The sequence below is a fragment of the Pseudomonas sp. AIG genome (assembly GCF_977020205.1).
This window is the reverse complement of record NZ_CDROCK010000055.1, coordinates 1-52072: the sequence shown is the minus strand read 5'-3', so window position 1 is coordinate 52072 and position 52072 is coordinate 1. Positions and strand designations below refer to the sequence as shown.

Annotated in this window: 53 protein-coding genes; 19 read left to right on the top strand and 34 right to left on the bottom strand. The window is 59.6% G+C overall.

Annotated elements, in window-relative coordinates:
• Positions 1-240: 240 nt before the first annotated feature.
• From ACWR1S_RS25625 to ACWR1S_RS25615, 3 genes are all read right to left on the bottom strand, one after another.
• A complete protein-coding gene (locus ACWR1S_RS25625) occupies positions 241-1899 on the bottom strand; it encodes a cation acetate symporter (RefSeq protein ID WP_454565436.1) in 1659 nt (552 codons plus the stop codon).
• The gene (locus ACWR1S_RS25620) at positions 1896-2207 is read right to left on the bottom strand and encodes a DUF485 domain-containing protein (protein ID WP_034151547.1); all 312 of its coding nucleotides are present in this window, start codon (positions 2205-2207) and stop codon (positions 1896-1898) included. The genes ACWR1S_RS25625 and ACWR1S_RS25620 overlap by 4 nt, the downstream gene beginning before the upstream one ends.
• Positions 2208-2447: 240 nt before the next feature.
• Positions 2448-3299, bottom strand: a complete 852-nt coding sequence (locus ACWR1S_RS25615) for a glycine betaine ABC transporter substrate-binding protein (protein ID WP_105709413.1) — start codon at positions 3297-3299, stop codon at positions 2448-2450.
• A 286-nt stretch (positions 3300-3585) separates the two neighbouring features.
• On the opposite strand from ACWR1S_RS25615, the gene ACWR1S_RS25610 reads away from it, so the two are divergent.
• Entirely contained in the window at positions 3586-5181 is a 1596-nt protein-coding gene (locus ACWR1S_RS25610; protein WP_454565435.1) for a glycoside hydrolase family 17 protein, read from the top strand.
• Positions 5182-5280: 99 nt separating this feature from the next.
• On the opposite strand, the gene ACWR1S_RS25605 is transcribed toward ACWR1S_RS25610, so the two are convergent.
• On the bottom strand, positions 5281-5649 hold the full coding sequence (locus ACWR1S_RS25605; protein WP_454565434.1) for a hypothetical protein: 369 nt from the start codon (positions 5647-5649) through the stop codon (positions 5281-5283).
• A 224-nt stretch (positions 5650-5873) separates the two neighbouring features.
• On the opposite strand from ACWR1S_RS25605, the gene ACWR1S_RS25600 reads away from it, so the two are divergent.
• On the top strand, positions 5874-7172 hold the full coding sequence (locus ACWR1S_RS25600; RefSeq protein WP_064117369.1) for a hypothetical protein: 1299 nt from the start codon (positions 5874-5876) through the stop codon (positions 7170-7172).
• Positions 7165-7953: an MlaA family lipoprotein gene (locus ACWR1S_RS25595; protein ID WP_108226817.1), complete on the top strand. Its 789-nt coding sequence runs from the start codon at positions 7165-7167 to the stop codon at positions 7951-7953. Before ACWR1S_RS25600 ends, ACWR1S_RS25595 begins: the two co-directional genes overlap by 8 nt.
• A 128-nt stretch (positions 7954-8081) precedes the next feature.
• Here the strand turns inward: ACWR1S_RS25595 and ACWR1S_RS25590 are convergent, their stop codons facing one another.
• Entirely contained in the window at positions 8082-8996 is a 915-nt protein-coding gene (locus ACWR1S_RS25590) for a DUF808 domain-containing protein (protein WP_454565433.1), read from the bottom strand.
• 135 nt (positions 8997-9131) lie between these two features.
• Between ACWR1S_RS25590 and ACWR1S_RS25585 the strand changes: the two genes are divergently transcribed.
• Complete coding sequence (locus tag ACWR1S_RS25585) at positions 9132-9737, top strand: TetR/AcrR family transcriptional regulator (RefSeq protein ID WP_007919931.1); 606 nt, start codon at positions 9132-9134, stop codon at positions 9735-9737.
• Between the two features lie 113 nt (positions 9738-9850).
• Here ACWR1S_RS25585 and ACWR1S_RS25580 read toward each other — a convergent pair whose 3' ends face one another.
• Both ACWR1S_RS25580 and ACWR1S_RS25575 read right to left on the bottom strand, forming a co-directional pair.
• A complete protein-coding gene (locus ACWR1S_RS25580; RefSeq protein ID WP_454565432.1) occupies positions 9851-10309 on the bottom strand; it encodes an REP-associated tyrosine transposase in 459 nt (152 codons plus the stop codon).
• Between the two features lie 210 nt (positions 10310-10519).
• A complete protein-coding gene (locus tag ACWR1S_RS25575) occupies positions 10520-10960 on the bottom strand; it encodes a GlcG/HbpS family heme-binding protein (protein WP_454565431.1) in 441 nt (146 codons plus the stop codon).
• 268 nt (positions 10961-11228) lie between these two features.
• On the opposite strand from ACWR1S_RS25575, the gene gcl reads away from it, so the two are divergent.
• The 8 genes from gcl to ACWR1S_RS25535 all read left to right on the top strand — a co-directional run bounded on the left by gcl (position 11229) and on the right by ACWR1S_RS25535 (position 20827).
• Complete coding sequence (gcl, locus tag ACWR1S_RS25570) at positions 11229-13004, top strand: glyoxylate carboligase (protein ID WP_053118459.1); 1776 nt, start codon at positions 11229-11231, stop codon at positions 13002-13004.
• Between the two features lie 138 nt (positions 13005-13142).
• A complete protein-coding gene (gene hyi, locus ACWR1S_RS25565; RefSeq protein WP_454565430.1) occupies positions 13143-13925 on the top strand; it encodes a hydroxypyruvate isomerase in 783 nt (260 codons plus the stop codon).
• A 160-nt stretch (positions 13926-14085) separates the two neighbouring features.
• Positions 14086-14979, top strand: coding sequence for a 2-hydroxy-3-oxopropionate reductase (locus ACWR1S_RS25560; RefSeq protein WP_007919937.1), 894 nt, complete (start codon positions 14086-14088; stop codon positions 14977-14979).
• Between the two features lie 161 nt (positions 14980-15140).
• On the top strand, positions 15141-16415 hold the full coding sequence (locus ACWR1S_RS25555; RefSeq protein ID WP_454565429.1) for a glycerate kinase type-2 family protein: 1275 nt from the start codon (positions 15141-15143) through the stop codon (positions 16413-16415).
• Positions 16412-17827: a pyruvate kinase gene (gene pyk / locus ACWR1S_RS25550; RefSeq protein WP_116032412.1), complete on the top strand. Its 1416-nt coding sequence runs from the start codon at positions 16412-16414 to the stop codon at positions 17825-17827. The genes ACWR1S_RS25555 and pyk overlap by 4 nt, the downstream gene beginning before the upstream one ends.
• A 136-nt stretch (positions 17828-17963) precedes the next feature.
• Positions 17964-18878 carry an urea transporter gene (locus ACWR1S_RS25545; protein ID WP_454565428.1) on the top strand — a complete coding sequence of 305 codons (915 nt, stop codon included), beginning with the start codon at positions 17964-17966 and terminating at the stop codon, positions 18876-18878.
• A gap of 21 nt (positions 18879-18899) precedes the next feature.
• A complete protein-coding gene (locus ACWR1S_RS25540) occupies positions 18900-19724 on the top strand; it encodes an ion transporter (RefSeq protein WP_007919942.1) in 825 nt (274 codons plus the stop codon).
• Between the two features lie 104 nt (positions 19725-19828).
• Positions 19829-20827, top strand: coding sequence for a sulfate ABC transporter substrate-binding protein (locus ACWR1S_RS25535; protein WP_034151535.1), 999 nt, complete (start codon positions 19829-19831; stop codon positions 20825-20827).
• A gap of 240 nt (positions 20828-21067) precedes the next feature.
• On the opposite strand, the gene ACWR1S_RS25530 is transcribed toward ACWR1S_RS25535, so the two are convergent.
• Positions 21068-21688, bottom strand: a complete 621-nt coding sequence (locus ACWR1S_RS25530) for a hypothetical protein (RefSeq protein ID WP_454565427.1) — start codon at positions 21686-21688, stop codon at positions 21068-21070.
• A gap of 244 nt (positions 21689-21932) precedes the next feature.
• On the opposite strand from ACWR1S_RS25530, the gene ACWR1S_RS25525 reads away from it, so the two are divergent.
• Positions 21933-23120, top strand: a complete 1188-nt coding sequence (locus ACWR1S_RS25525) for an MFS transporter (protein WP_454565426.1) — start codon at positions 21933-21935, stop codon at positions 23118-23120.
• A gap of 69 nt (positions 23121-23189) precedes the next feature.
• Here the strand turns inward: ACWR1S_RS25525 and ACWR1S_RS25520 are convergent, their stop codons facing one another.
• The gene (locus tag ACWR1S_RS25520; RefSeq protein ID WP_454565425.1) at positions 23190-23594 is read right to left on the bottom strand and encodes a type II toxin-antitoxin system HicB family antitoxin; all 405 of its coding nucleotides are present in this window, start codon (positions 23592-23594) and stop codon (positions 23190-23192) included.
• A 301-nt stretch (positions 23595-23895) separates the two neighbouring features.
• Here ACWR1S_RS25520 and ACWR1S_RS25515 point away from each other — a divergent pair, with 301 nt between their 5' ends.
• Positions 23896-24363, top strand: a complete 468-nt coding sequence (locus tag ACWR1S_RS25515) for a helix-turn-helix domain-containing protein (protein ID WP_454565424.1) — start codon at positions 23896-23898, stop codon at positions 24361-24363.
• A complete protein-coding gene (locus ACWR1S_RS25510) occupies positions 24360-24935 on the top strand; it encodes a PIN domain-containing protein (RefSeq protein WP_454565423.1) in 576 nt (191 codons plus the stop codon). Before ACWR1S_RS25515 ends, ACWR1S_RS25510 begins: the two co-directional genes overlap by 4 nt.
• Before the next feature lie 57 nt (positions 24936-24992).
• On the opposite strand, the gene ACWR1S_RS25505 is transcribed toward ACWR1S_RS25510, so the two are convergent.
• From ACWR1S_RS25505 to ccmA, 10 genes are all read right to left on the bottom strand, one after another.
• Positions 24993-25397 carry a hypothetical protein gene (locus ACWR1S_RS25505; RefSeq protein WP_016987493.1) on the bottom strand — a complete coding sequence of 135 codons (405 nt, stop codon included), beginning with the start codon at positions 25395-25397 and terminating at the stop codon, positions 24993-24995.
• A gap of 25 nt (positions 25398-25422) precedes the next feature.
• Positions 25423-26625 carry a c-type cytochrome biogenesis protein CcmI gene (ccmI, locus tag ACWR1S_RS25500; RefSeq protein ID WP_454565422.1) on the bottom strand — a complete coding sequence of 401 codons (1203 nt, stop codon included), beginning with the start codon at positions 26623-26625 and terminating at the stop codon, positions 25423-25425.
• Complete coding sequence (locus ACWR1S_RS25495; RefSeq protein ID WP_454565421.1) at positions 26622-27092, bottom strand: cytochrome c-type biogenesis protein; 471 nt, start codon at positions 27090-27092, stop codon at positions 26622-26624. Before ACWR1S_RS25495 ends, ccmI begins: the two co-directional genes overlap by 4 nt.
• Positions 27089-27625, bottom strand: a complete 537-nt coding sequence (locus ACWR1S_RS25490; RefSeq protein ID WP_454565420.1) for a DsbE family thiol:disulfide interchange protein — start codon at positions 27623-27625, stop codon at positions 27089-27091. Before ACWR1S_RS25490 ends, ACWR1S_RS25495 begins: the two co-directional genes overlap by 4 nt.
• Positions 27622-29610, bottom strand: coding sequence for a heme lyase CcmF/NrfE family subunit (locus tag ACWR1S_RS25485; RefSeq protein WP_454565419.1), 1989 nt, complete (start codon positions 29608-29610; stop codon positions 27622-27624). The genes ACWR1S_RS25490 and ACWR1S_RS25485 overlap by 4 nt, the downstream gene beginning before the upstream one ends.
• Positions 29611-29613: 3 nt before the next feature.
• Complete coding sequence (gene ccmE / locus ACWR1S_RS25480) at positions 29614-30069, bottom strand: cytochrome c maturation protein CcmE (protein ID WP_034151526.1); 456 nt, start codon at positions 30067-30069, stop codon at positions 29614-29616.
• Positions 30066-30242, bottom strand: coding sequence for a heme exporter protein CcmD (gene ccmD / locus ACWR1S_RS25475; protein WP_003222944.1), 177 nt, complete (start codon positions 30240-30242; stop codon positions 30066-30068). Before ccmD ends, ccmE begins: the two co-directional genes overlap by 4 nt.
• Positions 30239-30994: a heme ABC transporter permease gene (locus tag ACWR1S_RS25470; protein WP_016987487.1), complete on the bottom strand. Its 756-nt coding sequence runs from the start codon at positions 30992-30994 to the stop codon at positions 30239-30241. The genes ccmD and ACWR1S_RS25470 overlap by 4 nt, the downstream gene beginning before the upstream one ends.
• A 78-nt stretch (positions 30995-31072) precedes the next feature.
• On the bottom strand, positions 31073-31741 hold the full coding sequence (gene ccmB / locus ACWR1S_RS25465; protein WP_034151525.1) for a heme exporter protein CcmB: 669 nt from the start codon (positions 31739-31741) through the stop codon (positions 31073-31075).
• Positions 31738-32373, bottom strand: a complete 636-nt coding sequence (gene ccmA, locus ACWR1S_RS25460) for a cytochrome c biogenesis heme-transporting ATPase CcmA (protein ID WP_034151524.1) — start codon at positions 32371-32373, stop codon at positions 31738-31740. Before ccmA ends, ccmB begins: the two co-directional genes overlap by 4 nt.
• A gap of 197 nt (positions 32374-32570) precedes the next feature.
• On the opposite strand from ccmA, the gene fliK reads away from it, so the two are divergent.
• Positions 32571-34145 (top strand): flagellar hook-length control protein FliK, encoded by a 1575-nt coding sequence (gene fliK, locus ACWR1S_RS25455; RefSeq protein ID WP_454565418.1) that lies wholly within the window; start codon positions 32571-32573, stop codon positions 34143-34145.
• Positions 34142-34471: an EscU/YscU/HrcU family type III secretion system export apparatus switch protein gene (locus ACWR1S_RS25450; protein ID WP_426618061.1), complete on the top strand. Its 330-nt coding sequence runs from the start codon at positions 34142-34144 to the stop codon at positions 34469-34471. Before fliK ends, ACWR1S_RS25450 begins: the two co-directional genes overlap by 4 nt.
• A 123-nt stretch (positions 34472-34594) precedes the next feature.
• Here ACWR1S_RS25450 and ACWR1S_RS25445 read toward each other — a convergent pair whose 3' ends face one another.
• The 14 genes from ACWR1S_RS25445 to flhA all read right to left on the bottom strand — a co-directional run bounded on the left by ACWR1S_RS25445 (position 34595) and on the right by flhA (position 49155).
• A complete protein-coding gene (locus ACWR1S_RS25445; RefSeq protein ID WP_102900473.1) occupies positions 34595-34987 on the bottom strand; it encodes a DUF2802 domain-containing protein in 393 nt (130 codons plus the stop codon).
• On the bottom strand, positions 34988-35473 hold the full coding sequence (locus tag ACWR1S_RS25440; protein ID WP_007919980.1) for a chemotaxis protein CheW: 486 nt from the start codon (positions 35471-35473) through the stop codon (positions 34988-34990).
• A 91-nt stretch (positions 35474-35564) separates the two neighbouring features.
• The gene (locus ACWR1S_RS25435; RefSeq protein ID WP_454565417.1) at positions 35565-36530 is read right to left on the bottom strand and encodes a CheW domain-containing protein; all 966 of its coding nucleotides are present in this window, start codon (positions 36528-36530) and stop codon (positions 35565-35567) included.
• Positions 36531-36646: 116 nt separating this feature from the next.
• Positions 36647-37435: a ParA family protein gene (locus tag ACWR1S_RS25430; RefSeq protein ID WP_008077691.1), complete on the bottom strand. Its 789-nt coding sequence runs from the start codon at positions 37433-37435 to the stop codon at positions 36647-36649.
• Positions 37436-37478: 43 nt separating this feature from the next.
• Positions 37479-38369 (bottom strand): flagellar motor protein MotD, encoded by an 891-nt coding sequence (motD, locus tag ACWR1S_RS25425; protein ID WP_016987477.1) that lies wholly within the window; start codon positions 38367-38369, stop codon positions 37479-37481.
• Positions 38370-38381: 12 nt separating this feature from the next.
• Positions 38382-39122 (bottom strand): flagellar motor protein, encoded by a 741-nt coding sequence (locus ACWR1S_RS25420; RefSeq protein WP_003222929.1) that lies wholly within the window; start codon positions 39120-39122, stop codon positions 38382-38384.
• Positions 39122-40270, bottom strand: a complete 1149-nt coding sequence (locus tag ACWR1S_RS25415; protein ID WP_454565416.1) for a protein-glutamate methylesterase/protein-glutamine glutaminase — start codon at positions 40268-40270, stop codon at positions 39122-39124. Before ACWR1S_RS25415 ends, ACWR1S_RS25420 begins: the two co-directional genes overlap by 1 nt.
• A gap of 49 nt (positions 40271-40319) precedes the next feature.
• Positions 40320-42590 (bottom strand): chemotaxis protein CheA, encoded by a 2271-nt coding sequence (locus ACWR1S_RS25410; protein WP_454565415.1) that lies wholly within the window; start codon positions 42588-42590, stop codon positions 40320-40322.
• A 54-nt stretch (positions 42591-42644) separates the two neighbouring features.
• Positions 42645-43433 (bottom strand): protein phosphatase CheZ, encoded by a 789-nt coding sequence (locus ACWR1S_RS25405; protein WP_007920000.1) that lies wholly within the window; start codon positions 43431-43433, stop codon positions 42645-42647.
• 18 nt (positions 43434-43451) lie between these two features.
• Positions 43452-43823, bottom strand: coding sequence for a chemotaxis response regulator CheY (locus ACWR1S_RS25400; RefSeq protein ID WP_008072643.1), 372 nt, complete (start codon positions 43821-43823; stop codon positions 43452-43454).
• Between the two features lie 166 nt (positions 43824-43989).
• Positions 43990-44730 (bottom strand): RNA polymerase sigma factor FliA, encoded by a 741-nt coding sequence (gene fliA, locus ACWR1S_RS25395; protein ID WP_007920004.1) that lies wholly within the window; start codon positions 44728-44730, stop codon positions 43990-43992.
• Entirely contained in the window at positions 44727-45557 is an 831-nt protein-coding gene (gene fleN / locus ACWR1S_RS25390) for a flagellar synthesis regulator FleN (protein ID WP_003222917.1), read from the bottom strand. The genes fliA and fleN overlap by 4 nt, the downstream gene beginning before the upstream one ends.
• A gap of 116 nt (positions 45558-45673) precedes the next feature.
• The gene (flhF, locus tag ACWR1S_RS25385) at positions 45674-47014 is read right to left on the bottom strand and encodes a flagellar biosynthesis protein FlhF (protein ID WP_008077677.1); all 1341 of its coding nucleotides are present in this window, start codon (positions 47012-47014) and stop codon (positions 45674-45676) included.
• 11 nt (positions 47015-47025) lie between these two features.
• On the bottom strand, positions 47026-49155 hold the full coding sequence (gene flhA / locus ACWR1S_RS25380) for a flagellar biosynthesis protein FlhA (protein ID WP_454565414.1): 2130 nt from the start codon (positions 49153-49155) through the stop codon (positions 47026-47028).
• Positions 49156-49559: 404 nt separating this feature from the next.
• Between flhA and ACWR1S_RS25375 the strand changes: the two genes are divergently transcribed.
• Entirely contained in the window at positions 49560-49913 is a 354-nt protein-coding gene (locus ACWR1S_RS25375; RefSeq protein WP_454565413.1) for a DUF6124 family protein, read from the top strand.
• A 432-nt stretch (positions 49914-50345) separates the two neighbouring features.
• Here the strand turns inward: ACWR1S_RS25375 and ACWR1S_RS25370 are convergent, their stop codons facing one another.
• Entirely contained in the window at positions 50346-51527 is a 1182-nt protein-coding gene (locus ACWR1S_RS25370; protein WP_454565412.1) for a beta-propeller fold lactonase family protein, read from the bottom strand.
• Between the two features lie 196 nt (positions 51528-51723).
• On the opposite strand from ACWR1S_RS25370, the gene ACWR1S_RS25365 reads away from it, so the two are divergent.
• Positions 51724-52053 carry a DUF6124 family protein gene (locus ACWR1S_RS25365; protein WP_454565411.1) on the top strand — a complete coding sequence of 110 codons (330 nt, stop codon included), beginning with the start codon at positions 51724-51726 and terminating at the stop codon, positions 52051-52053.
• The last annotated feature ends 19 nt before the right edge of the window (positions 52054-52072 follow it).

The window sequence follows — 52072 nt, the reverse complement described above, 5'->3', positions numbered from 1 at the left end:
GCGAAGGAACCCCGAGCCCCAGCGAGCGGGCCGCACGTAGGAGCAAGCGTTTTTTGCTTACTTTTTTTGGCGTTTGAAAAAAAGTGAGTCGCCGTCAGGGCGAAACCCTAAGCCGCCGTTACCGCAGCAACGGATATACCCCCAATCAAAAAACACCCCCAAGTCCGATTACCGCCCACAAAAAATGCCCCGATCTCTCAACCGGGGCATTCAGCACAACATTACAACACCATCAAACCATCAGTGAGAAACCGCCCCACTCGCCCCCAACCCAGTCTGCGAACGCACAAACTGCGGGAAGAACAGCGCACGTTCTTTGTCCGCCGCCGCCGACTTATCAGTAATCGAGAAGAACCAGATCCCGACAAAGGCAATGATCATCGAAAACAGCGCCGGATACTCATAAGGGAAAATCGCCTTCTCATGATGCAGAATCTGCACCCAAATGGTCGGGCCAAGAATCATCAGCCCCACCGCACTGATCAACCCCAACCAGCCGCCAATCATCGCGCCACGAGTCGTCAGCTTCTTCCAGTACATCGAAAGCAACAACACCGGGAAGTTACAGCTCGCCGCAATCGAGAACGCCAAGCCAACCATGAACGCAATGTTCTGGCTTTCGAACAAGATACCCAAGCCAATAGCCAGAATACCCAGCGCAACCGTGGTGATCTTCGAAACGCGAATCTCATCCTTGTCGTTAGCCTTGCCCTTTTTGATCACGCTGGCATACAGGTCATGCGACACCGCCGAAGCACCGGCCAGCGTCAGCCCCGCCACTACCGCCAGAATGGTCGCAAACGCTACCGCCGAGATAAAGCCAAGGAAAATACTGCCGCCCACCGCGTCAGCCAGGTGCACCGCCGCCATGTTGTTACCGCCGAGCAGAGCGCCCGCTGCATCTTTGAAGGCCGGATTGGTGCTGACCAGCAGGATCGCGCCAAAGCCGATAATGAAGGTCAGGATGTAGAAGTAACCAATGAAGCCAGTCGCGTACAACACACTCTTACGGGCTTCTTTGGCGTCACTCACGGTGAAGAAGCGCATGAGAATGTGCGGCAGGCCCGCAGTACCGAACATCAGCGCCAGACCGAGGGAGAACGCCGAAATCGGATCTTTCACCAGACCGCCCGGGCTCATGATCGCCTCACCTTTCGGGTGAACCTTGATCGCTTCCGAGAACAGCATGTTGAAGTCGAAGTTGACGTGTTTCATCACCATCAGCGCCATGAACGAGGCACCGGACAGCAACAACACAGCCTTGATGATCTGCACCCAAGTGGTCGCCAGCATGCCGCCGAACAGCACGTACATGCACATCAGGATACCGACCAGAATCACCGCCACGTAGTAGTCGAGGCCGAACAACAGCTGAATCAGCTTGCCGGCACCGACCATTTGCGCGATCAGGTAGAACGCCACCACCACCAACGAACCGCAGGCCGACAGGGTGCGGATCTGGGTTTGCCCGAGGCGGTAGGACGCCACGTCGGCAAAGGTGTATTTACCCAGGTTGCGCAGTCGCTCGGCGATCAGGAACAGAATGATCGGCCAGCCCACCAGGAAGCCGATCGAGTAGATCAGGCCATCGTAGCCGGAAGTGAACACCAGCGCGGAAATCCCCAGGAAGGACGCCGCCGACATGTAGTCACCGGCAATCGCCAGACCGTTCTGGAAACCGGTGATCTTGCCGCCCGCCGCATAGTAGTCGGCAGCCGACTTGTTACGTTTGGACGCCCAGTACGTGATGCACAGGGTGGCGCCAACGAACACTACGAACATGGCGATCGCAGCGACGTTGAGCGGTTGCTTGTGAACTTCGCCAGTCAGGGCGTCAGCGGCCCAGACGGCAGGCGCGAACGCCGAGATGCTCAGAAGAGCCAGTAGACGCCGGATCATTGCTGAGCCTCCTTGAGAATCGCATTGTTCAGGTCGTCAAACTCGCCATTGGCGCGGCGCACGTAAATACCGGTCAGGACGAAGGCCGAGATAATCAGGCCGACACCGATCGGAATACCCCAGGTAATCGAAGATTCAGGACTGAGTTTCGCCCCGAGCACTTGCGGCCCGTACGCGATCAGCAGGATGAATGCGGAGTACAGCCCAAGCATGATTGCCGAGAGAATCCAGGCGAATCGTTCCCTTTTCTGAACCAGCTCCTTGAATCGGGGACTGTTTTGAATCGAGAGGTAAATGCTGTCGTTCATTGTTTTTATCCTCGCAGCACAGATTATTATTGGAACATAGCTAATGTATGCGGCTGCGGGAGCGGTAACAGACGACCTTAGTAGTAGAACGCCATGACACTTTTGCCAATTTCCGGTACACGCAAAACGACTGTGGGAGCGAGCTTGCTCGCGAAGGCGTCGTATCAGTCAACACATCAGTCGACTGATAGACCGCTTTCGCGAGCAAGCTCGCCCCCACAGGGTTAGGCGGTGAGGCTTTTATTTAGTCCAGTCAGCCACGCGATCCGGGTGCTTGGCGACCCAATCCTTCGCCGCTGCGTCAGGCTTGGCACCGTCCTGAATCGCCAGCATGACTTCGCCGATTTCGTCTTTCGACGCCCACTGGAAGTTTTTCAGGAACTTGGCCACTTCCGGCGCTTTGGTCGCCAGTTCTTTGCTGCCGATGCTGTTCACGGTTTCAGCCGCGCCATACACGCCTTTCGGGTCGTCGAGGAAGCGCAGTTTCCACTTGGCGAACATCCAGTGCGGCACCCAACCGGTGACGGCGATCGATTCGTTTTTCTTCTCGGCACGGGTCAGCTCGGCAATCATGCCAGCGCCGGAACTGGCCTTGAGCGAGTACTTGTCGAGACCATAATCCTTGATCGCCTGATCGGTCTTGAGCATCACGCCTGAACCGGCGTCGATGCCGACGATGCGATTCTTGAAGGTGTCGTCGGTTTTCAGGTCTTCGATCGACTTGGCTTTCACATACTCCGGCACGATCAGGCCGATTTTCGCGTCCTTGAAGTTCGGGCCGTAATCGACGACCAGATCCTTGTTCTTCGTCCAGTATTCGCCGTGGGTCACGGGCAGCCAGGCCGAGAGCATGGCGTCGAGCTTGCCGGTGGCAACACCCTGCCACATGATCCCGGTGGCGACGGCTTGCAGTTTCACGTCGTAGCCAAGTTTCTGTTTGATCACTTCGGCCGCCACGTGGGTGGTCGCGACGCTGTCGGACCAGCCGTCAACGTAACCGATGTTCAGGGTCTGTTTTTCTGCGCTGGCGAAAGTGGAACTCATCGCAAGCACCAGAGCGGCACCTGCGCCTAAAAGTCGTCGCATCTTCATCGTTACTTCCCCGAAATGCTGCGCCCGACGGATGCCGGGCATCGTCAACGTATTGTTATGGTGCACAGCGCCCCCATCACGCCTGACCGCAAACCAACTCGAACATCAGCGGAGTACTGATGCCTTGATCATCAACCTGACGCCGCAGGCGACCTGCTCTGTCAGCGACCTCAAGGCAACGAGAAACGACATCAGAAGGCCATTAATCGCGGCTATATAAATGACGCCAATTAATCCGCCCGAACTTTGCATGTGCAAATCATGCAGGTCACCAACCCCTCTATAAATGCAGGTAACATGCCTCGCTTTGCAGCCACTCGGCCTGACCATGTCCGCGACTTCCCGCTTCCCCTTTCTGCCTTATCTCTTCGCCTGCCTGCTCGGGCTGTTTGCCCTCGGCGGCTTCTGGTACGGCCTCGGCCAACCGGTAATCCTGCCGGACGCCGCGACCCCGACGCACAAATTGCAATGCGCCTCCTACACGCCGTTCGATAAAGACCAGTCGCCATTCGACGTGCCGTTCAAGCTGCGCCCGGAACGCATGGACGCTGACCTTGCGTTGCTGGCGACACGCTTTGAGTGCATTCGTACCTATTCGATGACGGGCCTTGAGGCGCTGCCGGATCTGGCGCGCAAACATGGTCTGAAATTGATGATCGGCGCCTGGGTCAACAGCAACCCGGTGGACACCGAGAAAGAAGTCGACCTGCTGATCAAATCGGCCAACACCAACCCGGACGTAGTCAGTGCAGTGATCGTCGGTAACGAAGCCTTGCTGCGCAAGGAAGTTACCGGTGCGCAACTGGCGAAGCTGATCAACAAGGTCAAGAGCCAGGTCAAGCAACCGGTCACGTATGCCGATGTCTGGGAGTTCTGGCTCAAGCATCCGGAAATCGCGCCAGCGGTGGACTTCCTGACCATCCACTTGCTGCCGTACTGGGAGGATGATCCGTCGAACATTGACGTTGCCCTGCAACATGTCGCGGAAGTGCGTCAGGTGTTCGGCAATAAATTTGCGCCGAAAGACGTGATGATCGGTGAGACCGGCTGGCCGAGCGAAGGCCGCCAGCGTGAGACTGCCCTGCCGAGTCGGGTCAACGAGGCCAAGTTCATTCGTGGTTTTGTCGCGATGGCCGAGAAAGAAGGCTGGCATTACAACCTGATTGAAGCGTTTGACCAGCCGTGGAAGCGCGGCAGCGAAGGCGCGGTCGGTGGGTATTGGGGCTTGTTTGACGCCGATCGCCAGGACAAGGGTGTGCTGGCCGGACCAGTGACCAACATGCCTTACTGGAAGGAATGGCTGGCGGTCGGTGGTTTGATTTTTCTTGGCACGCTGATGCTCGGCGGTGCCGTTCGCACGACGCGCTCGGCTTTGGTCTTGCCGCTGCTGGGCGCCCTCGCCGCTTGCTCGATTGGCGCTTGGGGTGATCTGGCGCGGGTGACCACGCGGTTTGCCAGCGAATGGTTGTGGGTCGGCTTGCTGACGGCGTTGAATCTATTGGTGTTGGCGCACGCTGCGCTGACGTTGAGCTCGCGTACCGGCTGGCGTGAACGAGTGTTCAATCGGCTGGAGCGTCGCGCTGGGTGGCTGGTCGCGGCAGCAGGTTTTGCCGCGGCAGTGATGATGCTGGAGATGGTCTTCGATCCGCGTTATCGCAGCTTTGCGAGCATGGCGTTTGTGCTGCCGGCGCTGGTTTATCTGTGCCGGCCGGTCAGCGTGCCGCGTCGCGAGATTGCGTTGCTGACGTTTATTGTCGGTGCAGGGATTGCGCCGCAGTTGTATCAGGAAGGTTTGCAGAATCAGCAGGCGTGGGGTTGGGCGTTGGTGAGCGCTTTGATGGTGGCTGCTCTTTGGCGCTGCCTGCGGGTTCGCAAGACCTAAGCTTCATCGGCTGAAATGCCCCAATCGCGAGCAGGCTCACTCCTACAGTTTGGAATGCGTTCCCATTGTAGGAGTGAGCCTGCTCGCGATAGCTGACTATCAGGCGCTGCGGGACTCGCGGACCAGTCGCAACCCCGCAATCACCAACGCAAACACCGCCAACGTGGTGTTGTACAACGCCAGCGCCGGCAATCCGGCCACCAGCGCCAACACCGCCAGCCACCACCCTGCCCGCCCGGGCAAGACGAAACCTATCAGCGCCGCGCCCAGTGCCGTCCAGCCCAATACCTTGAAGTGAATCATCAGCCCAAGGTTGGAACGCACCTGGCATTCCCAACGGCTGGCCTCATCAACACAGATGCCCACCCATTTTCCGTCCTCCATAAAGCCATAGCGCGCGCCATAGCTGGCGGCCAGCCATAACGGCAACAGAACGAGCAGCAGAATCACGGGCAAGCGGCGGGACATGAAACACTCCAATCTTCGGAAATCGGCGGCCAGCTTAATCTGCCGCCAGCCGTGTGCAAGAACTAACAACTGTTAACTGTTCATTCAGGGCGTGCAAAGTGTATCGTCCAGCTACTATTACTCCGAATTCTGCCTGTTTGGTGCCGCAGCATGGCACTTTGGCGCAAACCCGGTGGTCATAGCCTGCGAACTTCATTCGGCACCTTCCTCTAAGGGATCTAGTCATGCTCCGTTCCTTGCGCTTCGCCGCGCTGTTCAGCGGCCTTATTCTGAGTGCGTCCGCACTGGCGGTGGATATCGACGCCGCCAGTTATGGCTACCCCCTGACCAACCCGTTCGAGGCGACCATCGCCACGACTCCGCCAGACTTGCGCCCGGAATTGCCGCTGGACGACGACATCAATCAGTCGGACCGCAGCCTGACGTTGCGTCCGGAACGAGAGTTCATCCTGCCGGACAACTTCTGGGCGGTGAAAAAGCTCACCTACCGCATCGCCACCCAGGACAAGCCCGCACCGCTGATCTTCCTGATCGCCGGCACCGGCGCGCGTTATGACAGCACGCTCAACGAATACCTGAAGAAGCTCTACTACAAGGCCGGCTACCACGTCGTGCAATTGTCGTCGCCGACCAGTTTCGACTTCATCAGCGCTGCTTCGCGTTTCGCCACCCCGGGTGTGACCAAAGAAGACGCCGAAGACATGTACCGGGTGATGCAGGCCGTACGCGCGCAGAACCCCAAGCTGCCAGTCACCGAGTACTACCTGACCGGCTACAGCCTCGGCGCCCTTGATGCCGCATTCGTCGCGCATCTGGACGAGACGCGCCGCAGCTTCAACTTCAAGAAAGTCCTGCTGCTCAATCCGCCGGTCAACCTCTACACCTCGGTCACCAACCTCGACAAGTTGGTACAAACCGAAGTCAAAGGCATCAACAACAGCACCACCTTCTATGAGTTGGTGCTGAGCAAGTTGACCCGCTACTTCCAGCAGAAAGGCTACATCGACCTCAACGATGCGCTGCTCTATGACTTCCAGCAGTCCAAGCAGCACCTGACCAACGAACAGATGGCGATGCTGATCGGCACCTCGTTCCGCTTCTCGGCGGCCGACATTGCCTTCACCTCCGATCTGATCAACCGTCGCGGCCTGATCACCCCGCCGAAATTTCCGATCACCGAAGGCACCAGCCTCACGCCGTTCCTCAAGCGTGCACTGCAATGCGACTTCGACTGCTACCTGACCGATCAGGTGATCCCGATGTGGCGCGCGCGCACCGACGGCGGCAGCCTGCTGCAACTGATCGATCAGGTCAGCCTGTATGCGCTCAAGGATTACCTGCACGACAGCCCGAAAATCGCCGTGATGCACAACGCCGATGACGTGATCCTCGGCCCGGGCGACCTCGGGTTCCTGCGCAAGACCTTCGGTGATCGTCTGACCGTTTATCCACTGGGCGGCCATTGCGGCAACCTTAACTACCGCGTCAACAGCGACGCCATGCTGGAGTTCTTCCGTGGCTAAATATCTCCTGCTGATGGCAGCGCTCCTCTGCGCAGGCGTGGCCCAGGCCGACAACAGTAAAGCCAACGCGCCGGTGGTCGTCGACAGCGACGGCTTCAAAGAGCCGCTGTCCAAACTCAAATTCAACCCGGGGCTGGATCAACGCGAATTCGAGCGTTCGACGCTCAACGCGCTGAACGTCTACGACCCGCTGGAATCGTGGAACCGCCGGGTTTACCACTTCAACTATCGCTTCGACCAATGGGTGTTCCTGCCGGTGGTCGATGGCTACCGTTACATCACGCCAAGCTTCGTGCGCACCGGGGTAAGCAACTTCTTCAATAACCTCGGTGACGTGCCGAACCTGGTCAACAGCCTGTTGCAGTTCAAAGGCCAGCGCTCGATGGAAACCACCGCGCGCCTGCTGCTCAACACCACCATCGGCATCGCCGGCCTGTGGGATCCGGCCACCGCCATGGGCCTGCCGCGTCAGAGCGAAGACTTCGGTCAGACGTTGGGCTTCTATGGTGTGCCGGGGGGTGCCTACTTCGTGCTGCCGATCTTCGGCCCGTCGAACATCCGTGACACCGCAGGTCTGGCCGTGGATTACACCGCCGAATCGGCGATCAACTTCCTCAACGTCTCGGAAGTCAGCTCCAACCACCCGGAAATCTGGGCGTTGCGTGCAGTCGACAAGCGTTATCAGACCAGCTTCCGCTACGGTCAGATGAACTCGCCGTTCGAGTACGAGAAAGTGCGCTACGTGTACACCGAAGCACGCAAGTTGCAGATCGCCGAGTAAAAACGGCTGCCACAAAACACTGTGGGAGCGAGCTTGCTCGCGAATGCGGTAGTCCAGTCAACATTTAAGTCGACTGATACTCCGCTTTCGCGAGCAAGCTCGCTCCCACATTTGTTTTGTGTCGCTGGTTAGCCCTTCACGACTTTCCAGATTTTGCCGACGACAGAAACCACCGCCAACACCACCGCACCGGCAATAATCCCCGCGACACCATTGAGCAACATCGGCACCACAAACCCGGCACTCCCCGCCGCTGCGCCAACGCCTTCAATCCAGTCATGCACGACCGGCACGCCATGGGTGAGGATGCCGCCGCCGACCAGGAACATCGCTGCCGTACCGACCACCGACAAGGTTTTCATCATGTACGGCGCGGCGCTGAGGATGGCGCTGCCGATTTTCTTCGCGAACTGCCCAGGCTTCTGGGTCAGCCACAAACCGAGATCGTCGAGCTTGACGATGCCCGCCACCAAGCCGTAAACGCCAACCGTCATGACGATGGCAATGCCCGACATCACGATCACTTGCTGAGTCAGCGAAGCAGTAGCCACGGTGCCCAAGGTGATCGCGATAATCTCTGCCGACAGAATAAAGTCAGTGCGAATCGCACCTTTGATCTTGTCTTTCTCGTACGCCACCAGATCCGTCGCCGGATCAGCCACAGCCTCAGTCAGTTGCGCATGCCCGGCTTCATCTTCAGCTTCGCTGTGCAGAAACTTGTGCGCGAGCTTCTCGAAGCCCTCGAAGCACAGGTACGCACCACCGACCATCAACAACGGCGTGACCAGCCATGGCACGAACGCACTGATCGCCAGCGCCGACGGCACCAGGATCAGTTTATTGACGAACGAGCCTTTGGCCACGGCCCAGACCACGGGAATTTCCCGCTCGGCACGCACGCCGGAGACCTGCTGGGCGTTGAGCGCCAGATCGTCGCCGAGTACGCCGGCGGTCTTCTTGGCGGCCATTTTGCTCATCAACGCCACGTCATCCAGCACCGTGGCAATATCGTCGACCAGCACCAGCAAACTGCTTCCTGCCATGAATCCTGTTTCCTTTTATGTATGAATGTTGCGAAGCATAACGCGACCATCGACCACGCGGGGCATTCTTGAGCGCCGCGCGAGGCCGGTGCTACCATGCGCAACCGCCAGAACAGGCAAGGAACCACCGGGTTTATGAGCACAATCCGCGAGCGCAACAAAGAACTGATCCTGCGTGCCGCCAGTGAGGAGTTTGCCGACAAGGGCTTCGCTGCGACCAAAACCAGCGACATCGCCGCCAAGGCGGGATTGCCCAAGCCCAATGTCTACTACTACTTCAAGTCCAAGGAAAACCTCTATCGCGAGGTATTGGAAAGCATCATCGTGCCGATTTTGCAGGCTTCGACGCCGTTCAATCCGGACGGCGTGCCGAGCGAAGTGCTGAGCGGTTACATCCGCTCGAAGATCCGCATCTCCCGCGATCTGCCGTTCGCCTCGAAAGTGTTCGCCAGCGAAATCATGCACGGCGCGCCGCACCTGAGCGCCGACCTGGTCGAGCAACTCAACGGCCAGGCCAAGCACAACATCGACTGCATCCAGAGCTGGATCGACCGCGGCCAGATCGCCCCGATCGACCCTAATCACCTGATGTTCAGCATCTGGGCCGCGACCCAGACGTACGCCGACTTCGACTGGCAGATTTCTGCGGTGACCGGCAAGGACAAGCTGGACGAGGCAGATTATGAAGCGGCGGCGCAGACGATTATCCGGTTGGTGCTGAAAGGGTGTGAGCCGGACTGATAGACCGCGGTGACTGCTTCGCGAGCAAGCTCGCTCCCACATTGGATCTGTGGCGTTCACAAATCCCCTGTGGGAGCGAGCTTGCTCGCGAATGGAGCGACTCGATTTGACTGTCAGACCCAAATCGCATCCCACAGTGGATAATCGCCAAATTTCTGCACTAAGCCTGCTCGCAATGGGTTGGCCACGACATATCGCGCTATTTTCACCAGATCCTCCTCTCTGCGCAGTGCCCGATCGTGAAACCCCTGCTGCCACAGACTGCCTTCTCTATTCGCGGCCAGATTCACTGCCCTCGCGCTCAAGGATTTGGTCCGTTGCATCAGGTCACTCAAGGAACCTCGCTTCAAATCGATCAACCAATGAAAGTGGTCAGGCATAACTACCCACGCCAAAGAATCGGCAAAGCCCTGCTCTTGGGCGTTTCGAAATTGGTCAACGACCAACCTGCCCAACGCAAAATCGTGGAAAACAGGTTCGCGATGTAGCGTATTGGCAGTCAGCAGATAAATTCGGTTGAGCTCGTCATAACGACCAAAGCGCAAGCGATGTGAAGCGGACCGTTTCGGCATTCCTTTGCCCCTTTCAAGAGATGACTTGAAAGGTTAGATGTGCACACGGGGAGGAAGCGTCAAGACTGTTAGCCAGATGTGTCCGTTGAACCGCCTTCGCGAGCAAGCTCGCTCCCACAGGGGATTTGAGGTGTTCACACTTTATGTGTCAGAACACAAACCTGTGGGAGCGAGCTTGCTCGCGAAGACTTCAGTTCAGACGCTACAAAATCAAGCAGCCACCCCCGCATCCGCCCGCAACTCCAACGCCTCCACCGCTTTAATCGCCACCTGCTCATCAATATCCGACAGATCGCCGCTAATGCCGATCGCGCCCAGCACATTCCCCGCCTGATCCCGAATCAACACACCACCCGGTGCCGGCACGACGCTGCCCTGGCCCATGCTGTTCAGCGCGGCAATAAACGCCGGGCGTTGTTGCGCGTCGAGTGCCAGCAGGCGTGAGCCTTTGCCCAGCGCGATGGCGCCCCAGGCTTTGCCGATGGCGATGTTCGGGCGGAGCAGGCTGGCGCCGTCTTCGCGTTGCAGGGTCACCAGGTGGCCGCCGGTGTCGAGTACTGCGATGGTCAGGGGTGCGGCGTTGATGCCGCGCCCTGCGTTGATGGCCTCGTTGACCAGTTTGACTGCGACTTTCAAGGTTAAAGCGCTCATGGTGCCGTCCTCATTTTGTTATAGGGAAAGTCGTGGGCCTGCGGTTTTGTGCCGCAGTCCGATGCAACAAATAGAACACAATGAATTATTTTTTTGTATACAATAATTCTCGAAAAGCGCCACATGCGACGAAAAGCCACAGTCATAAAGGCTTCCGACGAATGAAACAGGCGCTTGAGAAAATGGATTGACCTGCGCCGTCCGCCGTGAATACACTCTGCGCAAAGCCACTTGTATACAATTACAAAACGTAAAGAGGCACAAAACCATGAGCAAAATGAGAGCAATCGAAGCCGCCGTTCTGGTGATGCGCCGTGAAGGGGTTGATACCGCTTTTGGCATCCCGGGCGCTGCCATCAACCCGCTGTACTCCGCCTTGCAGAAAGTCGGTGGCATCGATCACGTCCTTGCTCGCCACGTCGAAGGCGCCTCGCACATGGCCGAGGGCTACACCCGCACTAAAGCCGGCAACATCGGCGTGTGCATCGGCACTTCCGGCCCTGCCGGTACCGACATGGTCACCGGGCTCTACAGCGCCTCGGCCGACTCGATTCCAATCCTCTGCATTACCGGCCAGGCACCCCGCGCCCGTATGCACAAGGAGGACTTCCAGGCTGTCGACATCACCAGCATCGTCAAGCCAGTCACCAAGTGGGCGACCACTGTTCTGGAACCAGGCCAGGTGCCTTACGCGTTCCAGAAAGCGTTTTTTGAAATGCGCTCCGGCCGTCCAGGCCCAGTGCTGATCGACCTGCCGTTCGACGTGCAGATGGCCGAAATCGAATTCGACATCGACGCTTACCAGCCGCTGCCATTGGCCAAACCGACCGCTACCCGCATTCAGGTCGAGAAGGCTTTGGCGCTGCTCGATCAGGCTGAGCGTCCACTGTTGGTAGCAGGCGGCGGCATCATCAACGCCGACGCCAGCGATCTGCTGGTTGAATTCGCTGAGCTGACCGGCATCCCGGTAATCCCGACCCTGATGGGCTGGGGCACCATCCCGGACGATCACCCGCTGATGGTTGGCATGGTCGGTCTGCAGACGTCGCACCGTTACGGCAACGCGACCATGCTGAAATCCGACGTGGTGTTGGGGATCGGTAACCGTTGGGCTAACCGCCACACCGGTTCGGTTGACGTTTACACCGAAGGCCGCAAGTTCATTCACGTCGACATCGAAGGCACGCAGATCGGTCGTGTGTTCACGCCGGATCTGGGCATCGTTTCCGACGCCGCTGCTGCACTGACCGTGTTCATCGAAGTCGCGCGTGAATGGCAAGCCGCCGGCAAGCTGAAAAACCGCAGTGCCTGGCTGCAAGACTGCCAGCAGCGCAAAGCCAGCCTGCATCGCAAGACTCACTTCGACAACGTGCCGGTGAAACCACAGCGCGTTTACGAAGAAATGAACCAGGTGTTCGGCAAGGACACCTGCTACGTCAGCACCATTGGTCTGTCGCAGATTGCCGGCGCGCAGTTCCTGCACGTCTACAAGCCGCGTCACTGGATCAACTGTGGCCAGGCCGGCCCGTTGGGCTGGACCATTCCGGCAGCGCTGGGCGTGGTGAAGGCCGATCCGAACCGCAAAGTCGTGGCCCTGTCGGGGGACTATGACTTCCAGTTCATGATCGAAGAACTGGCGGTCGGCGCTCAGTTCAAACTGCCGTACATCCACGTCGTGGTGAACAACTCGTACCTGGGTCTGATCCGTCAGGCGCAGCGCGGGTTCGAAATGGACTACTGCGTGCAGCTGTCCTTCGATAACCTGAACGCGCCAGAACTCAACGGTTACGGTGTTGACCACGTTGCAGTGGCTGAAGGCCTCGGCTGTAAAGCGCTGCGTGTGTTCGAACCCTCGGAAATCGCCCCTGCCCTGCGCAAGGCCGAACAGATGATCGAAGAGTTCAAGGTGCCGGTGATCGTCGAGATCATTCTGGAGCGTGTGACCAACATCTCCATGGGTACCGAGATCAACGCCGTCAACGAATTCGAAGACCTGGCGCTGGTCGGCAACGATGCGCCAACGGCGATTTCGCTGCTTGATTGATTGCTGACCGCTGATCGTTCCCACGCTCTGCGTGGGAATGCAGCCCAGGACGCTCTGCGTCCCAAAGCGGACGCAGAGCGTCCATTGAGGCATTCCCACGCAGAGCGTGGGAACGAGAATCTAGAACGGGAGACCACCATGCCGCGTTTCGCAGCCAACCTGTCCATGCTGTTCACCGAACAGGATTTCCTTGCCCGTTTCGACGCCGCCGCCAAGGCTGGCTTCAGCGGTGTCGAGTATCTGTTCCCGTACGACTTCAGCTCTGCCGAAATCAAGGCCAAGCTCGACGCCAACGGTCTGACCCAAGTGCTGTTCAACCTGCCGGCCGGTGACTGGGCCAAGGGCGAGCGCGGTATCGCGTGTCTGCCGGATCGGGTTGAAGAGTTCCGCGCCGGTGTCGATCTGGCGATTGCCTACGCGCAAGTGCTGGGCAACACCCAGATCAACTGCCTGGCCGGTATTCGTCCACAAGGCGTTGACGATGCCACGGTAGAAAAGACCTTCGTCACCAACCTCAAATACGCCGCCGACAAGCTGCAGGCAGCGGGCATCAAACTGGTGATGGAAGCGATCAACACCCGTGACATCCCGGGTTTCTACTTGAACAACACGGCGCAAGCCCTGTCGATTCGCGAGCAGGTCGGCAGCGCCAATCTGTTCCTGCAATACGACATCTATCACATGCAAATCATGGAAGGCGATCTGGCCCGCACCCTGCAATCGCACCTGGGCGAGATCAACCATGTGCAGCTCGCGGACAACCCGGGCCGTAACGAACCAGGCACCGGTGAAATCAACTACCGCTTCCTGTTCGAACACCTCGATCGCATCGGTTATCAGGGTTGGGTGGGTTGCGAATACAAGCCGCTGACCACCACTGAAGCTGGCCTGGGCTGGCTGAAAACCCACAACGCAATCTAAAGAACACTGCAAAAACCCTGTGGGAGCGAGCTTGCTCGCGAATGCGGTGGTTCAGTCAACACGGATATTGAATGTTCCACCGCATTCGTGAGCAAGCTCACTCCCACACAGAGCAGCTCCCCTATTTGCTTGAGCAAGACAAAAACAAGAGGATTTTCTCATGGCTAAAATCGGATTTATCGGCACCGGCATCATGGGCCACCCAATGGCTTCGAACCTGCAGAAAGCCGGTCACAGCCTGTTCCTGTCGGCGCACCACGACGCCGCCCCGGCCGATCTGGTGGCCGCCGGCGCCGTTGCCCTGGCCAACCCGCGCGAAGTGGCGCAGGAAGCTGAATTCATCATCGTCATGGTCCCGGATACCCCACAGGTCGACGACGTACTGTTCCGCGCCGACGGCGTTGCCGCTGGCCTGAGCAAAGGCAAAATCGTCATCGACATGAGCTCGATCTCGCCGACTGCCACCAAAGCCTTCGCTGCGAAGATCAACGAGAAAGGCGCGCAGTACCTCGACGCACCGGTTTCCGGCGGTGAAGTCGGCGCTAAAGCCGCAACCCTGAGCATCATGATCGGTGGCGACGCCGATGCCTTCGAACGCGCTCTGCCGCTGTTCCAGGCCATGGGCAAAAACATCACTTTGGTCGGTGGCAATGGCGACGGTCAAACCGCCAAAGTGGCGAACCAGATCATCGTCGCGCTGAACATTCAGGCCGTTGCTGAAGCCCTGCTGTTCGCTTCGAAAAACGGTGCTGATCCGGCCAAGGTGCGTGAAGCACTGATGGGTGGTTTTGCTTCCTCGAAGATTCTTGAAGTGCACGGCGAGCGCATGATCAAAGGCACCTTCGATCCAGGCTTCCGCATCAGCCTGCACCAGAAGGACCTGAACCTGGCCCTACAAGGCGCCAAAGAGCTGAACATCAACCTGCCAAACACCGCCAACGCCCAGCAAGTGTTCAGCACCTGCGCGGCCATCGGTGGCAGCAACTGGGACCACTCGGCGCTGATCAAGGGTCTGGAACACATGGCCAACTTCTCGATTCGCGACAACAAATAAGCCACTGCCCCACCGCTTAAAACCTGTGGGAGCGAGCTTGCTCGCGAAGAGGGCGTGTCAGTCGACATGGATATTGACTGATCCACCGCTTTCGCGAGCAAGCTCGCTCCCACAGGGATCTCTACCGCCCTTTCGAATAACAAGAATTCCGGGAGCCCGCCATGTCGGTCGATCCGCAACAACTGCTGCGCGAGCTGTTTGCCACAGCCATCGACGCGGCCCATCCGAACCAAGTCCTCGAAGCCCATCTGCCTGCCGATCGTAGCGGCCGGATGATCGTCATCGGTGCCGGCAAAGCCGCCGCCGCCATGGCACAAGTGGTCGAGCGCTGCTGGGAGGGTGACGTGTCTGGCCTGGTGGTGACCCGTTACGGTCACGGCGCCCCGTGCGAAAAAATCGAAGTCGTCGAAGCCGCGCACCCGGTGCCGGACGCTGCCGGTCTGGCCGTGGCCAAACGCGTGCTCGAACTGGTCAGCAATCTGACTGAAGACGACCGCGTGATCTTCCTGCTCTCCGGTGGCGGCTCTGCCCTGCTGGCGTTGCCGGCCGCAGGCATCACCCTCGCCGACAAGCAGTCGATCAACAAAGCCCTGCTCAAATCCGGCGCGACCATCGGCGAGATGAACTGCGTGCGCAAGCACCTCTCGGCGATCAAGGGCGGACGTCTGGGCAAGGCCTGCTGGCCTGCCACTGTTTACACCTACGCGATTTCCGATGTACCGGGCGACCTCGCCACGGTCATCGCATCCGGCCCGACCGTGGCTGACCCAAGCACCTCCGCTGAAGCGCTGGCGATCATCAAGCGCTACGGCATCGAGATCCCGGCGTCAGTACGCAACTGGTTGCAAAGCCCGGAATCGGAAACCGTCAAACCCGGCGACCCGAGCCTGGCACGCAGTCACTTCCAGTTGATCGCCCGCCCTCAGCAATCGCTGGATGCCGCTGCGGTGAAATGCCGTCAGGCCGGTTTCAGTACGCTGATCCTCGGCGATCTCGAAGGCGAATCCCGTGAAGTGGCGAAAGTCCACGCCGGCATCGCTCGTCAGATCATCAATCACGGCCAGCCACTCGCAACGCCGTGCGTGATTCTCTCCGGCGGCGAAACCACCGTCACCGTGCGCGGCAATGGCCGTGGCGGACGCAACGCCGAATTCCTCCTCAGCCTCACCGACAGCCTCAAAGGCCAGCCCGGGGTTTATGCCCTGGCCGGTGACACCGACGGCATCGACGGCTCGGAAGACAACGCCGGCGCGATCATGACCCCGGACAGCTACGCCCGCGCCGCCGCCCTTGGCTTAAGCGCCAGCGATGAACTGGATAACAACAACGGCTACGGCTATTTCGCGGCGCTCGACGCGCTGATCGTCACCGAGCCGACCCGCACCAACGTCAACGACTTCCGCGCCATTCTGATCCTTGAGAGCTGCAAATCATGACGCCTGATAAAAAGGTCAAAATCCTCGCCACCCTCGGGCCTGCTGTTGATGGCATCGAAGACATCCGCGAACTGGTCGAGGCCGGGGTGAATATCTTCCGCCTGAACTTCAGCCACGGCGATCACGCCGACCACGCCAAGCGCTATCAGTGGATCCGCGAAGTCGAGCGCCAGCTCAACTACCCGCTGGGCATTCTGATGGACTTGCAGGGGCCGAAACTGCGCGTCGGCAAGTTCGCTGACGGCAAAGTGCAGCTGCATCGTGGGCAAGCGTTCCGTCTGGATCTGGACGCGACACCGGGCGATGAGCGCCGGGTGAATCTGCCGCATCCGGAAATCATTGCCGCGCTGGAAGCGGGCATGGATCTGCTGCTCGACGACGGCAAACTGCGTCTGCGCGTAGTGACCAAGTACGACGACGCGATCGACACCACCGTGCTCAACGGTGGCGAACTGTCGGACCGCAAAGGCGTCAACGTGCCGCAAGCGGTGCTCGACCTCAGCCCGCTGACCGCCAAGGATCGCCGTGACCTGAGCTTCGGTCTGGAGCTGGGTGTGGACTGGGTCGCGCTGTCGTTTGTGCAACGCCCGCAAGACATCATCGAAGCCCGCGCACTGATCGGCGACAAAGCCTTTTTGATGGCGAAAATCGAGAAGCCTTCCGCCGTCGAGCAACTGCGTGAAATCGCTGAACTGAGCGACGCGATCATGGTGGCTCGCGGAGACCTCGGCGTTGAAGTACCTGCCGAAAGCGTGCCGCAGATTCAGAAAAACATCATCACCACCTGCCGTGAGCTGGGCAAACCGGTGGTGGTGGCGACGCAGATGCTCGAGTCGATGCGTTTCTCCCCTGCCCCGACCCGCGCCGAAGTGACCGACGTTGCCAACGCCGTGGCCGAAGGCGCCGATGCGGTGATGCTGTCGGCAGAAACCGCCTCCGGTGAGTACCCGCTGGAAGCCGTGCAGATGATGAGCAAGATCATTCGTCAGGTGGAAAACGGCCCGGATTATCAGACTCAGCTCGACGTCAGTCGGCCGAAAGCTGAAGCGACCGTTTCCGATGCGATCAGTTGCGCGATCCGTCGCATCAGCAACGTGCTGCCGGTGGCGGTGCTGGTCAACTACAGCGAGTCCGGTGCATCGAGTCTGCGTGCGGCGCGGGAACGGCCGAAAGCGCCGATTCTCAACCTGACGCCGAACCTGCAGACCGCGCGGCGTTTGAGCGTGGCGTGGGGGATTCATTCGGTGGTCAACGATCGCCTGCGTCAGGTTGATGAGGTTTGCTCGACCGCGCTGGAAATCGCCCAGGCGCAGGGTATGGCCGAGCGCGGCGACACGCTGCTGATCACTGCGGGTGTGCCGTTCGGGCAGCCTGGATCGACCAACTCGCTGCGGATCGAAACATTGATTTAACCGCCCACTATGATCGTTCCCACGCGCAGCAAAGGAATGCGGCCCGGGACGCTCTGCGTCCCAAGAGCAGACGCAGAGCGTCCTTTGAGGCATTCCCACGCAGAGCGTGGGAACGATCAGTACCGAATGAACTGCCATGCCTGCCAATCATTTCAACACCCACTGCCCCGACTGGGCCGAGGCTTTGCTCAACGGTTTCAGTCAAATATTCCTCCAGCGCCATCCGCTGTGCGGCCTGCTGTGCCTGTTGGCGATTCTGCTGACGGCACCGGTGCTGTTCGCCGGTGCGCTGCTCGGTGCCGTCGCCGGTTTGCTCACCGCGCAACGGCGCAACTACGCCAAGGCCGATCGCCAGGCTGGACTGTTCAGCTACAACGGCATCTTGCTCGGCCTGCTGCTGAGCCTGTATTTCCCATGGTCGCCAATGCTGCCGCCGCTGATTCTCGCAGCCGGCGGACTGAGCGCGATGGCCACGCAGCAATGGCTCAAACACGTCTACAGCAGCCGCGCCATACCGGCCTACACCTTGCCGTTCGTGGCCATGAGCTGGATTCTTCTACTGTTCACCGAACCGTCGGCGCCGATGTCACACATCGAGATGAACACGCTGAATCTGCTCGGCGCCGAACTGCGCGGTTTCGGCCAGGTGATGTTCCTCGGTCATCCACTGGCCGGCGCCCTGATCGCCATGGGATTGCTGATCGCCGATCGCCGCGCGTTTTGCTGGGCGATGCTGGCCTCGGCGATCGGTCTCGGCTCCAGCCTGCTGCACCACGAAACCAGCGCTGCGCTGTCAGGCCTTGGCAGCTATAACGCCGTGCTCGCTGCCCTCGCCTTCTCTTCGCAACGTCAACAACCGTGGTTGCCGCTGCTTGGCATCGTACTCGCGCTGCTGGTCACACCGCTGTTTGCAGCGGTTGGCCTTGCGACCCTGACCGCGCCCTTCATCCTCGCCGGCTGGCTGATCCGCGCCGGGATTCAGATGCTCGGCAAAACCGTCGTCGAGCGTGCGCCTTGCGCTCATGGGGAGAATCAACCTAGGCTGCGCTGATCTTCGATTCAGGCGTTATCCATGGACAGCAGCAACAGTTGGCGCGAACGGCTTTACGTCATGATTTTCCAGAGCGACACCCGCGCCGGGCGTCGCTTCGACGGCATTCTGCTGTTGATCATCCTCGCCAGCCTGGTGATCGTGATGCTCGACAGTATCGACAGCATTCACCAGAACTACGCCGACGTGCTGGCCTACATCGAGTGGGGCTTCACGATCATCTTTCTCGGCGAGTACATTCTGCGTCTGTACTGCTCGCCCAAGCCGTTGCGCTACGCCTTCAGCTTTTACGGGCTGGTGGATTTGCTGGCGATCGTGCCCGGCATCCTCGCCCTGTATTACAGCGATGCGCAGTACCTGCTGATCATTCGGATCATTCGGATGTTGCGGATCTTCCGTGTGCTCAAGCTCAGCCCGTACCTCAAGCAAGCCAATTACCTGATGTCGGCGCTGCGTGGCAGCAAGCAGAAGATCGTGGTGTTTCTGGTCAGCGTCTGCACCCTGGTGACGGTGTTCGGCACCCTGATGTACGTGATCGAAGGCCCGGAACACGGCTTCACCAGCATTCCCAAAGGCATCTATTGGGCTATCGTCACGTTGACCACGGTGGGCTTCGGCGACATCGTGCCGAAGACCCCGCTGGGTCAGGTGATTTCGTCGCTGGTGATGATCACCGGTTACTCGATCATCGCTGTACCGACGGGTATTTTCACCGCCGAGCTGGCTAACGCCATGCGCGGTGAACAACTGCAACACGACTGCCCGGTGTGCAAGAAAAACAGCCATGAACACGGCGCCGCGTTTTGCTCGCGATGCGGCAATGCACTGTTCAAGAAACTGGAATAAGCAAAGAGCTTTTTAATCTTTAAACGACTATGCGCGCCCCGTTATAGTCAGTGGCAATTGAACATCACCCCCTGCTTCTACATAGATAAAACAAGGAATGCGCAGTGAAAAAACTCTTTGGCGCCTCACTTCTCGCCGCCGGCCTGGCCTTGGCCAACATCGCTCAGGCAGCCCCGACGCTGCTTAACGTTTCCTACGACGTGATGCGTGATTTCTACAAGGACTACAACACTGCGTTCCAGAAACACTGGCAAGCCGAGCACAACGAAAACATCACCGTGCAGATGTCTTTCGGCGGTTCGAGCAAGCAAGCGCGTTCGGTGATCGACGGCCTGCCGGCTGACGTCATCACCATGAACATGGCCACCGACATCAACGCCCTCGCCGACAACGGCAAACTGGTGCCGGAAAACTGGGTCACCCGCCTGCCGAACAACAGCGCGCCGTTCACTTCGGCCACTGTGTTCATCGTGCGCAAAGGCAACCCGAAAGCCCTGAAAGACTGGCCGGATCTGCTCAAGGACGGCGTGCAAGTGATCGTGCCAAACCCGAAAACCTCGGGTAACGGCCGCTACACCTACCTGTCGGCCTGGGGTTATGTGCTGAAGAACGGTGGCGATGAGAACAAGGCCAAGGACTTCGTCGGCAAACTGTTCAAGCAAGCGCCGGTGCTGGATACCGGTGGCCGTGCCGCGACGACCACGTTCATGACCAACCAGATCGGCGACGTGCTGGTGACCTTCGAAAACGAAGCGGAAATGATTGCCCGCGAATTTGGTCGTGATCAGTTCGAAGTGATCTACCCGAGCGTTTCGGCTGAGGCCGAGCCGCCGGTTTCCGTGGTCGATAAAGTGGTCGACAAGAAAGGCTCGCGTGCAGCCGCTGATGAATACCTGAAGTACCTGTGGTCGCCGGAAGGTCAGGAGATTGCGGCGGCGAACTATTTGCGCCCGCGTGACCCGGCGGTGCTGGCGAAGTACACCGATCGTTTCCCGAAAGTTGATTTCCTCTCGGTGGAGAAGACGTTTGGTGACTGGCGTACGGTGCAGAAGACGCACTTCAATGATGGTGGGGTTTTCGATCAGATTTATAGCGGGCAGTAAGGTTTAAGCCGTGATGAAAAAGGCGACTCTCAGAGGTCGCCTTTTTTGTGGACGCCTTACCCTCACCCCAGCCCTCTCCCGGAGGGAGAGGGGGCCGACCGTGGGATGCTCAAAAGATTTGCCGACCTGAAAGTGCTGCTGTGAATCCATAATCGCTGCAAGTCTTTCAGGTCGATGTATAACGCCAGACACCTCGGTCAGTCCCCTCTCCCTCCGGGAGAGGGTTAGGGTGAGGGGCTTTTACATCGGCGGCGTCATCCCATCCTTACCCGCAGAAATCGCCTGTGCCGTCAGCGTGCCATCCGCACCCTGCGTGACGAACGTAACAATCTTCACCCCGACCTTCAGCAAACTCCGATCCCCGGGCACCAGATTGACGATCGGCACATCCTCCGGCACCAGAATCTTCTGCTGCCCGCCCTTGTAGTTCACCGTCAGCACCCGCCCGTTGCTCACCACCAGATCGCCGACGCTGCCATTGGTCATGCTGCTGCCCTTGGCCAGATCGAACGGTCGATGCCCGTCGCCGCTACCCGCCAGCTCCGGCGGAAACACATGCACTTCCAGCGCCTTGAGCGTGCCATCTTCCTGGGGCATGGCCGCCGAACCAATGTAGCTGCCGGGTTTGATGTCTTCGATATTGGCCAGAGTGACGGCGCGAACCTTGGTGTCGCCAGTTAACTGGATCACCACGTTCTCACCACTGTTGACGTGGACTTTCAAGCTGTCGGAGCTGACCCCGGTGATCTCGCCGCGCACGCCGAGGCGCATCCCCGGAGCATCGGCGGCCTGCACGCTCATCGCGCCGAGCAGGCTGATCAGGACAATCGTTGCGGTGTGGCGAAGCTGCTGACGAAACATTGCAATCCTCCGGTCATCAATGTTGAACAAGCCGATGCAAACATAAGCACGCTATCGAACAGGATGTAAGTGAATGTATCATCGACTCACAACGGTCGGACGCAAGGTCCGCCGATGGACAACAGGCTGACAGCCGCCAGTCATTCCGCAACGGAATAGCTGATATCAACCGCTGGCACCTTCTGCCCATGCGGATTAATCCTTAGCCTCACCGCATCCCCCTTTCGCTGGATCGAGAAACCTTATGACCACCACCACTCACGCAATGACCCGAGGCATGGTGCTGCTGTTCGCCTTCTGCTGCGGCGCCATCGTTGCCAACATCTACTACGCACAGCCGATCATCGGCCTGATCGCGCCGGACATCGGCCTCTCCGACACCATGGCCAGTTTCATCGTCTCGCTGACGCAGATTGGCTATGCGCTGGGCCTGTTCTTTCTGGTGCCTCTGGGCGATCTACTGGAGAACCGCCGGTTGATGATCATCACCACCGTGGTGGCGATTGCCAGCCTGCTGGCAGCAGCGTTTACCGATCAGCCGAACGTGTTCCTGCTGATCTCGTTACTGGTGGGCTTCAGTTCGGTGTCGGTGCAGATCCTGATTCCATTGGCGGCGCATCTGGCACCGGAAGAATCCCGTGGCCGGGTGGTCGGCGGGATCATGGGCGGCTTGCTGCTGGGCATTCTGCTGGCACGGCCGGTGTCGAGCGTGGTGGCCGACCATTTGGGCTGGCGGGCGATGTTCATGATTGCCGCCGCATTGATGGCGGCGATCAGCGTGGTACTGGCGCTGACCGTGCCCAAGCGCCAACCGGATCATAGCGCCACCTACGGCCAACTGATCGGCTCGTTGTGGACGCTGTTGCGCCAACAACCGGTGCTGCGTCAGCGCGCGTTTTATCAGGGCTGCATGTTCGCCACGTTCAGCCTGTTCTGGACCGCCGTGCCGCTGGAACTGGCGCGTAACCATGGCCTGTCGCAAAGCGAGATCGCGATCTTCGCCCTGGTCGGCGCCATCGGTGCCATCGCCGCGCCGATCAGCGGACGTCTGGCTGACGCTGGCCACACCCGCATCGCTTCGCTGCTGGCGATGATATTTGCCAGCCTGAGCTTCCTGCCGGCGTTCATTCATCCGGCCTACAGCGTCATCGGCCTGGCCGTAACCGGCGTGGTCCTCGACTTCTGCGTGCAGATGAACATGGTCCTCGGTCAGCGCGCGGTGTACTCGCTGGACGCAAAAAGCCGTGGTCGTCTGAACGCGCTGTACATGACCAGCATCTTTATCGGCGGCGCGTTTGGTTCGTCGGTGGCCAGTGCGGTGTATGAGCATGGCGGCTGGTTGTGGATCGTGATTGTCGGGAGTGTGTTTCCGCTGTTGGCGTTGTTGCGGTTTTTGAGTGTTTCGCAGCGTGGTTCATTGGCGACGGCGTAAGGCGTCAAAAGCTTCGCGAGCAGGCTCGCTCCCACAGGTTATTCATTTAGCCTGGGGGAGGGATGAGGCCTAATATCGAACCAGTTTTTCCATCGCCGCATCCGCCAGAAAGGAGGAGCGGCTTTTGACGTTGTGCTCGCGCACATAACGGTCGATTCGCTGAATCACATAGCCGGGCAACGTTACGTTGACCTTTTCGGTCTTGCCGAGATAGGGCGAGATATCCAGCTCCAGCATGCCCCAGCCCATGTCGGCAAACTCTGGATTACTACGGTGCGCGGTGGCAGATGTCGGCATAGGAATCGCGTCGCCAACTGTTGCCATCTCCTGCAGCATGATGTGCGCGATTGCAACGGCCGCATTGTAGGCATCTTCAAAGCTATCCCCTGCAGTCACGGCGCCAGGAATATCGGGGATCTGGATACCGATAGCAGTGTTCTCGTCGCCCCATTCGATGCAGATTGGATATTTCATTACGGATCTCCTTTGTTTTGCACCAACCGCCTCCATGCCTTGGCCTATTAAAAAACAACCCTAGAGTTATCTTTACTAAATCACAGAAATGCGCAGAGCAACGTCCGGTTGTCTTACAACATGTGATTGATTGCACCACAAGAATTCCCGATTAAACCTCCCCTGTGGAAGCAAGCCCACTCCCACAAAGCCCTCAACCAAATTGGGAATACTTCAACGCCACCGAGAAAGTTTCGTTTATTGCGATTTTCGTTTATTTCGAATAACGTTCCTGCATTCCTTATCAAATGCCGGAAAAATCATGTCGATCACTGTTCATCCCCCCATCAACCTCCCCCTAGAGCGCGAAGTCAAAGCCGCCATCGAAGGCCAGCGTGCCTTGGCCGCTTACTTGGCGACTGAATTTGAAACCCAGCACATCCAGATTTTCGACGAGCAAAATGAAGCGCACCGCGTCGAACTGCCGACCTCAGCCTTGCGCCTGCTAGTCGATATTCTAGCGGCGCTGGCAGAAGGCAATGCCGTCAAGGTGGTGCCGATTCATGCCGAACTGACCACTCAGGAAGCCGCTGACCTGCTCAATGTCTCACGCCCGCACATGATTAAACTGCTGGAAAGTGGCGAGATTTCCTACCACAAAACCGGCAAGCACCGACGTGTGCGCTTTGCCGATCTGATGGATTATAAAACCCGGCGAGACACCGCCAGCGAACAGGCAATGGCGCTTCTCGCAGAGCAGGCACAGGCACTAAGGACAGGATACGAGTGAGGCATTCCTCTTTCACGGCTGTATACGATGCATGTGTTTTGTACCCCGCCCCACTGAGAGACTTTCTGATGTGGTTAGCTCTCTCCGGGCGGTTCCGGGCACGATGGACAAAGGAGATTCACAGCGAATGGAAACGCAATTTATTGAAGAACCGCACTGACCTGACCATGGAACAACTGGATCGCACGTCTGATTTGATGGACCGCGCGATCCCCGAAGCTTGCGTCTGCGACTACGAAGAACTGGTCAACGGATTGTCATTGCCCGATCAGGATGACCGTCATGTACTGGCGGCAGCCATTCGCTGTGGTGCAGGCGTCATCGTGACGTTCAACTTGAAAGACTTTCCCGATACGCAGCTCGCCCCTTTTGGTATCGAAGCACAGCATCCCGATGAGTTCGTCGAAAACCTGTTCCATCTTGATTCGGCAGCAGTTGTCGCTGCCGCCCAAAAGCAGCGAAAACAACTGAAAACGCCAGCGATGGATGTCGAGTCGTTTTTGCGCTTACTGCAACGACAAGGATTGACCCAGTCGGTCCAAGCGCTTGAAGGTTATCGTGCCATTCTCTGAAGCACTCAGCACAAACGACAGACAACAAAACGGCGATCCAAAGATCGCCGTTTCCATTTACTGCCCGAACTGCTTGCCCAACCCCGGTGGCACGCCGTGGATGTTGGTGTCTTCCCACGGGCCGTTGGGGCTGACCGAGCGGCTCCAGCCGTTGTTCCAGCGGTAGTAGGTGCGCTGGCGGTAGAAAGTGTTGGTCTGGTCGTCGAGGACGTAGACGCCGAGTTTCTGGTCCCAGTGGCTGTTGCCGCCCGGTGGCGGTGCGAAGCTGGCCGAGGTGCGCGGGACGGGTTTGGCCGGTTTCGCCGGGATGCTTTTGCCGGGCGTTGGTGAGGTCGACGGGGTCGGGCTCGGTTGCGACGGCGGGATCGGCGGCAGGTTGGTGGTCGGTTCCGGTCGTTGCACCGCACATGCACTCAAGCCCAGGGCCAGTGTGAGGACTGTGATTCGGGCGATGGTGTGCATGGCGGTGCTTTCCTGTTGTGTCCGGCTATTGGTCCGGGCTGTCGATGGTCAGTTTTTGTAGCGCAGTGGTGCTGCTGGCCAGAGGGCCGCTGCGACCGACCCACTCACCGGCCGTTGGCTGGCCGGCGCGGGAGATGCGCGCAACCAGTTGGACTTCAGGGAAGTTCGACAGTTTCAACTGCGGCATCATTGCGTCGGCATCGCCCAGTTCGACGGTCACCGGTAGATCGGCCACGGTTAGACGCTTGGCGGCCAGCGGTGCCGGCGGGCCGGAAGTCGCGCGGGCAAAGATGAACACGCTGTCGCCCGGTTGCACTTTGCTTCTGAGTTCGCTGGAAAGATCGACGCTGACTTTCAACAGCGCAGCTTTCGCGGCTTGCGGTGCCTGAGCGACTTTGCCGCCGCTGGCCTCGAGACGCTCGGCGGCGCGTTTGATCCCGCCTTGCAGCGCGGCGCGGGAGTTGTCGTCCGGCGGCAGTTGCGCGAGCAAGCGGTTCCAGTAATCGATGGCTTCCTGATAACGCTCGCCTTCAAACGCAGCGATGCCGAGCAGACCGAGGCTGGTGACTTCTTTCGGATCAGCCTTCAGCGCTTCATCAGTCAGCGCCTGAATTTTCGCCGACCACTTCTTGCCGTCAGCAAAGTACTGCGCCTGCGCCCACTGGCCGAGCAGTTCCGGCTGACGACCGGCAAGGTTGGCAGCGCGTTCGAACATCTTCGCCGCGTCCGCCGGGCGTTCCTGAGCCATGTAAGTACGGCCGAGGAAGTACAAACCTTCCGCAGAATCCGGTTGCGCCGCGACGGCACGCTCCAGACGCTGGGTCATCTCTTCCATCGACTGCGGTGCCTGAGCAAATTCGCGCGTCAGTTCGACTTTGTCGGCAGCACCGAAGTGCATATAGAGGCCCAAGCCCAGCACCGGCACTAACACCGCCGCCAGCAGCGGCAACGGTTTGCCCAGTCGGGAAACCCGTGGCGCGCTGACACCCTCAGTATCCGCCAGCAACTCACGTGCAGCCTCAGCACGACCGCTGTCCATTTGTGCAGCATCGAGCACGCCTTCAGCCTGCTGCGATTGCAACTCGGCGACACGCTCCTGATACAGCGCCACGTTCAGAGCAGTCCGATCCTCTTCACGCTGGGCGCGACGTTCACGCAGCACCGGGATCAGCAGAAAACTCAGGGCGACCAGAAGCAACAGCCCTGCGGCAAGCCAGAAATCAATCATTCTTGGTTTTTATCCAACAGTTGGTCGAGGCGCTGACGTTCTTCGACGGACAGCGCTTGCGGGGTCTCGGCACGCTGGCCACGACGACGGCGAACGATCACCGCGATCACCACGACACCACCGAGCAGCAGCCCGGCCGGGCCGAACCACAGCAGCGCGGTCTTGGCGTTGAGCGCCGGTTTGTAGCGGACGAAATCACCGTAGCGATCGACCATGAAATCGATGATCTGCTGGTTGTCCTTGCCCTCGCCGAGCATGCGGAAAATCTCTTTGCGCAAGTCCGCGGCAATCGGCGCGTTGGAGTCGGCGATGTCCTGGTTCTGACACTTGGGGCAGCGCAGTTCCTTGGTCAGTTCACGGAAACGCTCGCGATCACCTTCTTTGGCGAACTCGTAAGTATCGATGGCCGCATGGGCGACACCGACCAGACTCAAGCCCAACACGGCAGCAGCTAAAAAGCGCTTCATGGCTTGGCCTCATCGACCAGCGCCTGATACTTGGCCGCGAGTTTTTCACGCCAGACCTGCTCGTCGATCACGCCGACATACTTGTCGCGGATGATGCCCTTGGCGTCGATGAAGAAGGTTTCCGGCGCGCCATACACACCGAGATTCAGGCCTAGCGAGCCTTCGTCATCACGGATGTCCAGCACGTACGGATTGTGAAATTCGCTCAACCACTTCAACGCATCGGCGTTGGTGTCTTTGTAGTTGATGCCGTAGATCACCACGCCGCGCTCGGCCAGTTTGTTCAGCACCGGATGCTCGACCCGGCAGGAGATGCACCATGTGCCCCAGACGTTGACCAGTGCCGGTTTGCCGAGGATGTCAGCCTTGGTCAGGTTCTTGTCGCCCTGCACGCTTGGCAGGGAAAACGCCGGGAACGGCTTGTTGATCATCGCCGACGGCAGCTCCGCCGGATCGAGGTACAAACCGCGATACAGAAACACCGCCACCAGCAGGAAAATCGCCAGTGGCACCAGCATCAACCAACGTCTCATGCAGCCGCTCCCGTCATGCCCAGGGCTTCACGCACCTTGGCTTTCACCTTGACCCGATAACGTCGATCCAGCGCCGCCAGCAAGCCACCCACACCTGTGAGCAAGCCGCCGAACCAGATCCAGCGCACGAACGGTTTGACGTGCACGCGCACGGCCCACGCGCCATTTTCCAGCGGTTCGCCGAGGGCGACGTAAAGGTCACGGGTGAAACCGGCATCGATGCCGGCTTCGGTCATCATCGAACTCTGCACGGTATACAGGCGCTTTTCCGGGTGCAGCACACTGATTTCCTTGCCGTCGCGGATCACCCGAATGGTGCCCTTGTCGGAGGTGAAGTTCGGTCCTTCGAAGTGCTTGGCGCCCTCGAAGATAAAGTGATAACCGGCCAGGTCCATCGACTCGCCCGGCGCCAGACGCAAATCACGTTCGGCACTGTTCTGGCTCGACAACACCACGCCCAGCGCGCAAACAGCAATGCCGAGGTGGGCGATCTGCATGCCCCAATAGCTGCGGGTCAGCGTCGGCAGGCCTTTGATCAGGCCTTTGTGGCGAGTCTTGTCGACGATGTCACGAACACCGGCGAGCAACACCCACGCGGCGAGCAGGAAGGTTGCGATCACCGCCCAATTGAAATCACCGTAAGCGACACCGGCCACCACCGCCAGCGCGACGCTGCCGAGCAGCACAGGCGTGAGCATGCCGGCCAGCCATTTCACCGGGGTGTCTTTCCAACGGACGATCACACCGACCGCCATCACCATCATCAGCAACGCCATCAACGGAATGAACAGCGCGTTGAAGTACGGCGGGCCGACCGACATCTTCGCGCCACTGAGGGCATCAAGAATCAGTGGGTACAGCGTGCCGAGCAGAATCATCGACGCAGCAACGACCAGCACCAGGTTGTTGCCCAGCAGCAGGGTTTCCCGCGACCACAGGTTGAAGCCGACCTGACTCTTGACCACGGGTGCGCGCAGGGCGAACAACGTCAGCGAGCCGCCGACGACAAACAACAGGAAAATCAGGATGAACACGCCGCGCTCAGGATCCGAGGCAAACGCGTGCACCGAGGTCAGCACGCCGGAGCGCACGAGGAAAGTCCCAAGCAGGCTCAGCGAAAACGCGGCAATCGCCAGCAACACCGTCCAGCTCTTGAACACGCCACGTTTTTCCGTGACCGCCAGCGAGTGAATCAGCGCGGTGCCGACCAGCCAAGGCATGAAGGAAGCGTTTTCCACCGGGTCCCAGAACCACCAGCCACCCCAGCCGAGTTCGTAATACGCCCACCACGAACCGAGGGTGATACCGATGCCGAGGAAGGCCCAGGCGACGATGGTCCAAGGACGCGACCAGCGTGCCCACGCGGCATCGAGACGACCGCCCATCAACGCCGCAATGGCGAAGGCAAACGCCACCGAAAAGCCGACATAACCCATGTACAACATCGGCGGGTGAACGATCAGGCCGATGTCTTGCAACAGTGGATTCAAGTCAGCGCCATTGCTCGGCATCTGCGGCAGGATGCGTTTGAACGGGTTGGACGTCAGGATCAGGAACAGCAGGAAACCGGTGCTGATCATGCCCATCACCGCCAGCACCCGCGCCAGCATGACTTGCGGCAACTGCCGGGAGAACACCGACACGGCAAAGGTCCAGCCGCCGAGGATCAACGCCCACAACAGCAACGATCCTTCGTGGGCGCCCCACACCGCGCTGAATTTGTAATACCACGGCAACGCGGTGTTGGAGTTGTTCGCGACATAGGCGACGGAGAAGTCGTCGGTCATGAACGCGTAGGTCAAAATGCCGAACGCAAACAGTAGAAAAGCAAACTGCCCCCACGCGGCGGGCTGGGCCAGACTCATCCAGAAACGGTCGCCGCGCCAGGCACCGATCAATGGCACCACGGCCTGCACCAGGGCAAAACACAGCGCCAGAATCATCGCCAGGTGGCCCAACTCAGGAATAAAAATCGCCGAGGTCATCGATCAACCCTCCTTCGCAGGTGTGGGTGCGGACTGCCCGCTGTCTTTCAAGGCTTTGGTCACTTCCGGCGGCATGTACTTCTCGTCGTGCTTGGCCAGCACTTCATCGGCGACGACCACGCCGTCAGCGTTGAGCTTGCCGAGGGCGACGATGCCCTGCCCTTCGCGGAACAGATCCGGGAGGATGCCGCGATAGGCGATGGTCACGGATTTATTGAAATCGGTGACAACGAATTTGACGTCGAGGGAATCCGGCGAACGTTGCAGCGAGCCCTTCTCGACCATGCCGCCGGCGCGGATGCGCGTGTCTTGTGGCGCTTCGCCGTTGGCGATCTGGGTCGGCGTGTAGAACAGATTGATGTTCTGCTGCAGGGCGCTGAGGGCCAGGCCGACGGCAGCGCCGACCCCGACCAGAATGGCCAGAATGATGATCAGACGTTTCTTGCGCAGCGGATTCACTTGCCGTTCTCCCGGCGCAACCGACGCGCCTCTTGTTGCAGATAGCGCTTGCGGGCCGCAATCGGCGCCACCACGTTGAGGATCAGCACCGCCAGACAGATGCCGTAGGCCGACCAGACATACAGGCCATGATGGCCCATGGCGAGGAAGTCGCCGAATGAAGCAAAACTCATCGAGCGGCCTCCAGACTGTGCTGCACTTCTTCTTTCACCCAACTGGCGCGGGCTTCGCGCTTGAGCACTTCAAGACGCATGCGCAGCAACAGCACGGCGCCGAAGAAGCAGTAGAAACCCAGCACCGTCAGCAGCAGTGGCAGCCACATTTCCGCCGGCATCGCCGGTTTTTCCGTGAGGGTGAAGGTCGCGCCCTGGTGCAGGGTGTTCCACCACTCGACCGAGTATTTGATGATCGGGATGTTGATCACACCGACGATGGCCAGCACCGCGCAGGCCTTGGCGGCGCTGTCGCGGTTGCTGATGGCATTGCCCAGCGCGATCACACCGAAATACAGGAACAGCAGAATCAGCATCGAGGTCAGGCGCGCGTCCCAGACCCACCACGAGCCCCACGTCGGTTTGCCCCAGATCGCCCCGGTGACCAGCGCCACGGCGGTCATCCACGCGCCAATCGGTGCGGCGCATTGCAGGGCGACGTCGGCCAGTTTCATCTTCCACACCAGCCCCACAACACCGCACACCGCCAGCATCACGTAGATCGACTGAGCGAGCATCGCGGCAGGTACGTGGATATAGATGATGCGAAAGCTGTTGCCTTGCTGATAATCCGGCGGCGCAAAGGCCAGGCCCCAAACGACGCCGACGCCAATCAACAGCAACGCTGCGATGCTCAACCACGGCAGAAACTTGCTGCTGATGCCGTAGAACCACTTGGGCGAGCCGAGCTTGTGAAACCAGGTCCAGTTCATACTGTTTCCATCACGGGTGCCGCTCATCGGTGTGAGCAGTCTCAGGGTCTTTGCTGGTTAAATTTTAACCAGACCTCATTATTCGCCGACGCTGATCTTCAGGCCAGCAGCTATTGCAAAAGGTGTCAGGGTGATCGCCAGGGCGGTCAGGCTACCAAGCCACAGCAGATACCCGGTCGCCGGCATGCCTTGGAGGGCTGCCTGCAAGGCGCCACTGCCGAGGATCAACACCGGGATGTACAACGGCAGAATCAGCAGCGCCAGCAACAGGCCGCCACGTTTCAAACCGACTGTCAGTGCCGCGCCCACCGCGCCGAGCAAGCTCAGTACCGGTGTGCCCAACAGCAACGAAAGCAACAAAACCGGCAGGCAGGCGACAGGCAAACCGAGCATCAACGCCAGCAACGGTGAGAGCAAAACCAGTGCCAGGCCGGAGAAAAGCCAGTGTGCCAGCACCTTGGCCAATACCAGAAGTGGTAGCGGGTGCGACGAAAGGACCCACTGTTCCAGCGAGCCATCTTCGAAATCACTGCGGAAAAGCCCGTCCAGCGAGAGCAGGACCGACAAAAGCGCCGCCACCCAGACTAACCCCGGGGACAGGTTTTGCAACACTTGAGTTTCCGGGCCGACGGCCAGCGGGAACAAAGCAATGACGATGGCAAAGAAAATCAGCGGATTGGCCAGTTCCGCCGGGCGGCGAAACAGCAGTCGGGATTCACGGGCAACCAGCAGGCCAAACACACTCATACTGCCCAGTTCCCCAGATCGATGTCGCGATAACCGGCCGGCATCCGGCTCAGCGTGTGGTGCGTGGTCAAGACCACCAGACCACCGCGTTCGCAGTGTCCGGCCAGATGCTCTTCGAGCTGCGCCACGCCTTGTTTATCGAGGGCAGTGAACGGCTCATCGAGAATCCACAGCGGTGGGCTGTCCAGATACAACCTCGCCAGCGCCACGCGACGTTGCTGACCGGCGGACAGGCTGTGGCAGGGAACATCTTCAAAACCGCGCAATCCTACTGCTGCCAAGGCTTGCCAAATGGCGTCGCGTTCAGCGGGATGATGCAGGGCGCAGAGCCAGGAGAGGTTTTCTTCCGGGGTCAGCAAATCCTTGATCCCGGCGGCGTGGCCGATCCACAGCAAGTTGCGTGCGAGTTCGCTGCGTTGTTCGGTCAGCGGCTGGCCATTGAGCAGGACTTGCCCGGCGGTCGGCTGCATCAGCCCGGACAACAGACGCAACAGGCTGGTCTTGCCGCTGCCGTTGGGGCCGCTGATCTGCACCATATCGCCACTGGCCAGTCTCAATTCGAGATTTTCGAAGAGCAGCCGCAGATCACGTTCACACGCGAGGGCAACGGTTTGCAGGACAGGACTGGTCAAGGGATCACGGGCCTTATACGGTTCAAGTCGGCTCTGGCGCGGCCGTTAAAGAGATGCAGCATAGATGCATTGACGGCTCGATCTAGAGAGCTGGGTCAAACAATTGCTATGTTTTTTATTCGAAGCGCAAGACGGGCGGCATTATACATGCCGTGCCTTACTCTCAAGAGTGCATTTTCCTCAGGTTGTGTCCGCGTATGACAGGCGAAATGAACATCCTCCCGCTCCCGCCCACCTCCCCGGCGACCGTTCGCCCGCAGGTCGGTGAGCTGCTCAAGCTGCTGACCCCGGTCGAAGGCCTGATCGGCGCCGGGCAAAGCGCCAAGGCTGAGGTGTTGTCGCTCAAGCAGGCGGATCAAACCTTTCAATTGCTGCTTAAGGTGACGCTCGACAGCGGCCGCCAGACCACCGTGCAAGCGACCAGCAATCTGCCGCTGCCCCAAGGCACCAGCCTGGCGATTACTCAGCCCTCGGCGGGCAACCTGGCGATTACCGTGCAGCAGGCGATTGCCAGCAGCGTCGCCGCCCTCACCCGCATCGACACCGCGCAATTGCCGGTTGGCACACTGCTGCAAGGCAAGGTGCTGACCTCGCAGGCGCTGCCGCAGACGCCGGGGCAGGCAGCGGTGTTCCGCTCGTTGGTCAGCCTGCTCAACACTGTGCAGAGCGGCAGCACACTGACCATCGACAGTCCGCAGCCGCTGCGCATCGGCACCTTGCTTTCGGCGCTGGTGGAAGACTCGCAAACCCTGAAATTCCTGCCGATGAGCAGCCGCCAGGAACAACTGGCCGTGAGTCAGCAACTGCTCGGCCAGCAAAGTCGTCAGGCATCCCTGACGGGGTTGCTGAACGCGTTGCAGAATCTGCCGAGCGATACCGATCAGACCTCGCAGGATTTGCGCGCGGTGGTCGACAAATTGCTCGCCAGCCTCCCGGACGTGCAGCAACTGAGTACCGCCAAAGGCGTGGCACTGGCGCTGGCCAACAGCGGCGTGTTCCTCGAAGCCAAACTGCTGACCGGACAAACCCCGACGCTGGCCGCTGACATGAAAGCCGATCTGCTCAAGCTGATCGCACAACTGACCCCGGGCCTGCCGAGCAGCACCAGTTTCAACGCGATCATCGCCGCCAACACCCTGGCGCAAGCGCTGCCGAGTTTCGTCCGCAACGCCCTAGGCATGCTCGGCCAGGTCAGCGCCAAACCGGTGCCGAGCAGCTTCCCGCTGCCCGAGCGTTTGCTGCAAAGCCTGGACGGCGAAGGCGATCTGGAACAGTTGTTGCGCCTCGCCGCCGCTGCGGTATCGCGCCTGCAAAGCCACCAACTGTCGAGTCTTGAACAGACCGGCGTAACCGACGACGGGCGCCTGCTCAGCACCTGGCAACTGGAAATCCCCATGCGCAACCTGCAAGACATCGTACCGTTGCAGGTCAAGTTCCAGCGTGAAGAAGCGCCGGAGCGAGAGCCACAACCGAACGAACGTCGCGAGGAACGCGAGCCCAAACAGCAACTGTGGCGCGTCGATCTGGCATTCGACATGGAGCCGCTCGGGCCGATGCAGATTCAGGCGCAACTGATCGCCGGCAGCCTGTCCAGCCAACTGTGGGCCGAACGGCCGTACACCGCCGATCTGATCGGCAACAACCTGTTCGCCCTGCGTCAGCGCCTGCTCGATCGCGGACTCAACGTTGGCGACATCGACTGCCATCTCGGCACCCCGCCGCAGGGCAACCAAACCCGTCTCGAACACCGCTGGGTCGACGAAACCGCATGAACGATTCCACTGCCCCACGCCAGGCCATCGCCCTCAAATACGACGGCAACCACGCCCCGACCCTCACCGCCAAGGGTGATGACGAACTGGCCGAAGAAATCCTGCGCATCGCTCGCGATTGCGAAGTGCCGATCTACGAGAATGCCGAATTGGTGCGCTTGCTGGCGCGGATGGAACTGGGCGACAGCATTCCCGAGGAGCTGTATCGCACCATCGCCGAAATCATCGCGTTTGCGTGGAATCTGAAGGGAAAATTCCCTGAGGGGCAGGACCCGGATGCGCCGATGGTCGAGAAGGACATCACCGATCGCGGGGATGATTACTGATCGTTCCCACGCTCTGCGTGGGAATGCCGCCCGTGACGCTCTGCGTCACATTTCACAGGCGGAACGCGGAGCGTCCCAAGATGCATTCCCACGCAGAGCGTGGGAATGATCCCGGTACGACAATCAGTTCTTGTGAAGTTTGCGCATCAACTCCGCCTCAGCCTGGGTCAACCCGCAGGACTGAGTCAGTTCATCGACGCTCGCGCCCATGCCCACCAGTTTCGCCGCCTGGGCGAATGACAGGCTCGATGGATCGCGCTGTTCCAGCTGAACGATTTTGTCCGGCAATGGACTGACGACCGCACGCAGTTCGTGCAGGGCTTCGCCCATGCGCACGTTGCCGTTCTGGTAATCGTCGACACGCTTGGCCAGGTCCTTGATGCGCTGATCACGCAGCGCATCGCCCTGAGCCTGTTGCGCAGCGATGACCCGCTGCGCCTTGATGTACGACACAAACATTGCCAGCGTGCCTGCCCAGAAGAGGAACAGGACAATGACCGCGACCTCGAGAATCAATCAGATATTCTCCAGGTCCGACCATTCTTCTTCGCTCATCATCTTGTCCAACTCGACCAGGATCAGCAACTCGTTGTTCTTGTTGCACACGCCCTGGATGAACTTGGCCGACTCTTCGTTGCCGACGTTCGGCGCCGTCTCGATTTCCGACTGACGCAGGTAAACCACTTCGGCCACGCTGTCGACCATGATGCCGACGACTTGCTTGTCGGCTTCGATGATGACGATACGGGTGTTGTCGCTGATCTCGCCGCTGTTCAGGCCGAAGCGCTGACGGGTGTCGATCACGGTGACCACGTTACCGCGCAGGTTGATGATGCCCAGCACGTAGCTTGGCGCGCCCGGCACCGGAGCGATCTCGGTGTAGCGCAGCACTTCCTGAACGCGCATCACGTTGATGCCGTAGGTTTCGTTGTCCAGTTTGAAGGTCACCCATTGCAGGATCGGATCTTCAGAACCTTTTGCATTCGTCGCCTGACTACTCATACCCTGACCCCTCGAAAAAAACCGCGCTGAGCGGTGTGTGTTCTGTGTGGCGGCATTCAACAATGCCGTCGCCTGATTGTTATGTCGGCTGCTATGTCGGTTTATGTAGCGGCTTGTGGCCGCTCAGGTGCTTTGCCCCACCGCTGGCGATCAACTCGGCCAGTGCGGAAACGTCAAGCAATGCACACATGTGCTCAATCACGGTGCCGGCGAGCCATGGCCGCTGACCCCGGTGACTTCTCCATTTGATTTCATTCGGGTCCAGACGCAACGAGCGGCTGACCTGATGCACCGCCAGTCCCCACTCGTAACCTTGTACCGAAATCACGTACTGCAAGCCCTGACGGAAGTCATCGCGGTAGCGATCCGGCATGACCCAGCGTGCGGTGTCCAAGACTTTCAGGTTGCCGGCCTGGCTCGGCAGGATCCCGAGGAACCATTCCGGCTGACCGAACAGTGGCGTCAGCTCGTGGCCGGCCAGCGAATAGATCGAACCCAGGCAGACCAGTGGCACCGCCAGGGTCAAACCAGCGACGTCGAACAACAGGCATTCGAAGGCTTCCGAGGCCCAGGCCGGGCGACCATCGGTTTCCACCGGTGGCGGCGTGTTGTTCGGCGGCAGATGCACTTCCACCAGCGGCGGGACCAGCGTCTGCTCGACGGGTGCGGGTGCAACTGGAGCAGGTGCTGGAGCCGGTTCGACCACGGCCGGTTCCGGCGCGGTTTTCAGCAGCTGGGTTTGCAGCAGCGGTGCCAGTGTCGAGATCGACGCGCGAACCGGCTCGGCTTCTTCAATCAATGCAACCGGTGCCTTGGCGACCGGTGCGGCGGCAGGCGCAACAACCGGTGCGACAGGTTTGGCAGCCTTCTGCGCATCACGTGCCTGCTCTTCCAGTACCGCTGCCTGAAACTCGTCCAGCGCCTCGCTGCTTTCGGCAACTTCAGGCTGCGCCTCAATGACCGGCGGCAGCTCCTCAGGAATTTCCTGCAGCAAATTATCCAGATAAGACTGCAACGCCAATTGCGGCTTCGACGTCAACTTGAGCGGCCGATTCATACGCAACCCCAGGTAGGAGCTGCCGCAGGCTGCGATCTTTTGATCTTTTCAGAAGCACCACAAAGCAAGATCAAAAGATCGCAGCCTTCGGCAGCTCCTACACAAGTCAAAATCATTCAAGCCACCTGCGGAACAAGTTGTTGCGCCAACAGGTGCTTGAGCAGCGCGCGATAGGCCAGCACGCCACGGCTCTTGCCGTCGAATTGCGAAGGCGTGACACCGGCACGGCTGGCATCGCGCAGACGGGTATCGACCGGGATGTAACCCTGCCAGATCTCGTCGGGAAATTTGTCGCGCAGCACGCGCAAGGTATGCATCGAGGCCTGCGTACGGCGATCGAACAGGGTCGGCACGATGCTGAACGGCAGTGCCTGTTTGCGTGAGCGGTTGATCATCGCCAAGGTGTTGACCATGCGCTCCAGACCTTTGACGGCCAGGTGTTCGGTTTGCACCGGGATCACAAGTTGCTGGCTCGCCGCGAGGGCGTTGACCATCAGCACACCGAGCAACGGCGGGCTGTCGATCACCGCGTAATCGAAATCCTGCCACAGCTGCGCCAGACTCTTGGCGATCACCAGACCCAAGCCACTCTGCCCCGGCGACTGCCGCTCAAGGGTTGCCAGCGCGGTGCTCGATGGCAGCAGGGAAATGCGTTCATCGCTGGTCGACAACAGCAACTGCCCCGGCAGGCCTTGCGGCACGCTGCCCTTGTGCAGAAACAGGTCGTAGTTGCTGTGTTCCAGGCTGTCGGGGTCGTAGCCGAAATAGCTGGTCATCGAGCCGTGCGGGTCGAGATCGACCACGACCACGCGCTTGCCCGCCTCGGCCAGCAACCCGGCTAAAGCGATGGAAGATGTGGTTTTACCGACACCACCCTTTTGATTGGCGACTGCCCAGACTCTCATTCAGTTCGTTCCTCCCGGCCGATATGCTCGACCGAGACATAGCTCAGCGTGTTAATGCGGGTGACGGAGAATTGACGGCACTCTCGCGTCCCGGCGTCTTGACCGGGGTCGGTGCAGTTTGTGTGCCAGCACGCTTCAACGCGGCGTCCGGTTGCGCGTTGGCGGTCCCTGTGCCCGTCAGGCTGCGGCGCACATCGAGGTTGCGCGACACCACCAGCACCACGCGACGGTTTTTCGCGCGGCCTTCGGCAGTAGCGTTATTGGCGACCGGCTGGAATTCGCCGTAACCCACCGAAGCCAGGCGACCGGGGTTCACACCCTGCATCGCCAACATGCGCACGATGCTCGCCGAACGCGCCGAGGACAGTTCCCAGTTGGTCGGGTACTGCGCAGTGCGGATCGGCTGATCGTCGGTAAAGCCTTCGACGTGGATCGGGTTGTCGAACGGTTTCAGAATCGCTGCAACCTTGTCGATGATGTTGAACGCGATGTCACTCGGCATGGCGTCGCCGCTGCCGAACAACAGGCTGGAGTTGAGTTCGATCTCGACCCAGAGCTCGTTGCCACGCACGGTCATCTGATTGGAGCTGATCAAGTCACCGAACGCAGCACTGATGTCATCGGCGATGCTTTTCAGCGGATCGCTGGCACCGGCAATACCGGCGTCGATCTGCTCGGCGTCCTTGACCAGCGGCTTGGCCGGGGTCACGGTTTTCGGCCGCTCGTCGCCGATCTGGATCGGTTTGAGCGCGCGGTCGGAGTCTTTGAAGACGCCGACCAGCGCTTCGGAAATTTCCTTGTACTTGCCTTCGTTGATCGACGAAATCGAGTACATCACCACGAAGAACGCGAACAGCAATGTGATGAAGTCAGCGTAGGAAACCAGCCAGCGTTCGTGGTTTACATGCTCTTCCTGGTGGCGACGACGGGCCATGAGGTTATTCCCTTAATCCATGAAGCCTTGCAGCTTCAACTCAATGGAGCGAGGGTTTTCACCTTCGGCGATCGACAGGATCCCTTCCAACAACATTTCGCGATAACGCGACTGTCGCAACGCGATGGACTTCAGCTTGGCCGCCACCGGCAGCAACACCAGGTTGGCACTGGCCACGCCGTAAATGGTCGCGACGAACGCCACGGCAATGCCGCTGCCCAGTTGCGTCGGATCGGCGAGGTTGCCCATCACGTGGATCAAGCCCATCACCGCACCGATGATGCCGATGGTCGGCGCGTAGCCGCCCATGCTTTCGAAGACTTTCGCCGCCTCGATGTCGCGGGCTTCCTGGGTGTAGAAATCCACTTCGAGGATGCTGCGGATCGCTTCCGGCTCGGCGCCGTCAACCAGCAATTGCAGGCCTTTGCGCGAGTAGTTGTCAGGTTCGGCATCGGCCACGCCTTCAAGGCCCAGCAGGCCTTCCTTGCGCGCGGTGAGGCTCCAGTTGACGACGCGGTCGATGCCACCGGCCAGATCGACCCGTGGCGGAAACAGAATCCAGGCAAGGATCTGCATGGCGCGCTTGAACGCGCTCATCGGCGATTGCAGCAGTGCGGCACCGATGGTGCCGCCCAGTACGATCAATGCCGCCGGGCCGTTGGCCAGCGCACCGAGGTGACCACCCTCAAGGTAGTTACCACCGATGATGGCGACGAACGCCATGATGATCCCGATAAGGCTTAAAACATCCATCAGAGACACGCCTCGACAATGTGTTTGCCGATGTCGTCGAGGCTATACACCGCGTCAGCGAGGTCAGCTTTGACAATGGCCATTGGCATGCCGTAGATCACGCAACTGGCTTCATCCTGCGCCCACACCGCGCTGCCGCCCTGCTTGAGCAGACGCGCGCCTTCACGGCCATCGGCGCCCATGCCGGTCAACACCACCGCCAGAACTTTGTCGCCGTAGGATTTCGCCGCCGAACCGAAGGTGATGTCCACGCACGGCTTGTAGTTCAAGCGCTCGTCGCCCGGCAGAATCTTCACCGCGCCACGGCCATCGATCATCATTTGCTTGCCACCCGGGGCGAGCAACGCCAGGCCCGGACGCAGGATGTCGCCATCCTCGGCTTCCTTGACGCTGATGCGGCACAGCTTGTCGAGGCGTTCGGCGAAGGCCTTGGTGAACGCTGCCGGCATGTGCTGGATCAGCACGATCGGCGCCGGGAAATTCGCCGGCAACTGAGTCAGCACGCGTTGCAGCGCAACCGGACCACCCGTAGAGGTGCCAATGGCAACCAGTTTGTAGGCTTTGCGTTTCGGCGCTGGCGACGATGCGCTGGCGGCCGGGGCGCGAGTGGGTGCCGGTGCAGGTGCCGGACGTGCCGGAACGCTGCTGCTGTGACTGCTGCTGTGGCTGCCGAAACTCGACGGCGCCGGAGAAGGCGTCGGTGCTGGCGCAGCCACTGGAGCCGGCGCGCTGTAAGCACTGAAACGACGGTTACTGCGCGAAATGCTATGGACCTTTTCGCACAGCAGTTGCTTGACCTTCTCCGGGTTACGCGAGATGTCTTCGAAATTCTTCGGCAGGAAATCCACCGCGCCAGCGTCCAGCGCATCCAGGGTGACCCGGGCGCCTTCGTGCGTCAGCGAGGAGAACATCAACACCGGGGTCGGGCAGCGCTGCATGATGTGCCGCACTGCCGTGATGCCGTCCATCATCGGCATCTCGTAGTCCATGGTGATCACGTCCGGCTTGAGTGCCAGGGCCTGATCGATCGCCTCTTTACCGTTGGTGGCGGTGCCGACCACCTGAATGCTCGGATCCGCTGAAAGAATTTCCGAGACGCGGCGGCGGAAAAAACCCGAATCGTCCACCACCAGGACTTTGACTGCCATAAACACTCCATTAGGTGCAGCGGGACGTTGTCGCCCCGCCGCCCCGGATTCAAATACGCCGTGCGGCGTAACGCTTGAGCATGCTTGGAACATCGAGAATCAGCGCGATGCGGCCGTCACCGGTAATGGTGGCGCCGGACATGCCCGGAGTGCCCTGCAGCATTTTGCCCAATGGCTTGATGACCACTTCTTCCTGACCGACCAGTTGATCGACGACGAAGCCGATCCGCTGAGTGCCCACCGAAAGAATCACCACATGGCCTTCACGCTGCTCTTCGTGAGCGGCGGAGCTGACCAGCCAGCGCTTGAGGTAGAACAATGGCAGCGCCTTGTCCCGCACGATCACCACTTCCTGACCGTCGACGACGTTGGTGGTCGACAGGTCGAGGTGGAAGATTTCGTTGACGTTGACCAACGGGAACGCAAATGCCTGATTGCCGAGCATGACCATCAGGGTTGGCATGATCGCGAGGGTCAGCGGCACCTTGATGACGATCTTCGAGCCCTGGCCCTTGGTCGAGTAGATGTTGATCGAACCGTTGAGCTGGGAAATCTTGGTCTTCACCACGTCCATGCCGACACCGCGGCCGGAGACGTCGGAGATCTCGGTCTTGGTCGAGAAACCCGGGGCAAAAATCAGGTTGTAGCACTCGGTATCGCTGAGGCGATCGGCCGCGTCCTTGTCCATCACACCGCGTTTTACCGCGATGGCGCGCAGGACGTTCGGGTCCATGCCTTTGCCGTCATCGGAGATCGACAGCAGGATGTGGTCGCCTTCCTGTTCGGCCGCCAGTACCACACGACCGCCACGGGCCTTGCCCGACGCTTCGCGTTCTTCCGGCGACTCGATGCCATGGTCGACGGCGTTGCGCACCAAGTGGACCAGCGGGTCGGCCAGGGCCTCGACAAGGTTTTTGTCGAGGTCGGTTTCTTCACCCACCAGTTCCAGGTTGATCTCTTTCTTGAGCTGACGCGCCAGATCTCGAACCAGACGCGGGAAGCGCCCGAAGACCTTCTTGATCGGCTGCATCCGCGTCTTCATTACGGCGGTCTGCAAGTCAGCCGTGACCACGTCGAGGTTCGACACGGCCTTTTGCATGGCTTCATCGCCGCTGTTCAGGCCCAGACGCACCAGACGGTTACGCACCAGCACCAACTCGCCGACCATGTTCATGATTTCGTCGAGACGAGCCGTGTCGACGCGCACGGTGGTTTCGGCTTCGCTCGCCGGTTTTTCCGGTGGCGGCGCAGCGGCGGCACGGGCCGGAGCCGGTGCAGCAGCGGCAGCCGGTTTCGGCGCTTCGGCTTTTGGCTCAGGCTTGGCGGCAGGCTTGGGCGCTGCAACAGCGGCCGGTGCCTTGGCAGCCGGCGTGGCGACGGTCGAAGCACTGCCAGCAGCGGCGGTGCCGACTTCGCTGAACTTGCCTTTACCGTGCAATTCGTCGAGCAGCGATTCGAACTCGTGATCGCTGATCAGATCGCTACCGGCCGCAGCAGCAGCGGGTGCGGCTGGCGCAGGGGCCGAAGCAATCGCCGACTCCAGTGCATCGACGGCAAAGTTGCCCTTGCCATGCAACTGATCGAGTAATGCTTCGAATTCGTCGTCGGTGATGTCAGAGCTGTCGCCCTTGGCCGGTGCCGCAGGGGCTGCCGCAACTGGCGCAACCGCGTCCACCGCGAACTGGCCTTTGCCGTGCAACTGATCGAGCAACGACTCGAACTCGGCATCGGTGATTTCATCGCTCGCGGCTTCAGCGGCCGTTTGCGCAGGTGCAGCAGCGGCCGGGGCTTCGGCTTCGGCCTTGACGGCGTTCAGCGAGTCCAGCAGTTGCTCAAATTCGTTATCGGTGATGTCGCCCGACGAGTCGCCTTCGACGACCAGTTCTTCGATCATCTCGGCCACCGGCGACGCCGGGGCTGCATCCGCCGCTTGCGGTTCGGCCAGGCGCGCCAGGGCGGCCAGCAGTTCCGGGGTGGCAGCAGTGATCGGCGCACGCTCACGAACCTCAGTGAACATACTGTTCACCGCGTCCAGTGCTTCGAGGACAACGTCCATCAGTTCTGCATCAACGCGACGCTCACCCTTGCGCAGGATGTCGAACACGTTTTCGGCGATGTGACAGCACTCCACCAGCTCATTGAGCTGAAGGAAGCCGGCGCCCCCTTTTACAGTGTGGAAACCGCGAAAAATTGCGTTGAGCAGATCTGCGTCATCCGGACGGCTTTCCAGCTCGACCAGTTGTTCGGACAGTTGCTCAAGAATCTCGCCGGCCTCAACCAGGAAATCCTGAAGGATCTCTTCATCGGCGCCGAAGCTCATTAATGGGGTGCTCCTACAGGTCTAAAAACCCAAAAAACCTAAAATTCCAAAACTCTAGAACCCGAGGCTGGATAACAAATCGTCCACATCGTCCTGACCGGACACAACGTCTTCTCGTTTATCGGCATGAATCTGCGGACCTTCACCCTGCGAGAGATGTTTTTGTGGATCTTTTTCTGCAAGCATCGCGGCGCGGTCATGTTCGATGCCCGCAAAGCGGTCGACCTGACTGGCCATGAGCACGAGTTTGAGCAAATTGCTTTCGACTTCGGTAACCAGTTGGGTCACACGTTTGATCACCTGACCGGTCAGGTCCTGGTAATCCTGGGCCAGCAGGATGTCGTTGAGATTGCTCGACACCGCACGGTTGTCCGTGCTGCTGCGCGACAGAAAACCGTCGACCCGGCGCGCCAGTTCGCGGAACTCTTCAGCCCCGACCTCGCGACGCATGAAGCGACCCCAATCGGCACTCAAGGTCTGCGCTTCATCAGCCAGACTGTTGACCACCGGCGTGGCGCTTTCCACCAGATCCATGGTGCGGTTGGCCGCGGCTTCCGTCAGCTTGACCACATAGCCCAGGCGTTCGGTGGCGTCGGTGATTTGCGACACTTCCTCGGCCTGCGGCATGTTCGGGTCGATCTGGAAGTTGACGATCGCACTGTGCAATTCACGTGTGAGCTTGCCCACTTCCTGGTACAGGCCACGGTCACGGGTCTGATTGAGCTCATGGATCAGTTGCACAGCGTCGCCGAACCTGCCTTTTTCAAGGCTTTCGACCAGTTCGACCGCGTGTTTTTTCAGGGTCGACTCGAAATCGCCCTGTGAAGATTCGTTATGCTCCATAGCTCCCCCGCGCGTTCATCAGCCGATGCGTTCGAAAATCTTCTCGATTTTGTCTTTCAACGCCTGAGCCGTGAAAGGTTTGACGACGTAGCCGTTCACACCGGCCTGAGCGGCTTCGATGATCTGCTCGCGCTTGGCTTCTGCAGTCACCATCAGCACTGGCAGGTGCTTGAGTTTTTCATCGGCACGCACGTGGCGCAGCAGGTCGATACCGGTCATGCCCGGCATGTTCCAGTCCGTTACCAGAAAGTCGATGCTGCCGCTGTTGAGTACCGGAATGGCAGTAATGCCATCGTCGGCCTCGACGGTGTTGGTGAACCCAAGATCGCGCAGCAGGTTCTTGATGATCCGCCGCATCGTTGAGAAGTCATCAACGATGAGGATTTTCATGTCTTTGTTCAATTCGACCTCCAAGCAGTCTTAAACGCGCCCAGCACCTGGACGCGCCACTTCAATCAATCGGCGCAGCACTCGAAGACTGTCTGGAGCACAACAGAGCAAGACCGGTGCCGCTCATCACCGCACCAGCCTCGTTCGCAGTGTCCCCACACTGCCTTCAGCGCGCTCGCCACTCCCCCAAACGCCCCCGCAAACGGGCCGCGCACTGGCTGTGTAACTGGCTGACCCGCGATTCACTGACGCCAAGGACTTCACCGATCTCCTTGAGGTTCAGCTCTTCGTCGTAGTACAGCGCCAACACCAGTCGCTCACGCTCCGGCAAATTGGCAATCGCGTCCGCCAACGCGGCCTGGAAACGTTCATCTTCCAGATCGCGTGACGGCTCAAGATGAGCACTCGCGCCATCCTCGTGCAGCCCTTCGTGTTCGCCGTCCTGCAGCAGGTCGTCGAAACTGAACAGGCGGCTGCCCAAGGTGTCATTCAAAATCCCGTAGTAATCGTCGAGACTCAATTGGAGTTCGGCCGCAACCTCGTGATCTTTAGCATCACGGCCGGTTTTAGCTTCAATTGAGCGAATTGCGTCACTGACCATACGGGTATTGCGGTGAACCGAGCGTGGCGCCCAGTCCCCTTTGCGCACTTCGTCGAGCATCGCGCCGCGGATTCGAATGCCCGCGTACGTTTCGAAACTGGCGCCTTTGCTGGCGTCATATTTGGTCGAGACTTCGAGCAGGCCGATCATCCCGGCCTGGATCAGGTCTTCGACCTGCACACTCGCCGGCAATCGCGCCAGCAAGTGATAGGCAATGCGTTTGACCAGTGGCGCGTAACGCTCGATCAGTTCGTACTGCGCGTCACGTGCCGACTTCTTGTAGTAGTTCATACCGCTTGCGGTCATAGCACGGGCCCTGCCGTTTGCTGCACGAGGCGCTCGACGAAAAATTCAAGGTGGCCACGCGGGTTGGCGGGCAGCGGCCAGGTGTCGACCTTCTGCGCGATCGCCTTGAACGCCAGCGCGCACTTGGAACGCGGGAAGGCTTCGTACACCGCACGCTGCTTCTGCACCGCTTTACGCACGCTTTCGTCGTAAGGCACGGCGCCGACGTATTGTAGAGCGACGTCAAGGAAGCGATCCGTGACCTTGGTCAACTTGGCGAACAGGTTGCGCCCTTCCTGCGGGCTCTGCGCCATGTTGGCGAGGACGCGGAAGCGGTTCATGCCGTAATCACGGTTAAGCAATTTGATCAGTGCGTAAGCGTCAGTGATCGAGGTCGGCTCGTCGCAGACCACCAGCAACACTTCTTGCGCGGCGCGAACAAAACTGACTACCGAGTCACCAATACCCGCAGCGGTGTCGATCACCAGTACGTCGAGATTGTCGCCGATGTCGCTGAACGCCTGAATCAGACCGGCGTGTTGCGCCGGGCTCAGGTGCACCATGCTCTGCGTGCCGGACGCGGCCGGGACGATGCGGATGCCACCGGGGCCTTGCAACAGCACGTCGCGCAATTCGCAACGGCCTTCGATCACGTCGGCCAGTGTGCGTTTAGGGGTCAGACCCAACAAAACGTCGACGTTCGCCAGTCCCAGATCGGCGTCCAGCAGCATGACCCGACGGCCAAGCTCTGCCAGCGCCAGCGACAAGTTCACTGACACGTTAGTCTTGCCGACGCCACCTTTGCCGCCGGTCACCGCGATCACCTGTACGGGATGCATGCTGCCCATGTTATTTCTTTACCTTGTCTTGCATAGACGGAGGCCACATTACTGGCTGCGCGTTCACAACCGGAACAATGCATGGCAGACCATCGATGTAGGTACAAAAACTGTTCATGAATACCTCAGCCTACCTGCTTGGTCGGGCTGTGATAGATATCAGCGAACATGTCAGCCATGGCTTCTTCGCTGGGTTCTTCCTGCATTTGCACGCTGACGGCGCGGCTGACCAGTTGATGACGGCGCGGCAGATGCAAATCATCCGGAATCCGTGGGCCATCGGTCAGGTACGCGACCGGCAATTCATGACTGATCGCCAGGCTCAACACTTCGCCAAGGCTGGCCGTTTCATCCAGTTTAGTCAGGATGCACCCGGCTAGCCCGCAACGCTTGTAACTGTGATAAGCGGCGGTTAGAACCTGTTTCTGGCTGGTGGTTGCCAAGACCAGATAATTTTTTGAACGAATGCCACGCCCGGCCAGACTTTCCAGCTGCATGCGCAGCGCTGGATCGCTGGCTTGCAGGCCGGCAGTATCGATCAATACCACGCGTTTGCGCAGCAGTGGATCCAGCGCCTGCACCAACGATTGCCCCGGATCGACGTGAGTCACTGGCACATTGAGAATGCGGCCCAGCGTCTTCAGTTGTTCCTGAGCGCCGATGCGGAAACTGTCCATGCTCACCAGCGCGACATTCTGCGCGCCGTATTTCAGCACATAACGCGCGGCGAGCTTGGCCAGCGTGGTGGTCTTGCCCATGCCGGCAGGGCCGACCATGGCAATCACACCGCCCTCTTCCAGCGGCTCGACTTCCGGTACGGCAATCATCCGCGCCAGGTGCGCGAGCAGCATGCGCCAGGCCTGACGCGGCTCTTCGATATCAGTGATCATCGCCAGCAGATCGCGCGACAACGGCCCGGAAAGGCCAATACGTTGCAGACGGCGATACAGATTGGCTTGCGCCGGACGGCTGCCTTGCAGCTGATTCCAGGCCAGGGTGCCGAGCTGGACTTCCATCAGCTCGCGCAGGCTGTTCAATTCAAAGCGCATCGAATCCAGGGCACGCGGATCGACACCGCCGGAGGACTGCGCAGGCGCCGGGGCCGGACGCGCCGGGGCGGCGTAAGTCGGCTCGCTCAGCGGCTCGGCAGCGGTCAGCGGCAGACCCGCCGTCAATGGCAGCCCGGCGAAAATCTGGCGATTGCTATTGCCGTCGGCTTCGCCACGCAGGCTCAGCTCGGCCTGGGCGGTGACGATGCGCGACTGGGTCTTGCGCAGCTCGTCCTCGAGTTCCATGTTCGGAACCCGTGGCGCCAGCGCCGACAGTTTGTAATCCAGTGCCGCCGTCAGCTCGACACCGCCGGCAATGCGGCGGTTGCCAATGATGGCGGCATCAGCGCCCAGCTCATCACGAACCAGCTTCATGGCCTGACGCATATCGGCGGCAAAGAAACGCTTAACTTGCATAAACCACTACCTCAGCCGTTGGGCCCTACTGTCGCAACGATGGTCACTTGCTTGTTGTCCGGTATTTCCTGGTAGGCCAGCACATGCAATCCAGGGACTGCGAGGCGGCCAAAGCGCGAGAGCATCGCGCGGATCGGGCCAGCGACCAAAAGGATCACCGGCTGACCTTGCATTTCCTGACGCTGCGCCGCTTCGATGAGCGAACGCTGCAGCTTCTCGGCCATGCTTGGCTCCAGCAGAACGCCCTCTTCCGAGCCTTGTCCTGCCTTCTGCAGACTATTGAGCAATATTTGTTCCAACCTTGGTTCCAAGGTGATCACAGGCAGCTCGGACTCAGTGCCTACAATGCTTTGGACGATGGCACGCGATACGCCGACTCGCACAGCAGCCACCAACGCGGCGGTATCTTGACTCTTCGCGGCGTTGTTGGCGATGGCCTCGGCGATGCTGCGGATATCGCGCACCGGCACGTGTTCGGCGAGCAACGCTTGCAGCACTTTGAGCAACTGCGACAACGACACCACGCCCGGCACCAGCTCTTCCGCCAGTTTCGGCGAGCTTTTGGCCAGCAATTGCATGAGTTGCTGCACTTCTTCGTGGCCGATGAGCTCGCTGGAGTGCTTGTACAGAATCTGGTTCAAGTGCGTCGCGACCACGGTGCTGGCGTCAACCACGGTGTAACCGAGCGATTGTGCCTGCGCACGTTGGCTGATTTCGATCCACACCGCCTCCAGGCCGAAAGCCGGATCTTTGGCGTTGATACCGTTGAGCGTGCCGTAGACCTGGCCCGGGTTGATCGCCAGTTCGCGATCCGGGTAGATCTCGGCTTCGGCGAGAATCACGCCCATCAGGGTCAGGCGATAGGCGCTCGGCGCCAGGTCGAGGTTGTCGCGGATGTGCACGGTCGGCATCAGGAAGCCGAGATCCTGCGAGAGCTTCTTGCGCACGCCCTTGATCCGCGCCAGCAATTGCCCGCCCTGATTGCGGTCCACCAGCGGAATCAAACGATAGCCGACTTCCAGACCGATCATGTCGATTGGCGTCACGTCGTCCCAGCCCAACTCTTTGGTTTCCATGGCGCGGGCCGGCGACGGCAGCAGTTCCTGCTGACGCTTGACCTCTTCCAGCGCCACGACTTTGGCGACGTTCTGCTTCTTCCAGAACAGGTAGGCGCCGCCAGCGGCCAGTGCTGCCATGCTCAGGAACGAGAAGTGCGGCATGCCCGGCACCAGGCCCATGACCGCCATCAGACCGGCCGCCACCGCCAGCGCTTTCGGCGAGGCGAACATCTGGCGATTAATCTGCTTGCCCATGTCTTCCGAACCGGAAGCACGGGTCACCATGATCGCTGCCGCTGTCGATAACAACAGTGATGGCAATTGCGCCACTAAACCGTCACCGATGGTCAACAACGCGTAAACCCGGCCGGCGTCGCCAAAGCTCATGCCGTGCTGGAAGATACCAACGGCCATGCCGCCGATGAGGTTGATGAACAGAATCAGCAAACCGGCGATGGCGTCACCGCGGACGAATTTGCTGGCACCGTCCATCGAACCGTAGAACTCAGCCTCTTGGGCGACTTCCTGACGGCGCGCCTTGGCCTGGTTCTGGTCGATCAGGCCGGCGTTGAGGTCGGCGTCGATCGCCATTTGTTTGCCGGGCATCGCATCGAGGGTGAAACGCGCGCTCACCTCGGAAATCCGCCCGGCACCCTTGGTTACCACGACGAAGTTGATGATCATCAGGATCGCGAAGACCACGATACCGACCACGTAGTTACCGCCGATCACCACCTCACCGAAGGCCTGAATCACCTTACCGGCCGCGGCGTGGCCGTCCTGACCGTGGAGCATTACCACCCGCGTCGAGGCTACGTTCAACGCCAGCCGCAATAACGTCGCGACCAGCAGAATCGTCGGGAACACGGCGAAATCCAGCGGCCGCAGCGCGTACACGCAGACCAGCAGGACGACAATCGACAGGGCAATGTTGAAGGTAAAAAACACGTCGAGCAGGAACGGCGGCACCGGCAACATCATCATCGCCAGCATCACCAGCAGCAACAACGGCACGCCCAGATTGCCTCGACTGAGGTCGGCAACATTCGTGCGAGCTGTGTTGAATAACTGAGAGCGATCCACCGGTTTTCCCCGTTCCTTTAAAGCAAACTTTTGACGCCCAGAGCGGGCTCACGGCGGGTACTGCAAGAAGCTTTCCAACTTTTGCGATTGATTGAAACAGAGAGGGAGGTGTACGCGACCACTGTAGGAGTGAGCCTGCTCGCGATAGCGGTGTGTCATCCAAAAAATTCGTCAACTGACACTCCGCTATCGCGAGCAGGCTCACTCCTACATTTGGTGTGCATTTCACTCTCACATTTGGAATGCAGTCTCTTGTGGGAGCGAGCCTGCTCGCGAAGAGGCCCTTATGTCCGGCACAAATTTTTCGATTTAAACGAAGCTGTTTAAAGGACACCTTCAGACACGCCTCATAGGCTAAAAATCTTTGCGCCATTGCCTACAGCCAAGCCAGAATCCGCCGGCTTGTGCACCCTGGGTCGGATTCTGAAACCGACCCCACCTCCCCCTACGAATCCCTCGATTCAAAAAAGCTCCACGACGCCGCCGACCGCGCCCTCGATCCCTACCTCTGCCCACCTGGCTCCACCCCACCGCCCCGTAAAACCCGCCGGATGTACGCCGTCACCGCGGACTTCAAAAACGAAGAACTGCTGGCCGATGCCAGCGAAACACTCGCCTCAGCCAGAACCATCGTCCATGACTTTGCCCATCTCATCCCCGCGTCGCAGCGCAGGACGCTGTTGGGGATCGCGCAGTTGATCATGCTGGGGGAGCTGGCGGTGAATCGGGTAGTTGCCGGGGTGATGCGGTTCGGCTAAGTGATTCGGTGACAGTGCCGGCCCCTTTGCGAGCAAGCCCACATTTGTTCCAGGGCGAATACAAAACTTGTAATCAATGAAGATTCCTGTGGGAACTTGCTCACGAAAGCGCCCTCGCGGCCACTACATGTCTTGAGGCGTAAAAAACCGCAGCCCCTTGTCGGGAAAGCGGTTTTTCGTTTCGGCTACTTTCCTTTGCCTCAGCGGACTGAAGGCGATGCTTAAGGTTTTAGACAAATCTCAGTTTGGCTGTTGATACCCTTTGAGAGTCCCCCCCGGTCACCAGATATTTACAATGTTAAAAAAGGTTGGGGTTAATGGGCACAGATCTTTCTCCCCAACTCCAATCCCCCCACGGTAACGTGCGTGCCGGTACCGTCTAGGCTGATTGCAAATCCGGTCGGACCGCTCCGACCGGTATATCGCCAGGACTCAAACCTTCGCCGCATCAATCACCGATACGACATTATCAGTTCTCGCGCATATAAAAACGCGGGTACCGTCCGGGCTGAAGGCCACTCCGGCCGGGGTCCGCCCGAGTACGATGGTCTTGAGGACTTGGTTCGATCTCGTGTCAATCACCGAATATTCCCTTGCAGATAAGCTGACATACATGCGGGTACCATCCGGGCTGACAGCGATTCCCCTTGCGTTGCTGTCAAGTGGGATGCTCGTCAGGACCTCGGCCATCGCCGTATCAATCACCAAGACCGTGCTGTCGTGGGTGCCGACATAAGCGTAAAGACCGTCCGGGCTGACGACGACATGGGACGACTTGCTCCCGATTTGGAACCTCGTCAAGACTTGATCCGTCGCCGTATTAATCACCAAGAACGTGTCCGTACTGCTGCTGCAGACATAAACTCGTTTACCGTTCGGGCTGACGGCAATACGGTATGGGCCTGGATCGACCGGGATGCTCATCAGGACTTGATCCGTCGCGGTATCAATCACCGAGACCGTGTCGCTGTTAAAGTTGCAGACATAAGCGCGCTTACCGTCCGGCCTGATGGCAAGCCCGCGCGGAAAGTTCCCGACCGGGATACTTGTCAAGACCTGATTTGTCGCCGTATCAATCACTGCGACCGTGTTGTGGTTACGCAAGCCGACGTAAGCGCGGTTACTGTCCGGGCTGACGACAATCCCTTCCGAATTGGAGCTGACCAATATGTCCGTCAGAACTCGATTCGTCGTCGTATCAATCACCGAGACCGTGCCACCTGACAGGCAGACATAAGCGCGGGTACCGTCCGGGCTGACAGCGATTTCTTCCGGATAGCCGTCGACCGGGATGTTATCGATCGGCCCCAGCTCTGTAACGGTTACGGTTGCCCTGGCGGTCAAATTACCACTGGTAGCGGTCAGACTGTAATCGCCGAGGACGGGAGCGGCCTTGACGCCCTTGACCTTGATCATACCGTTCTCGTCGGTGATGAAGTCGCGCTGGCCGCTGCCGCCATCGGCGTACGTAAAATTGGCCGGGAGAATCAGCTTAACCTTGCCTCCGGGGACGGGGTCAACACCGCTGGTGAGTGCCAAGACAATGTTTTTGAGCCGGCCAGACGGGGCGATGTTATAGGGCCCGGTGCTGATGCTGAGTATTAGATCGGTCATGGGGTGAGACTCCTGTCGTGGGTGGTATGGATGAAGCTTTATTTACACCTGCGACAGGCAGGGTTGGCTACTGTCATAAATTACAGGTAGGCGCAGGCTTCCGACGGACGGCATTGCGGCACAAACACAAAATCAGACCATCAGTAGCAATTAAATTTTGCGCGTCGCACCTACATTCCAATGAACGAAGTTGTCTATGATCCACACCTCCCCCTACGAATCCCTCGATTCAAAAAAACTCCACGACGCCGCCGACCGCGCCCTCGATCACTATCTCTGTCCACCCGGCTCCACCCCACCACCACGCAAAACCCGCCGGATGTACGCCGTCACCGCGGACTTCAAAAACGAGGAGCTGCTGGCCGATGCCAGCGAAACCCTCGCCTCCGCCAGAACCATCGCCCATGACTTCGCCCATCTCATACCCGCATCGCAGCGCAGAACGCTGTTGGGGATCGCGCAATTGATCATGCTGGGGGAGTTGGCGGTGAATCGGGTGATGGATAATCTGGAGTTGCCGGATTAGTTCGGGTCAGATCGTTCCC

Coding starts and splice junctions, on each gene's coding strand:
- ACWR1S_RS25625 (WP_454565436.1), bottom strand. CDS start 1,899: ATGATCCGGCGTCTACTGGCTCTTCTGAGCATCTCGGCGTTCGCGCCT.
- ACWR1S_RS25620 (WP_034151547.1), bottom strand. CDS start 2,207: ATGAACGACAGCATTTACCTCTCGATTCAAAACAGTCCCCGATTCAAG.
- ACWR1S_RS25615 (WP_105709413.1), bottom strand. CDS start 3,299: ATGAAGATGCGACGACTTTTAGGCGCAGGTGCCGCTCTGGTGCTTGCG.
- ACWR1S_RS25610 (WP_454565435.1), top strand. CDS start 3,586: ATGCAGGTAACATGCCTCGCTTTGCAGCCACTCGGCCTGACCATGTCC.
- ACWR1S_RS25605 (WP_454565434.1), bottom strand. CDS start 5,649: ATGTCCCGCCGCTTGCCCGTGATTCTGCTGCTCGTTCTGTTGCCGTTA.
- ACWR1S_RS25600 (WP_064117369.1), top strand. CDS start 5,874: ATGCTCCGTTCCTTGCGCTTCGCCGCGCTGTTCAGCGGCCTTATTCTG.
- ACWR1S_RS25590 (WP_454565433.1), bottom strand. CDS start 8,996: ATGGCAGGAAGCAGTTTGCTGGTGCTGGTCGACGATATTGCCACGGTG.
- ACWR1S_RS25585 (WP_007919931.1), top strand. CDS start 9,132: ATGAGCACAATCCGCGAGCGCAACAAAGAACTGATCCTGCGTGCCGCC.
- ACWR1S_RS25580 (WP_454565432.1), bottom strand. CDS start 10,309: ATGCCGAAACGGTCCGCTTCACATCGCTTGCGCTTTGGTCGTTATGAC.
- ACWR1S_RS25575 (WP_454565431.1), bottom strand. CDS start 10,960: ATGAGCGCTTTAACCTTGAAAGTCGCAGTCAAACTGGTCAACGAGGCC.
- gcl (WP_053118459.1), top strand. CDS start 11,229: ATGAGCAAAATGAGAGCAATCGAAGCCGCCGTTCTGGTGATGCGCCGT.
- hyi (WP_454565430.1), top strand. CDS start 13,143: ATGCCGCGTTTCGCAGCCAACCTGTCCATGCTGTTCACCGAACAGGAT.
- ACWR1S_RS25560 (WP_007919937.1), top strand. CDS start 14,086: ATGGCTAAAATCGGATTTATCGGCACCGGCATCATGGGCCACCCAATG.
- ACWR1S_RS25555 (WP_454565429.1), top strand. CDS start 15,141: ATGTCGGTCGATCCGCAACAACTGCTGCGCGAGCTGTTTGCCACAGCC.
- pyk (WP_116032412.1), top strand. CDS start 16,412: ATGACGCCTGATAAAAAGGTCAAAATCCTCGCCACCCTCGGGCCTGCT.
- ACWR1S_RS25545 (WP_454565428.1), top strand. CDS start 17,964: ATGCCTGCCAATCATTTCAACACCCACTGCCCCGACTGGGCCGAGGCT.
- ACWR1S_RS25540 (WP_007919942.1), top strand. CDS start 18,900: ATGGACAGCAGCAACAGTTGGCGCGAACGGCTTTACGTCATGATTTTC.
- ACWR1S_RS25530 (WP_454565427.1), bottom strand. CDS start 21,688: ATGTTTCGTCAGCAGCTTCGCCACACCGCAACGATTGTCCTGATCAGC.
- ACWR1S_RS25525 (WP_454565426.1), top strand. CDS start 21,933: ATGACCACCACCACTCACGCAATGACCCGAGGCATGGTGCTGCTGTTC.
- ACWR1S_RS25520 (WP_454565425.1), bottom strand. CDS start 23,594: ATGAAATATCCAATCTGCATCGAATGGGGCGACGAGAACACTGCTATC.
- ACWR1S_RS25515 (WP_454565424.1), top strand. CDS start 23,896: ATGTCGATCACTGTTCATCCCCCCATCAACCTCCCCCTAGAGCGCGAA.
- ACWR1S_RS25505 (WP_016987493.1), bottom strand. CDS start 25,397: ATGCACACCATCGCCCGAATCACAGTCCTCACACTGGCCCTGGGCTTG.
- ccmI (WP_454565422.1), bottom strand. CDS start 26,625: ATGATTGATTTCTGGCTTGCCGCAGGGCTGTTGCTTCTGGTCGCCCTG.
- ACWR1S_RS25495 (WP_454565421.1), bottom strand. CDS start 27,092: ATGAAGCGCTTTTTAGCTGCTGCCGTGTTGGGCTTGAGTCTGGTCGGT.
- ACWR1S_RS25490 (WP_454565420.1), bottom strand. CDS start 27,625: ATGAGACGTTGGTTGATGCTGGTGCCACTGGCGATTTTCCTGCTGGTG.
- ACWR1S_RS25485 (WP_454565419.1), bottom strand. CDS start 29,610: ATGACCTCGGCGATTTTTATTCCTGAGTTGGGCCACCTGGCGATGATT.
- ccmD (WP_003222944.1), bottom strand. CDS start 30,242: ATGAGTTTTGCTTCATTCGGCGACTTCCTCGCCATGGGCCATCATGGC.
- ACWR1S_RS25470 (WP_016987487.1), bottom strand. CDS start 30,994: ATGAACTGGACCTGGTTTCACAAGCTCGGCTCGCCCAAGTGGTTCTAC.
- ccmB (WP_034151525.1), bottom strand. CDS start 31,741: ATGAGTGTGTTTGGCCTGCTGGTTGCCCGTGAATCCCGACTGCTGTTT.
- fliK (WP_454565418.1), top strand. CDS start 32,571: ATGACAGGCGAAATGAACATCCTCCCGCTCCCGCCCACCTCCCCGGCG.
- ACWR1S_RS25450 (WP_426618061.1), top strand. CDS start 34,142: ATGAACGATTCCACTGCCCCACGCCAGGCCATCGCCCTCAAATACGAC.
- ACWR1S_RS25440 (WP_007919980.1), bottom strand. CDS start 35,473: ATGAGTAGTCAGGCGACGAATGCAAAAGGTTCTGAAGATCCGATCCTG.
- ACWR1S_RS25435 (WP_454565417.1), bottom strand. CDS start 36,530: ATGAATCGGCCGCTCAAGTTGACGTCGAAGCCGCAATTGGCGTTGCAG.
- ACWR1S_RS25430 (WP_008077691.1), bottom strand. CDS start 37,435: ATGAGAGTCTGGGCAGTCGCCAATCAAAAGGGTGGTGTCGGTAAAACC.
- motD (WP_016987477.1), bottom strand. CDS start 38,369: ATGGCCCGTCGTCGCCACCAGGAAGAGCATGTAAACCACGAACGCTGG.
- ACWR1S_RS25420 (WP_003222929.1), bottom strand. CDS start 39,122: ATGGATGTTTTAAGCCTTATCGGGATCATCATGGCGTTCGTCGCCATC.
- ACWR1S_RS25415 (WP_454565416.1), bottom strand. CDS start 40,270: ATGGCAGTCAAAGTCCTGGTGGTGGACGATTCGGGTTTTTTCCGCCGC.
- ACWR1S_RS25410 (WP_454565415.1), bottom strand. CDS start 42,590: ATGAGCTTCGGCGCCGATGAAGAGATCCTTCAGGATTTCCTGGTTGAG.
- ACWR1S_RS25405 (WP_007920000.1), bottom strand. CDS start 43,433: ATGGAGCATAACGAATCTTCACAGGGCGATTTCGAGTCGACCCTGAAA.
- ACWR1S_RS25400 (WP_008072643.1), bottom strand. CDS start 43,823: ATGAAAATCCTCATCGTTGATGACTTCTCAACGATGCGGCGGATCATC.
- fliA (WP_007920004.1), bottom strand. CDS start 44,730: ATGACCGCAAGCGGTATGAACTACTACAAGAAGTCGGCACGTGACGCG.
- fleN (WP_003222917.1), bottom strand. CDS start 45,557: ATGGGCAGCATGCATCCCGTACAGGTGATCGCGGTGACCGGCGGCAAA.
- flhF (WP_008077677.1), bottom strand. CDS start 47,014: ATGCAAGTTAAGCGTTTCTTTGCCGCCGATATGCGTCAGGCCATGAAG.
- ACWR1S_RS25370 (WP_454565412.1), bottom strand. CDS start 51,527: ATGACCGATCTAATACTCAGCATCAGCACCGGGCCCTATAACATCGCC.
- ACWR1S_RS25365 (WP_454565411.1), top strand. CDS start 51,724: ATGATCCACACCTCCCCCTACGAATCCCTCGATTCAAAAAAACTCCAC.